This is a genomic window from Polaribacter sp. Asnod6-C07, assembly GCF_045063625.1.
GTDB lineage: Bacteria > Bacteroidota > Bacteroidia > Flavobacteriales > Flavobacteriaceae > Polaribacter > Polaribacter vadi_A.
Genome location: NZ_JBEFOF010000005.1, coordinates 519,045 through 576,715 on the forward strand (window position 1 = coordinate 519,045; position 57,671 = coordinate 576,715).

Here is a 57,671-nt window from a genome sequence, read left to right on the forward strand (position 1 = left end):
TGTACTTTCTAAATACAAATGGCAAGACAATTTAGGGTATTATGAAAGCACAAAAGATGCTGCTACCAATTTCTTTTTTGATAGACTACCAAAAGGTGTATATGTTTTTGAATATGATGTTAGAGTAAATAACGCTGGTAATTTTAGCAATGGTATCTCTACCATACAAAGTATGTATGCACCAGAATTTAGTAGCCACTCAGATGGTATACGTTTAAAGATTGAGAATTAATTTTTATCGATTTTAACAATATCTTATTCATATGAGTTAAAAAAGTAAAACTATTAAATTTAGATTTGCATCATTATTAATTTTAAAATAATACTAATATTATGAAAAAATATATCTTATCAATTGGTTTATTATTCGCGTCTGTAATCTCTATGAACGCACAAAGTATTTCTGACAATGCTATTGGTTTACGTTTTGGTGGTGGAGATGGTGTAGGAGGAGAAATTTCTTATCAAAAAGCTTTAGGAAGTAACAATAGATTAGAAATTGATTTAGGTTTAGCTAATGAATTCTCTAACTTTAAAGCAACTGGATTATATGAATGGGTTTGGAGTCTAGAAGACCAATTAAACTGGTACGCAGGTGCTGGTGGTGGAATTGTTTCTGCAAACGGAACAGGTATTTATGGTTCTGGAGTTATTGGTCTAGAATATGATTTTAATGCACCAATCTTATTATCTATCGATTACAGACCAGAAATAGGTTTTGCTGGTGGTTTAGATGGTTTAAACTCAAATGTAGCATTATCAGTTAGATACCAATTTTAAGCACATTCAATAAAAAAAATAAGAATTATTTAACATTTTTAAGTAATTCTTATTTTTTTTACATATATTCGTCTTGTATTTTAGTTTAACCCCCAAAACAAATAATATGATTTCTTTCTTTTTTACTATCAGATTTTCTCTAATCTTAGTTTACAACAAACATTTTCACAACATTTTACATAAATAACTAGCAAAACAATAACTAGCTTATTTACAAACAATTAGTAATATCCAGAAATTTCTGTGATAGACTAATTATCAACGTATTTATAATTTATAATAAAATTATCAACATTAATAAATGAATTAAAAAAACTACTAAATTAAATACTTATGAAGTCCCCCAACATTATACTTTTCGTTATTATTAACGTTATGTCTTTTTCTTTACATGCTCAATTAAATAACTTAAATGAGAATAATCTTCAAAATGATTTTTCAAATTTTACTGAAAACACTATTTTAAATTCTGATACAAATACAGAATTATGGTATAATAATGTTTTTACTAAAACTTCAGAAAACGAAGCTCAAACAATAGACGAAACTATTTCAGAAGAAAAACCTTCTTCGAAAAGTAATTTCTTTAAAAGTCTTATAGGCAAAAATGATCCTTGTACAGATGGTGCTATTATAGGCACACCTACTGCCAATGATACTGATGGTGATGGAGTTAACAATATCTGTGACTTAGATGATGATAATGATGGTATTTTAGATGAAGACGAAGCATGTGCTAACACAGTTACTAGTTTCCCAAATGCAGAAAAAGGTTACTTATTTCAAGGAAACCCAACGAATGTTTATTTAGTTGATTTAGATACTGGTGTTTCTACGCTGCATCAAACACTTTCATACTATATTAACGGAGTAACTGTAAACGAAGATGATGGTTATTTTTGGGCAATTAATAAAAGTTCTAATCAAGTAGTTTTAGTTGACCCTTATACCTTTAACATTGTTGATACCTTAAACATCAGTGATTCTGCAGTTTCTGGAGCTTATGACCCAATTAAAAAACAATATGTAACTGCTACTCCTTCATTAGTTCAAGTTTTTGATGGTGATCCAGATTCTCCAACTTATAAAACAGAAGTTTCATCTTTTTCTAGATCAGGTGGAAATTTAATTGATTTAGGATATAACACATCTGATGGAAATATTTATGGTATAAAAAATAGTTCTAATGAACTTCATAAAATAGATACTACAAACGAAACTGCTACAATTGAAGGGAATATTTCTGGCCTACCATCAGGTAATTATGGAGCAATTTATACAACTTTAGATGGTAATTTTTACATGAGTAATAACACTACAGGTGATATTTATATAATGGAGTTAAGAAATGGATTGACAGCCACCGTTTTTTCAAACGGCCCTGCTTCAAGCACAAATGATGGTGCAAAAGTTTTAAGTGTAGATTTATCTGGTAACCAAGTTTGTTTAGATACAGACGATGATGGTACACCTAACTCTCAAGATTTAGATTCTGATGCAGATGGTTATTACGATGTTGTAGAAGCTGGTGGTGTAGATAATGATGGTGATGGAATGTTAGATGGAAATGGTTTTGACTCTGAAGGTAAAGTAACTGGTGGATCTGGAGGATACAATGGTTCTAGTGGTTCAGAAAACCAAGCTCACAGAATGACTATTACTACATCTCCATCAGATGATACTACTGGCTTTGGTGGCACTGCTTCTTTCTCAGTAATAGCTACAGCAGAGCAAGCAACCAATTATTTAAACGGAAGTCCTGTTTACGATTCTCCAGGAAATGCTTCTGCTAGAATTATTTATCAATGGTATTTAGGAAATCCAGATACAGATGGCATTGCTTTAACAGATACTGGGGTATATTCTAACACAAATACTGCAACTTTAACTATAAGTTCTGCTACAGGTTTATATACAAACAGATATTATGTAAGATTAACACATTTAGATAATGATAATTTAGAAGAAACTGAAAATGCACAATTAATTGCTAATCCTTGTGATTCAGTAGCTTCTGGAAACCCAGATAATGATGGTGATGGTATTTCTGATTCTTGTGATGAAGATGATGACAATGATGGAATATTAGATTCTAATGAATCGAGTTCTGATACTGATGGTGATGGACTTATTGATACATTTGATACAGATTCTGATAATGATGGTTGTTATGATGTTACTGAATCTGGTGGTATTGATGCTAATGGAGATGGAATTTTAGATGGAACAAGTTATAACCAATCAAATGGTCAGGTGACTGGCGGTTCTGGAGGTTATAATGGTGTTACTGGTTATGAAGCAATTGCACAAACAGTAGAAATAACTTCTTCTCCTTCTAATAGCAGTGTTCTAGAATACGAAACAGCTTCATTTACAGTAGTTGGTCAATCTTCAACTGCAACTTCTTATAATAGTGGTACTCCTATTTATGGAAACCCAGGGAATGATAATGACAATATTACCTACCAATGGTATATTGGTGATCCTGAAAATGGTGGAGAAGCAATTACAAACCAAGGTATATATTCAGGAGCAGATACAGCAACTTTAGATATAGAAGTAGTTAGTGGTTTAGATAACACAACTTATTATATAGTTATAGGTAATTCAAATCCTTGCGCTACTGAAGTTCAGCAAGCTTTATTATCTGTTTCTACCTCTACAGCAAACACTTCTACACTTATTATTAGTCAGTATATAGAATCTGATTCTGGTACAGCACCAAGAGGTATAGAAATTTTTAACCCAACAACAGGGACATTTAATTTTTCTAACAATAATGTTTGTATAAATATTGCAACAGAAGGTAATAGTGCAAATTACTCTAATGCTTTAACCATTTCTTCTGGTACACTTTCTGGTGGTGAGGTTTTAGTTGTTGGTTCTTCTGAAATTGAAGATTATTTAACAGAAAATGAACTTACAGACGTTACTTTTATAGAACATGATTTTAATTTTGATGGTGATGACACCATTATACTATCAAACATTACAACTTCTGGTGGTACTGTTTATGATATGTTTGGTGAATTAACAGCAACAGATCCAGGAGATTCTTGGTCTGGTGGAGGTGTAGAAACTAGAAATTGTAATTTAAGTATTAAAGATTACGAAAATGACAATCAGTTTTTTAGCTCAGGTACAAGTTCTGGTTGGTCTAACCCAAGTACAAGGTTTAAACAAACTAACTCTAATCCTTCAGGTACAAGAGGATTAAGAGGTTGTGGAGAAGCACCTATAAAAAATGTTTGGGTTGGTAATGATAGTGAAGACTTTCATAAACGTAGCAATTGGAAAAATAATACACATAAAAATTTATATTGCGACAATGTAACAATACCAAATACAGGAGTTACAAATTACCCAACATCTTATAGCCCAGTAAATTTAAAATCTCTAAAAATAAAATCTGGTGCAAGATTTAATTCTTTATCTTCTTGTTCTGGTAGAGTTAGGCAAGAAAGAGAAACCACTTCTACAAACTGGTACTTAATGGGATCTCCACTTAATGGTCATACTTTTAATGATGAGTTTGTTACAGCTAACAATATACCAACCTTAAATACAGATATAGCAATTGCAGAATATCTTACACCTACAGATTCATGGAGCTATTTACAAACAGGTGGTTCATTGAATGCTACACCTGGTGTTGGTTATTCTATAAAAAGAGATAATACAGAAGAACCTTTAACTTTTACAGGAACTTTAAATACAGAAAATGTTACAATACCTGTTTTAAACACAGGTTGTGGTTACAATTTAATCTCTAATCCTTACTCTACAAATATTAGCACTCAAGACTTATTACAAGACAATACTTCTGATTTAGTAATGGAAGCTGTTTGGGTATGGAATCAACAAGAAGACAATTATGAAGTTTATGTTGGTGCTGATGATTTTATTGCTGCTCCAACTCAAGGGTTTTTAGTAAAAGCTAGAAACAACACAAATATTACAATTAATAAAAATGTTAGATGTCATTCGTGTTCTGGTAGTTTTCAAAAAACAGCAAAATCAGAAATTATTTTAAATATGACTGATGGTAATAAAAATAGAGTTGCTAAAATATACTATAATCAAAATGCTACTACAGAGTTTGATAATGGTTTAGATGGTAGAACTTTTCATGGAATTGCAAATCCTTTAGATATTTATACCCATTTATTAAGTAGCAATTCAAATGTAGAGTTTCAAGGTGTAAAATTTCAAGTACAATCATTACCAAATTCTGATTATGAAAACATGGTTGTACCTGTAGGAATAACTGCTGCTCTAGGCGAAGAAATTACCATCAATGCAGAAATAAATAACCTACCTTCAGACATAAATGTTTATTTAGAAGATAGAGAAAACAATACTTTTACAAATTTAAGTCTAGAAGATTTTAAAATCACTTTAAATGCTTCTTTAAATGGTATTGGTCGTTTTTATATACATACCACTACAAACAGTGTTTTAAGTACAGATGATATTAGTGTAAATACAGACTATATAAATATCTATAATTCATCAAAAAACATTTTAACTATTGCAGGTTTACAAACTAAAAATGCAGAAATTAAAATGTATGCAATAGATGGCAAACAAGTATTAAATACTAAAATTACATCAACTGGTTTAACTACAATAAAACTTCCAAAACTATCTAAAGGTATTTATATTGTAAATTTAGATGATAATGAAATACAATTATCAAAAAAGATAATCATCAATTAATCCCCTAACTTTTTTAAAATTTAATAATGAAAAATTCAGAACAAAAATCTAAAGAAATTACAAGAAAAGAAGCATTAAAAAAACTCGGTAAATATAGTAAATATGCAGCTTTAACTGCATTAGGCACTTATGTAGTTTTAAACCCAAAAAAAGTACAAGCTTTTAGTGGTGGCCCAGCTACACCTGGTGATGATTGGGGTTCATAAAAATTATAAAAAGCGCCTCCTAAAAATGAGGTGCTTTTTTTAAAATATTCTAAAACTAGGATTAAAAAAAACCGATAACCAAACAAAATGATTACAACTGTTTCTAAAATATTAGATTATGAACTATAAAGAAACGCTGTTTTTTATTGGTAAATGCTTAACCATTAACCGAGAAAAACATAATCTAGAAATTATAAAAAATCAGTTAAAAAACGAAGCTATTAATTGGGAAGCAGTTGTAAAACTAAGCACAAGTCACTATGTTTTCCCTGCTTTATACTGCAATCTTAAAAAAGCCAATCTTCTTAGTTATTTACCATCAGATTTAGTTGATTTTATGCAACACATTACACAATTAAATCTCGATAGAAATTTAGAAATTTTAAAACAGGCTAAAGAATTAAATAAACTTTTAATTGAGAATAATATTACACCAATTTTTTTGAAAGGTGTAGGAAGTCTTTTTCAAGATATTTATGATGATATTGCAGAAAGAATGATTGCTGATATTGATTTTATAGTTTCTAAAGAAAATTACATCAAGGCAATTATCTTAGTTAAGAAATTTGGTTACACTAAAGTAAATAAATTTAAACATCATTCACCTGTATTCAGACACCACCCAAGATTACATAAAAAAGATTGTGTAGCTCCTGTAGAAATTCATAAAGAGGTTTTAATTCAAAAATTTGCAGACGAATTTAATTTTAATCTTATTGAAAAAAACTGTATTAAAATTAATGATATAACTGTTTTAAACTACGACCATCAATTGTCTTTATCTATACTTTCTAATCAGATAAATGATGATGGTTATTATATAAAAAACCTTACTTTAAAACACGCCTATGATGCATATTTATTATCAAAAAAAACAAATGCTAAAAAAGCTTTTCAACAATTCTATCACTTAAAACATCCTTTGAATTGTTTTTTAGCCTCATGCTATCAAACATTTAATAAGATTGACTCACTAACTTACGAGTCTAACTCAGAAATAGAACAGTATTTAGAAGATTTTAACTTGTATTTAGTTGATGAAAAAAAACGTAAAAAAGATTATAAGAAGATTAAATTGAAGCTATATCTTATCAGAAAAAGAGATTTTATATTAAAAACAATTTCACATAAAGAATATAGAAATTGGCTTATTAATGATTTATTAATAAGGTTAAAACTTAAAAAAATGGCAGCTTAATTTTATTTTTTTATAACCTTTTTCTTTTTGCTCGCTTTTGCAAGCGGATTAAAATCTAAGGCCAATTGCAACCAATAATGTAAATCAACCTCTAAATCATAAGCATCCACAGATAAAAAAACATACCCTTTCATTGTTATACCTGTAAAGTTCATTTCTTTACAACCTTCCTTTTTTAGAGATTCTTCATATTTATCAGGATGAATTCTTGCCATAATTTCATCTTTCATAACACCTACACACATTTTATCATTTATCATAAAACAAGTGCCACCAAACATCTTTTTTTCATTAAAAGAAACCTTTTTATCTATAAAAAACTGCGCAATTCTATCTGCTAAAAACTCATTATAAGCCATTTAGTTTATTGTTTTTTTGGAGGATATTGGGTTAAAATTTTGCTGATAATATTTTTAAAATGTAATTCTTTCTCTTCTGTCTCTCGTTTTTCTTTAATGGTAGAATTTAAAATCCCTTCCCAAATAATTGCATTGGTTTTAGCATTTACAAACTCAATTATGAATTCTTCATTTAATTTTTTACTTCCTATAGGTATTCCTCCAGAAATTCCAAAACCACCATTTCTATTTCCAGAACCAATACCAATTCCTATAGAATTAGAGTTCTGAGCTTCTGAATAATTAGCAATTGTATTGATATAAAAATCAGGATTATCATTTTGCGTTAATCCTTTTTTATTAAGCTCTGTATTTAAAGTTGATAAAACTCTTTTTATATCTAACTCGTTTAATCCTTTACCTAAATCTTCGAAAAAATTATAGGTTTTAAAGTTATTAAAATCGATTTCAGAGTCGTAATCTGCTATCACTTTAGATGATGAGCAACTCATCAATAAAAACAAAAAAAGAAACTTAATATACTTCATTTAAACTGTTATTATTACTCTTCTAACACTACTCTTGTTGGAGTATCTTTTCCATTAATAATACTTGCAGTACCTTTTGCAACTGCCTGAATAGTTTGCGTAATTACTGTCATATTTAAAGATTCTACTTCGTCTGAAGCTTTATGGTAATCTTTATCTACATCAATAGGTGTTGTAGAAAAAGTATGAGAAGGTACCCCTAACCTAGCCAAAGAAGCATTATCTGATCTAAAAAATAAATTAAACTTTTTATACGGATCAGGAAATAATTGATAACCTGTTCCTTCTAAATTTTTCTGAATTATTTTACCAAAATCTGATCTTTCAAAACCTGTTAACCAAGCTGTATTTGGCCCAAAACTTGGTATTTTCCCAATCATTTCTAAATTAATACCAGCTACAAATTTACTAGCATCAATTCCTTTTCCAAAATGACTTGAACCTACTAACCCCATTTCTTCTGCAGTAAAAGCAGCAAAAACAATAGTTCTTTCATTACCCACTTTCTTAAAATATTCTGCCAAAGCTAAAACACCAGCTACACCAGAAGCATCATCATTTGCGCCATTATAAATACTATCTAATTCGCCTTCTTTTTTTCTGATTCCTAAATGATCATAATGTGCAGAAATTAATACATATTCGTCCTTTTTACTTTTACCCTCTAAAACACCAATAATATTTGCACTTGTAATTTCTTCTTTACTTCTTCTTGGTGTAAAATTAAAAGTTTGCCTGTAAGAATCTAAACCATTAAAAGTGGTTAAACCAATTTTTTTATACTCATTTTCTATATATTGTGCAGCTTTTTCTATACCTTTTGTACCAGATTTTCTACCTTCCATATCATCAGAAGCTAATGTGTATAAGTGTTTTTTCACTGTTGCAGAATCAATAAAAAATGGTAAAACTTCCTTTTTTAAATTGCTAGTTTTTTCTGCTGATGCTCCATCTACACCATCTTTACCATCATTTCCTTTAACAGCTATTTTGCAGTTGCTCAATAAAAACAATCCTAATACAACTAATATTTTAAATGCTTTCGTCATAATATTTCTAATATTTTAAAGCATAAATATAACTAATTTAAATGCTTATTTTTGTGTAAAATTTTACAAATGATATTATCTGAAATTCCGAATATAAAACATACAAATGCTAATAATTTCTTTTTGCTTTGTGGGCCTTGTGCAATTGAAGGCGAAGAAATGGCGTTAAGAATTGCTGAAAAAGTAATTACTATTACTGATAAATTAGAAATACCTTACATTTTTAAAGGAAGTTTTAAAAAAGCAAACAGAAGTAGAATTGATAGTTTTACAGGAATTGGAGATGAAAAAGCATTAAAGATTTTACGTAAAGTTTCAGAAACATTTAATGTACCTACAGTTACAGATATTCACGAAGTTTCTGATGCTGCAAAGGCTGCTGAATATGTAGATGTTTTGCAAATTCCTGCGTTTTTAGTTCGTCAAACAGATTTGGTAGTTGCTGCTGCAAAAACAGGAAAAGTGGTCAACTTAAAAAAAGGACAATTTATGAGTCCTGCAGCCATGAAACACGCTGTACAAAAAGTAAAAGATGCAGGCTCTAACAAAGCTTGGATTACAGATAGAGGCACCATGTTTGGTTACCAAGATATGATTGTAGATTTTAGAGGAATTCCAGAAATGCGCGAATTTGCACCTACTGTTTTAGATGTAACCCATTCTTTACAACAACCAAATCAAACTGCAGGTGTTACAGGTGGAAGACCAGAAATGATAGAAACCATTGCAAGAGCTGGAGTTGTAAATAATGTTGATGGTTTATTTATAGAAACCCATTTTGACCCTGCAAACGCAAAATCTGATGGCGCAAATATGTTACATTTAGACAATTTAGAAGGTCTTTTAAGTAATTTGGTTACAATTCGTAAAACGATTAATAGTTTATAAATACAATTTATTTTAAAATAGTTTTTGGGCGTTTTAACAGGCTTTCGCTACTCGCTTTTTTTCTGAAAAAGAAAAAAGAGCTCAAACAGACCACTCAATCCTTAACGCGCTCACTCAATTCAATAAAACAGAAACATATATCCTGCAAGGTTTGCAAAACCTTGTAGGCATTTATTCTTTAAAACAGAAAACCTAGAAGTTTTTAAAGCAACCTTGCAGAAAAGGCACAATATTTGATTTCTTAAGTTGTTTAATACACTATAATGAAACAACTCTTCTTTTTTCTTTTAATTTCTACTGCTAATTTTTCTCAAGATTTTGAAAAAGTTGATGCCAAAGTTTTACAATATCAAAGGTTTTCTGAGGTAGATGATTTAGCCAATAAAATTGAAAGCGATTTTACTAAAGATATCGATAAAGTAAGAGCTGCCTTTTTTTGGCTGACAAAGAACATCAGATATAATTTAAAAGAATACTACAATCCTAGGCAAAGAAAATATCGATTTAGATATGCATCCGAAGAAGAAAAAGTATTAAAACTACAAGCTATTAAAGATGAATTGGTCAATACAGCTTTTAGAACAAAAATGGGTGTTTGTGAAGAATATGCACAATCTTTTAAGAAAATATGTGATTTATTAAAGATTGAATCTCAAGTAATAAAAGGCAATGTTAGAAGTAATTCCAATGAAATTGGCAAGATAGAAAGCTCCACAAATCATGCTTGGAATGCTGTAAAAATTAATGATGATTGGATAATTTTAGATGCAACTTGGGCAGCTGGTTACGAATATAATGGCAAATGGATTAGAGAGTTTAATAATTACTTTTTTAATATGCCTAAAGATAAAATTTTTAAAACCCATTTTCCAGAAGACAACCTTTGGGTGTTACGTTTTGGTAGAATGAGCATTCAAGAATTTTACAATCAGCCAATTTATAGTCAGACTTTTTTGAGTTTACAAGCTGAATTAATTGCACCAAAAACTGGAATAATCAACCTAAAATCATCAGAGAGCATCACTTTAAAATTTAAAAATCTAGATACAAATGCACTTATTTTTTATACTCTAAAAGGAAATAAATTTGCATTAAAACCAGTTATAAAATCGGAAAATGGTATTACTACATTATCAATAAAAAATCCGAATAGAAATACAGACTTGGTTTTATTTATCAATAAAGAAGATGCTTTGCATTTTAAAGTTAAGGCTAGGTAAAATAAAAAAGACTTCTAGACAAAACTTTTAACTCCTTTTATAAAAACCTTTTTCTTTTAGTTGATGTGCTTCATCTAAAACCGTTAATAAAATTTCTTCATTAATATCATCTAACTTAAAATACCTTAGAGATTTTACTACTTTTCTGTTGTCTGAAATCAAATACTCATTATACTTAGTTAAATGTGCAGAAACCCAGAAAACAACATCTACATGTCCTTTCTTTTTAGACGGGTTTAAATAGCAAAAAGGTCTATCATTTAAATAATAAAAGGGAATTTTCCATTTAAATTTTAAATCAACTTCAGGAAAAGAACCTTCAATTAAAATCTGTAAATGCATTAACATAGACTTAAAAGGTTCTTGTTGATTTAAAATGTATTCTTCTGCAGGTTTCATTTTATTGTATATTAGCCCAATTTAAATATTTATGGCGATACAAGATAATATTCAATCAAATTTTTCTTTACAAGGTTATTCAAGTATTTTAATAGGAATCTATTTTTTAGTTGCTACTTTTTTAATAAAAAAATTAATAATGGGCTTTTTAGTTGATGGAAATCCTATAGGAGCTTTATCACCTCAAATTATAGAAATTTTTATTCTAACAATAATATTTACAACTTTTATTTTCTCTTCTGTAACGTTATTTTTAAACGGAAAAGCAAAGTCTAAAAAATTAGATTATAAACTATGGAACTCTAAAACAAAAACTATTTTATGGAAATACCTGATTAGTTTTATTGTTATTTTTTTGGTGCTTACTTACCTAATATTCTTTAATTATAGTGATTATTTAGCTCCATTTTTCTTGTTATTATATGCTGTAACCCTACTCTTTTTAAAACTTAAAAACAGTAAAAACCTTTTTATTTTAGTAGGTGTTTCTTTGTTTTTAGCCTTAATCTGTTTCTTGATTCCTAATTATTGGTATTCATCACTTTTAATTTTAGGAATTGCCCATATAACTTATGGTTTGGTGGTAAAAAGTAATTAGAAATTTATTTATCATTTTTATTGCTAATGTAAAAAATAATTATTTACTTTGTATTTCAAAGTTCTTTAAAAATGAATTCAGAAGATTATTTAAAAGACATATCAGAAATTAAAACATTAATGAATAAATCATCACGATTCATTTCATTGAGTGGTTTGTCTGGTATTTTAGCAGGTTTATACGCCTTAATTGGTGCCTCTTTTGCTTATTGGTTTTATACACTAGATGGTAATGAATATATTGTAATAGAAAGTGAAATTTTCAACTTTCTTATATTAGACTTACTTGTTGTTGGGGTTTTAAGTATAGGAACTGCCATTCTTTTAACTACAAAAAAGGCAAAAGAAAACGATGAAAAAATATGGGATTCCTTAACCAAAAGACTACTAACAAGTTTTATTCTGCCTTTATTAACTGGCGGAATTTATATACTTATTATTTTAAATCAACAAAAATATGGGCAAACAGGAGCTTTAATGCTTTTATTTTATGGTTTGGCATTGCTAAATGCATCAAAATATACTTTGGGAGATGTTAAATATTTAGGTTACACTCAAATTGTTTTAGGTTTACTTTGTGCTGTTTTCCCTAGTTATGGGTTTTGGTTTTGGGTAATTGGTTTTGGATTTATGCATATTATTTATGGAGCATCTATGTACTACAAGTACGATAGAAAATAGATGTAATTTAGCAACTTAAAAATAGGTTTTTGAAAAACATCATCTTAAATATTAATAAAGCATTCGATCATAGAATTAGATTAGGAATAATGTCTGTTTTAATGGTTAATGAATTTGCAGATTTTAATACCCTTAAAGAATTATTGGGTGCAACAGATGGTAATTTAGCAAGCCATACAAAGGCGCTCGAAAAAGTAGATTTTATTAAGGTTGAAAAACAATTTATTGGTAGAAAACCAAACACAAAATACATTGCAACAGAATTAGGAAAAAAAGAGTTTAAAAAACACATTGATGCTCTTGAAAAATTAATTAAAAACAAATAGAATATTTTTTTATCTAATTACTTTGTATTTCAAAGTTCTTTTAAAAAATAAAATATGAGAAAGAAGTTTATTTATTGGTTGTTTGAGTGTTCTCAAAGAATTTATATCAAATATAAAAACAAGAAACCATGGGATATAAGTTCAGAAGAACTATTAACCTATTCAGAAGAGAGTTTTGGTTATCATTTAGGAAAACTACTAATTGAAAACAACTTTGAGTTGTTACCAAAAGTTGAAAGACACGATTGTTATCATTTAATAACTGGTTATGGAACAACTGTGGAAGATGAAATTGCTTTACAATATGTATGCTTTGGTAATGGAAAAAGAAGTCCGTATTTAATTGGTGTACTTTTAGCTGGTACATTAATACTGCCTGAATACTACAAATACTATATAAAGTCTCACAAATTAGGTAAAAACTGCAACCAATTTTATCACTTTAATTATAAAAACCTTTTAAACTTTTCTTTTCAAGAAATTAGAGAAGCAATCTTTAATAAACAACAAATACTACAAATTCAATAACTATGGAAATTGATATTCAAAAACAAGAAGCATCTAAAAAATGGATGAAACTAGTAATTTTAATAGGTGCTATATTTTTTAGCCTACTTTTTTATCAGCAAAATTTTGGTTTAAATCTATTCTTATTTTCAGTATTAACTGTTATAATATTGGCTATACATAAACCTAAATCTTTTAATAAAAAACAAAATTTATTTATAACTGTTGGATATTTTATTACAGGTATTACTATTTTTCTTTTTAAATCTAACTTAACAATAATTGCAAATATTCTTGCTTTTATTACTCTAATAGGTAGTATTTCTGAACAAAAATCATCAATTTATATACAATGGATTAACGGTTTATATACTACTATTGTTGCTGTTTTTTCTTTACATTTTGATAAAATAAATAGCGACAAAGAACCAGAAAAAAGAAAAAAAATAGATTATGTTTATTGGTTTAAAACTGCTGGAATTCCTTTAATAATAGTAATAGTTTTTATCAGTTTATACAGAAATGGAAATCCAAAATTTGATGCTTTAATAACCAAAATTGACTTAAGTTATATCAATTTTCAATGGTTTGTTTTTACAGGCTTAGGGTATTATTTATTCTATAATATTACAAATCCCATACAAATAGAACCTGTAACTTCTACAGATTTAAAAACTGGCAATAACCTGCTTAAAGAAGAATTAAAATATACATCACCCAAAAAAATAAAAAGTGAGAAACAAATGGGTTTTATATTATTAATTACTTTAAATATTCTAATTGTACTTTTCTTGGTAACTGATACATTATACTTATTTGAAATTCATAAAATGACAGCTCCACAGCTTTCTGAACAAGTACATACAGGTGTAAATGCATTAATCTTTTCAAATTTACTAGCAATTGTATTAATTCTGTATTTTTTTAGAGGAAGCTTAAACTTTATAAAAGATAATAAAAACTTAAAAATATTAACTTTTATATGGATTTTTCTGAATCTTATAATGATCATAATTACAGCAATAAAAAACATTGAGTATATTTTTTCTTTTGGGTTAACCTATAAAAGAATTGGAGTTTTGTTTTTTTTATTATTAACTGCAATAGGCCTAATTACAACCTATTTTAAGGTAACAAAAATTAAAAACTTATGGTATTTATTTAGAAAAAATACACAAATTGCATTTGTAATACTTGTTATTTCTTCAACAATAAATTGGGATAAAATAATAACTTATAATAACATTAATTATGCTGAACAAATTGATTTAAAATATCTTATTAACCTATCAAACAACAACGTGTTTTTATTAAAAGATTACATTGTAAAAAATGATATTAAAAATTTAAAAATTGATGAAAAACACAGACTTTATTTAATTGATTTAGAGAGTAATTCTTGGCAAGAAATGATATTTGATAATCTAAAAATAAAGTAGATGGAAAATTCTAATAAAATACCAAAATTAATATTGAAAGCATCTGTTTTATCTGCAATCATATTTTGGGTACAGATTCTTTTTGAAGATTATAGCACAGTAATAGGAATTATACCTTATGTTATTTTATCAATAATACCAATATTTATTATATGCTCTCTTACTATTTTTTTCTGCATTTTAATTTTGTACTATTCTGTTAGAAATAAGATGAGTAATAATGAAATTTTTAGACGTTTTTTCCCCTATAATGCAATTGTAATTTTTTGTGTTTGCGCTTATTCAATTATAATTTCAAACTTTCAAATATTTGTATGCATTTTCTTTATAACAGCATTTTTTACATTAATACAAGCTTGGGTTTGGCTTTGCAAACCAGAAATAAATAAAAAACTTATTCAGAAAAAGTTAGTTAGTTAGTTAGTAGTAAGTTGATTTGAGCAAGGCTTTAGACTTTAAAGTAAATAGCCTTGCTCTTTTTAAAAATAAATTATGATAAAATTCAATATAAAATATTTCGTAATTTTTATAATTCTGTTTGTATCAGAAGTTTTAATTGCAAAATATGCAACAGGATTTTTAAGACATACTTTTGGAGATTATTTGTCTGTAATGCTATTATACACTTTTATTAAAAGCTTTATAAAGATATCAGCTCTTAAAGCAGGTTTTATTGTTTTGTTAATCGCTTATATAATTGAATTTTTACAATTGACAAATCTTGAAAATTTATATCCTTTAAAATATAGAAGTATTCTTAAACTTATTTTAGGCACCTCTTTTTCTATTCCAGATTTAGTTGCTTATACTTTAGGTGTTGCAACCATTTTAATCTTTGAAAAGTTATAATTAAATAATAAAAGTTATCCCCCAATATTAAAATTACCCACTTTAAAACCTGGTTTAACATAATCTTTAGGTACATTTTCTGGTGGAACAGTTAAAACATTTCCATCACGAATTGCGCTGTAATGTGGAGACAATATTTCTATACCAGCATTGTGTAACTCATTTTTAATACTTTCGTGTAAATAAGAATAGATTACTGCAGATTTCTCTGGATGTTTGGTATGGCAATTAATTTCGTAATTTATGTAAAAATCGTCAAGACTTTTTACCAAAACAAAAGGTTCTGGCTTGTCTAAAATCATTTGTGTGTTTTTAGCACCTTTAACTAAAGCCTGTATAACATCTCCACTAGGTACATCATAACCAATTGTTACAGAAGTATGTAATATAACTCCAACTTCTTCTGCTGCATTTTTACTAAAATTGATAATATGATTCCCTAAAATAGTAGAATTAGGTACAGTTACATCTAAGTTTTTTATGGTTTTAACTCTTGTTACTAATAAACTTCTTTCTGTAACATCGCCAACTGTATTGCCTATTTCTACTCTATCCCCCACTTTAAATGGTCTCATATAAGTAATTACAACACCTGCAACAATATTAGAAATAGCAGCTGTAGAACCTAATGAAAACAAAACTCCGAAAAAGATAGAAACACCTTTAAAAGCATCAGAACCAGAACCAGGTATGTAAGGAAAACAAACTACGGCTGCAAAAGCAATAATTACAATTCTAATTAAATTAAAAGTTGGTTTAGCCCAATCTGCATGAAAACCTTCTAAACGAACAGCTTCTCTTTCTAATTCGCCAGTTAAATATTTTAAGAATTTTAATAAATATTTAGTAGCAAAAACAATCACCAAAATAAAAAACAACCCAGGAATAAATTCTAAAAAACCATCAACAACAAAATGTACTGGTTTTAAAACATAAGAAAATATGGTATCTGCTATTTCTTTAGTTTCTGGAATAAATTTAAAAACAAAAGGTAAATACAATACTAAAAAAACAATGCTAAAACCAATTCTAATAGTTCTCGTTGCAAATTTTAGAATATGTTTTTCTCTTCTAGGTGTAATAAAACGAAAGAGTTTAGCAACTTCTTTATTTTTGAAGAGAACATTTCTATCTAGCTTATCTAGTTTAGTTTGTAATTTTTTGAATATTTTTTTAAAAATGAAGAAAAATAGAAAAATTCCTAATATAGAAATTCCAAAATAAACATAATTTAATATCATAATATAATGAGCGTAATTTGTTAGATTAAAAGTAAATATATACTTTTTTTATATAATCTTAAACTCAAAGCTATACCTGTTGAATATTTCTAATTAAATCTTCTAAACCATTTAACTTCAACTCATAAACACTTGCCATTTGCAAACCTAATTTACCTTTTGGGAAACCTTGATTCTTAAACCAAACCAAATAATGTTCAGGTAAATCTATTAAATATCGATTTTTAAACTGACCGAAAGGCATTTTCGCTTTAGCTAAATCTAATAAGAATTGTCTATTTTGAAAGTTATTCTCTTCCATCAACAAAATCTTGTAAGTAAGAAAAACGTTCTGTAAGTTTTCCGTTTTCTGTCATTTTTGCTCTTGCTAAAGCTTCATCTTTATCATTATTAAAAAAGGCAGGAATTACATTTTTTAGAAACATTTCTCCAAAACCTTCGCTTGCGTCTTTTGGCAATTCGCAAGGTAAATTATCTACAGCCATAACAACTATTGCATTATCATCTGTAAAATCTACTTCTTTTTCTGTCTTTGGATTGTAACCATAAATAGGATCTGCAATGGTCGATGCTCTTAGGGTTGATGCAACAGGACCATCAACATCACAAGAAATATCTGCCACAAATTTAATCTTAAATTTTTCTGATTTTGCATCTTGTCTGGTAAACAAATAAGGTGCTCCATTACCATAAAAATGCCCAGCAATAAAGAAATCTGACACTTTTGCAAAACGCATAAAATCTGATTCGTAATTCTCTGGGTGATCGTAAAAATCAAAATTATCGATTACTTTTCCGTCTTTACGTTTGTTATAATCTAAAACATCTGCCAAACAATACACAGGTTCAGTAAAATTTTCACTCAAATAATCATCAACAGAAACCTCTTTAATATGTATTGCATCTAACATTTCTTTGGCTCCATAAGCAACCTTTCCATTACCCGTTAAAAGAATTTTAAAATTTTTAGGTAGTGTTATTTTTTTTAATTCAGAAATTAATTCCTTTTGTGAATCTAAAGTTTCAGCCTTTGGTAAACTAAAAGTTTTTTTCTTTAAACCAATTGCTCTAAAACCATTGTATGCCCCAACAATACCTGCATAACGTCCAAAACCAATTAAACGCATTCCGTTTTCTTTTACAATCGTTTCGTGATCGAACAATACTATATTTTTATCTAAAATTGCGTTTAATAACTTTCTATTGTAAGGTTGTTTTTTAATGGTATGACTAAAGAAAAAATATTTCTTATTGTTGATTAGAGCATCAATTGGCACTTCTTTTACACCAAATAAAACATCGCAATCTGACATATTTTCAGTAATTTCAAAACCAGATTTTCTGTAAGCTTCATCAGAAAAAACTCGAATATTTGAGCTTTCAACTTTTATGGAAGCTGTAGGGAATTGATTTTTAAACTCTTGTAATTTTTCCGGTGAAAATACGACTCTTCTATCAGGTGGATTTTTACGTTCTTTAATGATGCCAAACTTCATAATAATTGATTTAAAGGTTACTGAAATTACTGCTGTAAAAGTTGGTATAATATTTGTTCGAAGATATTAGATTTTAAAGAGATTAACAATTGTATTTTTTTATACTTTTGCAAACCGTATTTTATTTTATATAAAATATTTCTTTGACATTTTGGGGACGACTGGTTTTGACAGCAAGGTCAGTGAATTTGTAAGCATATCGAGTTATGAAATAACACTCGTAAAACCTAATTTCAACTTTTTAAACGGCGAAGATAACTACGCTTTAGCTGCTTAATCCGAATCATAGTAGGATTAGCCTAGGCTCACAAGGTGAGCAAGCTTTATGTCCACGAAAAGCCTTGGTTTATGGCGTTTCATTTTTGGGCATCGTAAAAATAAACATAGAAAACTTAAAGCTTTGGTAAGTTTTCGAAACTAAAAAAGCTAAGTTATAAGTGGGTTGTTCTTAATCAGCTTTTAAACGAAAACCAAATAAGAACTAAATATGTAGAAAGCTTTTTGGCTGCTTGTTTGGACCCGAGTTCGATTCTCGGCGTCTCCACTTAAAAACCTGTAAATAAATATTTTACAGGTTTTTTTATTGTAAAATCACAAATTAACTCCTCTATAATATTCTAAAACTTTTACTCTTAAAAAATAATCGTATTTGGCAATAGAAACATTAATTTTTGCGTTTTCTAAATTGTTTTTACTGGTTATGTAAGCCAAGAAATTAGAAACTCCGTTATTAAACCTGGTTTCATTAATCTCAAAAGATTTTTGAAAAGCAACTACTTGTTTTTTTAAACTTTGATATCTAGCAAAAGCTGCTTCCATATCAAAATGGACTTGCTGAATGGCATTTTTTATATCTAATTCAGTTTGCTCTAATGCAATTAACGATTCTTCTACATTCACTTTTTCTAAAGCAACATTGTTTTTTGCCTGAAAACCATTAAAAATTGGTACACTTACAGAAAAACCAATTACAGAATTAAAATTATTATCAAACTGATCTAAATAACTAATATTCTGAGTACTATATAAGGCTTGATTGGTTAAAACTGGTGTATTTTGATTATTGATTGACACAAAATCTCCTGTTTCTGCAATAGTTGTTCCTGTTTCAATATAGGTTTCTGCTGCACTTGAATAATTCGTATTTAAACCTCCAAACAAAGATATTTCTGGTATGTATTGAGCTTTTGCCACACTTACTCCTTTTTTTGCAGATTCTAATCGTAATTCACTTGCTTTAAAAGTAGCCAAGTTTTCTAAAGCTTCATTAAATACTTGGTTAGGTGTAAATTTGTATTTCTTTAAACTTAATAAAAAAGCATCTGCATTAACATCCATTTTAACTTGTAGATTTAAAAGTGATGTTAAACTTAATTTTGCATTATTTAAAGCAATTTCTGCAGAAAGAATACTAGTTTCATCGGAAGATTTTTGGCCTAACAAATCTGTATAATCTGCAGGGTTTTCTCTACCTTCATCAAACAAATCTTTTTGAATTTTTAATTGCTTATCTGTAGCTATTAATCGTTGTTTATTTAACGCTAATAAATCTTTACTATTTAAAACTTGCAAGTAGGCCAAAGTTACTGAAAGAATTAAATTTTGTTCTTCTTGCTCAACTTCTAAATTAGCAGCTTGTGTATTTAATCTTTGTTGTTTTAAGGTATTTAGTAATCTAAAACCATTAAAAACAGTTGCATTTAAACTTAAACTTGCGTTTGAAAATGTTAATTGTTGATTTATAAAATCATTTGTAAACGGATCTATACTTCTACCATTATTTATACCTAAATTATAATTTGCATTTACATTTGGTAATAGGTTTGCTTTAGATTGTTGATAATTTATTTTAGTTGATTTTGCAGTGTTTTTAGTTGATTTTAAACTTAAATTATTTTCTAGAGCTATATGTATACATTCTTCTAGCGTATATATTTTTTCTTGCTCATTTTGGCAAAACATAGAATTGCTGAAAACAAATGCAATTAAATAAACGAAACTTCTTTTTATCATTTTTAATACTTTTAAGCTGTTCTAATTTTCATCAGAACAAATTAATTTTTGATGAACCTTAACCTGTAACTTATTCTGTTTTTAAAGAGTCTACAGGGTTTGATATTGCAGATTTAATTGCCTGATAACTAACTGTAATTAAAGTAATCAATAAAGCACCAGAACAAGCAATTGCAAAAACTGTCCAAGAAATATTGGTTCTATAAGTAAATTTTTGCAGCCATTCTTTCATCATAAAATATGCAATTGGAGAACCAATTAATAATGAAATTACAACCAATTTTAAAAAATCTTTAGATAACAAAATCCATAATTGACTTACAGAAGCACCTAATGTTTTACGTATTCCTATTTCTTTGGTACGTTGTTCTGCTACAAAAGAAGCTAAACCAAATAAGCCTAAACAACTTATAAAAATGGCAAGTATTGTAAATACTTTAGACAAGTTTGCTACTCTTTCTTCAGATCTAAATTTTTGTCCATATTGCTCATCAACAAATTGGTAAATGAAAGGTAAGTTTGGAAAATTTGCTTTAAATGTACTTTCTATTTTTGATAAATTATCTGCAATACTTTTGCTTGGGTTTAATCTTAAGTTATAATAACTAGCTGATTCATTATTATCAAAAACATAAAAAGCTTGTTTTGTAGGACTGTAAGGAGACTGTACAAGAATATCATCTATAACACCAATTATTTTTAATGGTTCTCTTGGGTCTTCATCATCAGAATCTCTAACGTATTTTCCTATAGGGTTTTCAATTCCCATATATTCTACAGCTGTTTTATTTAAAATTACAGCAGTAGAATCAGAAGCAAAATCTCTAGAAAAACCTCTACCTTCAATTATTGTTAACCCTAAAGTTTCTACAAAATCATAAGAAACATTTGTATAGGCAAATTCTTCTTGAAATTCAGGATCTTTTCCATCCCATTTAAAACCACTCCAATTAGACCAAACATCTGTCATTGGGCTACTTGTACCTGCCATATTTATAACTGCACCAGATGCTATAAATTGATTTCGCATCATCTCTTGTTTCCCATTAAATTCAGAGGTCATTACAGGTATTTGTATTAAGCCTTCTTTGTTATAACCTGTTGGTCTGTTTTTAGCATAATCTATTTGATTTATTACAATCATAGTTCCTATAATTAATGCAACTGAAACTGTAAATTGAGTAACTACTAATATTTTTCTTGGCAAAGCTGCAAAACGACCTGTTTTAAATGTCCCTTTTAAAACAGTTACAGGATTAAAAGATGATAAATATAAAGCTGGATAACTACCTGCTAGAAATGATGTGATGATGATGAAAATAAAAGAAACTCCCCAAAATTGATAATCTGACCAAGGAAAAACTATTTTTTTACTTGCTAAATCATTAAAACCATTTAAAAACAACAATACCAAACCAATTGATAACACAAAAGAAAGTACCACTATTAAAAAAGATTCACTTAAAAACTGTGCTATTAACTGACTTCTTTTTGATCCTATAGATTTTCTAATTCCAACTTCAATGGCTCTTTTTTCTGATCTTGCAGTACTTAAATTTACAAAATTGATACAAGCCAATAATAATACAAACACACCAATTATACCAAATAACCAAACGTTTTCAATTCTTCCACCTGTTTGTATTCCTTCATCAAATTTATTACGCAAATACCAATCTTTCATTGGAAATAAAAACATTTGTGGATTAAACTGCGCTTCTTCTGGAGATGCTATTTTTTTAACATCAATAATTTTTGCTGTAACAGCATCCATTGTTGTGTTTTCATTAATCTGCACAAAAAGTTGAAATGAGTTATTTCCCCAAGAAGTTTTAGCATTTTGAATCCAAGTTCTTGAAGCCACATAATAATCCCAAGAACCAATAAAATCTAAATTCGAAAAACTATTATTATTAGGTATGTTTTTATAAACTGCGCTTACAGTTAAATCATCTGTACTGTTTATTCTTACAATTTTTCCAATAGGGTTTATATCCTTAAACAACGCTTTTGCAGTAGATTCAGAAATCATTATTGATTTTTGATCATCTATTCCATTTTTAACTCCAGAAACAATCTCTAAGCTCAGCATTTCAGAAGCTCCTTTCTGCATAAAGTTTCCTTGAAAATTTAAATTGATTTCTCCATATTTTAAATATCTAGGTTGTGTCCAAGAAGACATCACTAAGTGTTTAAAATTATCTTCATAATCTTTTTTAATAGCAAATTCTAAGGCTCTAGGAATTGCTTCTGAAGTTTCGGTTTTATTATTATAGGTTTCATTTTGTAATACTTGTGCTATGGTATTACTGTTTTCAAAATGATTATTGTAATTCAATTCGTCGTTAATCCACAAACCAATCATTACAGTTGCTGTAATACCAATGGCTAAACCTAAAATATTAATTAGCGAATACACCTTATTTTTAAGGAGATTTCTGAGTGCAATTTTTATATAATTTTTAAACATAAATTTAAGTTTTCTAATTTTTAATGATTTTATTACTCTGAACGTAGAGAATTTACTGGGTTTGCATTTGCAGCTTGTAATGTTTTTGCACTAATAATAATTAAAGCAAATAGAATCATAGCAAAAGCACTTACAACAAACACCCAAAAACTAATACTGGTTTTGTAAGCAAAATTTTGAAGCCAATTGTACGTTCCATACCAAGCAATTGGTGCAGCAATAGCAAAAGCAATTGCAACTAAGATTAAGAATTCTTTACACAACAATGCGTTAATTTGAAATAAAGATGCACCTAACACTTTACGAACTCCAATTTCTTTAACACGTCTATTAGTTGTATAAATTACAAGACCTAATAGCCCCAAACAACTAATTAATATTGATAAACCTGTTGCCCAGTTTAATAATTTCGATACTTTTTGTTCTTTTTTGTAAAATTTAGCAATGGTTTCATCTAAAAATTCTAGCCTCATGTTAGTGCCTGGATATACTTCTTTATAAACTTTTTCAATTTTTGAAAGACTATTTTTTAAATTTTCGGTGGAATTACTTTGTAATGAAATATGCACTGCTTGAAAATAAGACCATTCACCTCTGTACCAATCTCCATGCAAAGTGAGAGGTTTAATATCTGACTTTAAAGAACGTTGATGAAAATCTCCAATAACCCCAACAATTTGCAAGTTTTCTTTATCATAAAGTAAAGACTTACCAACAGCATCTTCTGCAGATTTAAATCTAAAAAATTTTCTTGCAGCTTCATTTATTACCAGTTCTTTTATGGTATCATTTCTTTGTACACGACCAGCAAGTAAATCAATTTCAAAAAGATTTAAATAGTTGGTATCACCAGCAAGTAATTGTATTTCTCCATACACTTCTTGGTTGTCAACCATTCTTCTCATATCAGTTCTGTTACTGCTTTGAGATGCAGGTGGATTAGCGCCAAGACTAATTTCTTTTATACTTGGTATTGCTGCTAATTTTTCTGAATACAGTTTAATTTTCTCAAAACTTTGTTCTTCTAAAGGTTTATAAACAGATACAATTGCATCTTTTTTGAAACCCATATCTTTACTTAATAAAAAATTAATTTGTTTACCTACTAAAAGTGTGGCTATTATAAAAACTTGTGCAATTGTAAACTGAAATACAGTTAAAAACTTTCTTAAACGTACCTTTTTATCTCCAACTCCTAAATGATTTTTTAAAACTGAAATCGTGTTAATTTTTGATAAAACAATAGCTGGATAAAAACCAGACAAAAAAGTTACTAAGACTAATAATAAAATTATACTAATTACTACAATAGGTACTTTGAATAATTCGAAACTTAAGCCTACAGGCACAAAATCTGAAAAGACATTAATTAGCCATTTAGAAAGTATTAATGATAAAAGTGCAGCAATTAAAACCAACAAAAATGTTTCTCCCATAAACTGCCCAATCAACTGATTTCTAGAACTTCCTAACGTTTTTCGAATACCAATTTCTTTGGCACGTTGTGCAGCTTGTGCTGTGTTTAAATTGATAAAATTAATACAACCTAACAACAATAAAAAGATCGCTACAAATACTAAGTTTTTTAATAAAGACTTGCTTGCTTGTCCACTAGACCAATCATAAGTTCCGTAATTTTCATTAAAATGAATATCATTTAAAGGTTGAAGGTTAAATATTCTTTCTTCACCATATTTTATATCATCTTCATCTCTATGTTCAATAGCAATTTCTTTAAGATTATTTTTTATTGATGCTTTATTTGCGTTTGCACTCAACTTAACATACAATTGAGAATTAGAATTAGTATTATTCCATCTTTTACCAATTATATTTCCACGCAATCTTGTTTGCAACAAAGTTGGATGAGAAATAAATTCTTGAAAAATAATATCTGTTCTGTTTTTAAAACCCTCTACAATTCCTGTAACTTTTGCGTTAATAGAATCATTATACACCAACGTTTTACCAATAATTTCAGAAACTGCTGTATTTGGGAAATACTTAGATGCGCGTTCTTCTGTTAAGATTACTTCATTAGGGTTTTGTAGTGTTTTAATAGCATCACCAGCAATAAATTTGTAATCAAAAATTTTAAAATAATTTTCATCTGCATAGATTACATCTTTGGGTAATTTAAATTCTAAATCTTCTGTTCTATTATTAACCTTCATGGGTCTTTCTAAATAAAACTCACTAACTACATCAAAATTAGAATTATCTTGTATAGCCCCTTTTAATGCTAAAGTTACTCCTGAATTAGAAAACTCACCTTCTGGAAATTTAAAATCGGTAACTACTCTATAAATTCGATCTCCATCTTTATGAAAATCATCAAAAGTATAATCGTAATACACCATTAAACCTATTATAAAAGAAGCACTAAAACCAATGGTTAAACCAATAACATTTATGAATGAAAACACCTTGTGATTCATCATATTTCTAAATGCTATTTTTATATAATTTTTAAACATTTGCTCAGTTTTTATGGGTTGGTTTTAAGAATAATTGGTTTTAATTTTAGGCAATAACGCTTACACTAAAATATTTTCTGTTACTTTTTGGCCATCTAACATTCTAATAATTCTATGACTGTATTTTGCATCGTGCTCACTATGAGTTACCATAATAATTGTAGTACCAGCCTCATTTAAATCGATTAACAGATCCATAACTTCATTACCATTTGTACTATCTAAATTTCCTGTTGGTTCATCTGCTAAAATTAATTTAGGATTATTTACAACTGCTCTTGCAACAGCAACTCTTTGTTGTTGACCTCCTGATAATTGTTGCGGAAAATGATTACGTCTGTGCATAATTTGCATTTTCTCTAAAACTTCTTCTACTCGTTTTTTTCTTTCTGATGTTTTAACACCTGTATAAATTAAAGGCAGCTCTACATTTTCAAAAACGGTTAATTCATCAATTAAATTAAAGCTCTGAAAAACAAAACCAACATTGTGTTTTCTTAATTGAGCTCTTTTTCTTTCATTATAACCAGCTACTTCTTCTCCATTAAATTTAAAACTACCAGCATCAGGATCATCTAACAAACCTAAAATGTTTAATAAAGTTGATTTTCCACAACCTGATGGTCCCATAATTGCGACAAATTCTCCTTTTTTAACTTCAAAAGACAACTTGTTTAATGCTATGGTTTGTACCTCATCTGTTCTATAAAATTTCTCTAAATTGTTAATTTCTATCATTATTTTTGGCTTTACGCTGTTCGCTTTTCGCTATTAGCTTTGGATTTTTAAATTTATTTTTTTCTCTTTTGATATTAATTCTTAACTCTTTTATCTATTTTCTTTATTCTATTTTCTCTCGTCTAAAGTCTAACTACTTTATAATTATTTGCTCTATTTCGTTATAAGAATCGTAGCTAGATGTAATTACTTTATCACCTTCATTTAATCCACTAATTACTTCGTAATATTTTGTGTTTTGGCTTCCTAATTGAATGTCTACTTTATAAGCAGTAGAACCATCTTCTGATAGTTTAAAAATCCAATTACCACCTGTTTTTTGAAAAAAGCCACCAACAGGAATTAACATTGCCTCTTTTTCTGCACTTAAAGCCACTCTAATTTGTAAATTCTGACCTCTTCTAATTCCTTTTGGCACATCGTTTTCAAAAACCATATCTACTTGAAAACGTCCATTTGTAACTTGTGTAAAAATCTTTTTTATCACCAAAGTATATTGCTTGTTATTTAGGTTAAATGTTCCTGTTTGTCCTGTATATATTCTAGAAATATAGTGTTCATCTATATCTACCCTTACTTTATAACCTGTAACTACATCTATTTGACCCAATCTTTCTCCTTTATTTTTAGACTGACCAATTTCTGCATCTAAAGAAGTTAATTGACCATCAATAGGTGCTCTAACTACTAAATCTTCTACCTTTTTTCGCATCAATTTCAAAGCACTTTGGGTTCTTTGATATGAGTTTTTAGCTTGTTGAATTTCTTGTTTTGTAGCAATAGAATCTTCTTGTAAAATTTCATTCGTTAATTTCATTCTTTGCTTTTGGTAGTTGTAATTATTTACAGAAGACTCATAATCTTGACGCCCAATAGCCCCTTTTTCATATAATTTTGAATTTAAATCGAACAAACGTTTCGCTTCAATTAAATTATTTTCTACATCTGTAAATTGATTTAATCTATTAATTGTATTCTGTCTTGCTGCATTCTGCGAAATTTGCATTTGCGTTAATAAATTATAAACAGAAGTTTCTTGGTTAATTAAACTTAACTCCAAATCTGTATTTGCTAATTTTAAAATTGGCTCGCCTTTTTTCATAATTGCGCCATCTTCTACAAACTTCTCTTCTACTCTACCACCCTCTACAGCATCTAAATAAATAGTTGTTATGGGTAACACAATTCCGCTTACAGGTATATTTTCTTGAAAGACACCATTTTTTACGTCATTAATTGCAATTCGTTCTTTATTTACCGAAAGTTTAGAGCCTCCAGAGGTTGCATAAATCACATAAATAATTAATAGTAATAGAAGTGCAATTCCACTAATTTTTAATAATGTTGATGTAGAAAATTTCTTTTTTTCTATTTGAATGTCCATTTTTACTTTTTTATTTCTCTTACTTCATAGACAAGATGATGCCAAAAATTAAACACTTTGATTATCAGTATTTTAAATTTTTCATCAAAAATAAAAGTGTTCGGTTTTGATACAGTTTCTGTTCGGTTTTGATACAAAAAAAATCATCTTAATAATTTTCTTTCATCAATTTAAAATCTTGATTATAAAATTGTAATATTGTAAATATGGTTTTGAAAAAAGCAAAAATATTGGTAATTGATGATGATGTTGATGTTTTAACAGCAATCAGACTTTTACTAAAACCATTGGTTGCTGAAATTGTAATAGAGAAAAACCCGAGTAACATCAATTTTCAAATTGAAAGTAAAAAGTTCGATTTAATTATACTAGATATGAACTTTAATGGTTTAGTAAATACTGGTAATGAAGGTATTTTTTGGTTGAATAAAATTAAACAATTTAACCCCAATATTGCTGTAGTTTTAATGACAGCTTACGCAGATATTGATTTAGCTGTTAAAGGTTTAAAAGAAGGAGCATCTGATTTTTTAATAAAACCTTGGAAGAATGAGAAAATTATAAATACAATCAAATCTATTTTAAAATCAGAAAAAAAACCGAAAGACAATTTTTCTTCAAATAGCATTCCTATAATTGGTGAAAGTGCAGTAATGAAAGATGTTTTTATCAAACTAAAAAAAGTTAGTCCAACAGATGCAAACGTTTTAATTTTAGGCGAAAATGGAACAGGAAAAGATTTAATTGCAAGAGCTTTACACGAAAATTCTAATAGAAAAAATAAGCCTTTTGTAAAAGTTGATGTTGGTGCATTAACAACAACCTTATTTGAAAGCGAATTATTTGGTTATAAAAAAGGAGCATTTACAGGTGCAAATGAAGACAGAAAAGGACGTTTTGAAACTGCAAATGGTGGTACTTTATTTTTAGATGAAATTGGTAACATTTCTCTAGGTCAGCAAGTGCGTTTACTAACAGTTTTACAAAACAGGCAAATAACACCTTTAGGTTCTAATGAACCTGTAAATATTGATATTCGTTTAATTTGTGCTACCAACGAAAACCCTAATGTTTTAGCTGATGAAAAGAAGTTTCGTAAAGATTTAATTTATAGAATTAACACTTTAGATATTACAATACCTCCACTTAGAGAAAGAGGAACTGACATTGTTTTACTCGCTAAATATTTTGTGAATCTATATGAAGAAAAATACAATAAAAGCACTTTTGAGTTTGATGTAAGTTTTACTAAAAAACTAAAAAACCATAATTTTCCTGGCAATGTAAGAGAACTACAATACATTTTAGAAAGAGCTGTAATTATGACTGATGGCACTATTTTAAAAGCAGAAGATTTGGTCTTTTCATCCATAGAAAGATCAATAGAAAACAATATTCCAGAAACACTAAATTTAGATGATTTAGAAAAAAATGCAATTCTAACTGTTTTAGAAAAACACAATGGCAACATCTCTAAATCTGCCAAAGAACTAGGTATTACAAGAGCTGCACTCTACAGAAGATTAGAAAAGTATGAATTATAAAGGATATATTTTAAAACTATTCTTCAGAATTTTTATACTTATTACATTAATTCTGGGACTCATTTATTTTGTCTATCAAGATAAAATTACATATACAATTTTGCTAAGTTTTGGTTTAATAATTGCCATTGTAAACTTATATCAATTTATAAAAAGACGTTTTTCTGCTATTGATGATTTTTTTGAATCTGTAAAATACAGAGATTTTTCTAGATGGTTTCCAGAAGACAGAGGTCCTAAAGACATTCGTTTTTTATATACTGGTTTTAATGAAGTAAATAGAACTATCAAAGAAATAAACATTAAAAACGAAACACAATACATCTATCTGCAAAAAATTTTAGAAATGATTGATGTTGGAATTATAGCTTATAATATAGAAACAGGAGATGTTTTATGGCTAAATGATACCTTTAAAGAAATTATCGATTTTCCATCATTTAAAAATATTCGTTTTGTAGAAAATAGAAAACCAGAATTATACAATATTATTTTTGAAACCTATAATAGAGAACCAAACTCAATTACAATAGCACTCCAAAACGAACGTTTAAAAGTTTTAATTTCTGACACCATTTTTCAGATAAAAGAAGACTCTTTTAAACTAGTTGTGCTGCAAAATATTGATAATACATTAAATAAAAACGAATCTGAGGCTTGGAAAAAATTATTAAGTGTAATGACACACGAAATAATGAATTCTATTGCTCCTATTTCTTCTTTGGCAGACACTTTACAAAGAAATCTAGAATTAAATATTAAGAACCCTAATGACAACTCTTTAGAGGTAGAAGATTTAAATGCAGGTATTAAAACGATAAAAAACAGAAGTCAAGGTTTATTAAAATTTGCAAAAACTTACAGAAGTTTAAGCAAAGTAACCAACTTAAATCTTCAAAAAACACAAGTTTCTGAACTTTTCAATAATATTGAATTATTAATGGCACCATCAATAAAAGCTAAAAATATTGATATTCAATTTTCAGTTTCTTCTAAAAGATTACAACTAGATATTGATGTGCATTTAATAGAACAAGTATTAATAAATTTAATCTTAAATGCAAAAGATGCTTGCCAAAAACAAGAAAAACCGTTAATTAAAATTACAGCTTCTCAAACCCAAAACCACAATACAATTATTAAAGTTTTTGATAACGGAACAGGAATACCCAAAGATATTATGGAAAATATTTTTATACCCTTTTTTACCAGTAAATCTACAGGGAGTGGAATAGGCTTAAGTCTTTGTAAACAAATCATGTTATTACACAAAGGGAAAATTTTAGTGAATAGTGTAGAAAATGAAGGGACCGTTTTTAGTCTGATTTTTTAGTCCTTTTTTATTAAAAAAATGTTAAAATCAATATTGATTGTAATTTTTTAAATAAAGATACGTCCTAGTATATGGTAAGAGTAATCTTATCATTCTTTTTCATAGCAATTTTCCCACTCCTCACTGAGGAGTGGGTTTTTTATTTCTATATTGCACAAAAGAAAAAAATTGAAAAAAGTAATTGTTTCTGTTACCAATGATTTAACCACAGACCAAAGAGTACACAAGGTTTGTACTACTTTAGTAGAAAATAATTTTGATGTTCTACTTGTTGGTAGAAAATTAAAATCATCAATAGAAATTGACAGAAACTACAAAACAAAAAGATTAAAATTAGTTTTTAATCAGAGCTTTTTATTCTATGCTGAATTTAATTTTCGCTTATTTTTATTTCTCCTTTTTAAAAAGAAACACATACTATTAGCTAACGATTTAGATACTTTATTAGCTAATTTTCTTGTAAGCAAATTACAGCAAAAAAAAATAGTTTACGATAGTCACGAATTATTTTCTGAAGTACCAGAATTGGTAAATAAACCTTTTAAGAAAAGTATTTGGGTGGGTTTAGAAAAAATGATTTTACCCAAACTAAAACACACGTATACAGTTTGTAATAGTATTGCTGATTATTACAAAAATCTTTATGAAACTAATTTTAATACTATAAGAAACCTACCCAAGAAAAAAGTAGTTGTAAAAGAAAACTTTTCTTTTGATGTAGCAAACAGAAATATAATTCTATATCAAGGGGTTTTAAATGTTGGTAGAGGCTTAGAATTAATGATTGATACTGTTCCTTTTTTAAATAATACGATTTTAGTAATTATTGGTGATGGAGATATAGCAACATCTTTAAAAACAAAAATTACAGAAAAAGGATTACAAAATAAAGTCTATTTTTTAGGAAAATTAAATCCAGAAGAATTACATAAACTTACACCAAATGCTAATATTGGAATTAGTTTTGAAGAAGATTTAGGGCTCAATTATAGATTTGCATTACCCAACAAAATATTTGATTACATTCAAGCAGAAACACCCATTTTAGTATCTGATTTACCAGAAATGAAAAGAATTGTTACTGAATATAAAGTTGGTGAAATTATAGAAAAAAGAACTCCAGAAGCTATTGCCAATCAAATAGAAACCATGCTTAAAAAAGATTTTAGTAATGCACTTGTTAAAGCAAAATCAGAATTAATTTGGGAAGCACAAGAACAACTCTTGTTATCTCATTTTAAATAATTTTACTTTTTATATTGATGTGGATTTTCTCTAACTCCTTTCTTAAAAACCTTTCTTACAGTACTTCTTAAAGTATTATCTATTTGCAGCAAAGAATCCTTTATTTTTTCTGATGGTTTTGCTCTAAAGGTTGTAATATGAAAAGTATCTGAGTCAAAAATTGGTTTATCAGAAAAATAATAATTAGACACACAAGTTCTTACATTTTCTTCAGATATTTTAGAAACTGAATGCCAAGAATTACTATGCGTTGCCATAACAACAAGCCTATTAAATTTACTTTTTACAGTTAATGGTTTTTCTTTTAAACCATTTTGCCACAATTCTAAATTACCACCATTTTCTAATTGCCAATTTGGAGTAGCATAATACAGTAAATTTAAAACACGCCATCTATTTCTGTCTTTATCATGCGAATTATCTAAATGCGGATTTAAAAAATTGTCTTTTCCCATTAATGATAAACCTCCTGCATACAAATTTTCATCAGGAAAAATAGAAGGCAAATCACAAATTTCTGCAATAATTTCTACTACTTTTTTATCTTGAAAAGCATAAATAACTTCTTCTAAAAGATCATCGTACTTATCCATTTGATAGGCTAAATACTTAAACTCTCTTAAATTCTTTTTCTTTATTGCATCTTCAGTTTTAGGAAATTTTTTATAAATACTTTCTGCTAATTCTTTTGGCAGAATATCATCAATAAAAAAATACCCAATTTTATCTTTAGAAGATAAATACTGTTCTTTTAATACAGCTTTATTTTTAAGTAAGTTTTTATAAATTAAATGTCCTATTTCAATTCTATTCATAGCTAGATTTTAGGTAACACAAATAGCAAACTTTCATACAGCTTAAGTAAAAAACTGAAGATTTATTTATAGCTAACCTCTCAAATAAAGTATAAAATTTACCTAGAGTTTTATTCAGTTTTACCTTTTTAAGTTGATTTACAAATTTTAATAAAGTTATGTTTTCTGATGCAATTAGTTGTTCTTTTTCAATAAAAATAAGGTTTTCCATTGCCTTTTTTGTTTTAGCAACAAAAGTAGCATTATCATCTAAACCTAAATGATATACCTCATTAGTAATATGCTCAATTTTAAAACCTTTTTTGACTAATTCTAAAGAAAATAATAAATCTTCTCTTCCGTATTTTATTAATTTCTCTTCAAATTTTACTGATTTAAAAACTACTTTTTCAATTAAAAAATTAGACGTAAAAAAATACTTTTCTGCATTAGCTCGTCTTTCTTTTACAGTTATTGCTTCGTGTTTTTTACCAAATTTATAACGTAACAACTGTTTATTTTGTTGTGTATCTTCATATAATAATCCTCCACAAAAAACAGTATCTGTAACTTTAAATTTTGTAATATATTGCTTGATAAAGTCTTTGCTTTTTGGGCGAACATCTGCATCTAAAAAAAGCAACCATTTGTTTTTAGCTTCTTTAGCTAATAAGTTTCTGATAGCACTTCTGCCCAAATTTTGTGGTAAGCTTTTAAAAGTTGAATTTGGTAAAATATTTATTTTTTGGTTTTCTAAATTTAATTCAGAATTTGAAGCATCATCAAAACAAAGAATTTCGAAATTAATATTTTCTAAAATTAATTGTTGATGAAGTTCTTTAACCAGAGAAAAGGTATTGTAATTATATGTTGGTATTAATACAGAAAGCATTAAACTGTTGCTTGTTGCACTACCTCAAACAATTCTCCTGCTTCTACTTTTAATGTATTGTGTTTAAACTTTACAATTAATTGATAATCGTGAGTTGCCATTAAAATTGTTTTTCCGCTTTTATGAATTTCATTTAAAAGTCCCATAACTTCTAACGATGTTTTTGGATCTAAATTTCCTGTAGGCTCATCTGCTAAAATTAATTCTGGGTCGTTTAACAAAGCTCTTGCAATAGCTACTCTTTGTTGTTCACCCCCAGAAAGTTCAAAAGTATTTTTGTAATATTTAGATTGCATACCTACTTTATCTAAAACCTCATTTATTTTGGCTTTAATTTCTTCTTTATTTTTCCAGCCAGTAGCTTTTAAAACAAATTCTAAATTTCCAAAAACTGTTCTATCACTTAATAATTTAAAATCTTGAAAAACGATTCCTATTTTTCTTCTTAAAAACGGAATTTCTTTATCCTTTAGGTTTCTTAAATCAAAATCAACAATAGAACCTTTACCTTTTTGCAGTCTTAAATCTCCATAAAGTGTTTTCATTAAACTACTTTTTCCACTTCCTGTTTTACCAATTAAATAGTAAAAACCTCCTTTTTGAATGGTTAAATTAACCTTAGATAACACCAAATTATCTCTTTGATAGATATCTGCATTTTCTAATTGTAAAACTGGTTTTTCCATAAAAATAGTCGTTTTTACAAACTTATTAGTTTCTTATGATTTTAGCATACAAAAATTCAATAATTCTTATTTTTGCAGTAAATTATTTTGAATATTTTTTTAGACATCATCCAACAAATTAAAAAAATGTTCGTTAATTAGGTTATAACAAAAACAATTGTATGAAATTTAGTTTTAGTATAAAATCTATTTTATCATTTACTTTCTTACTATCAACTTTTGTTGCTTTTTCACAACAATCTATTGCAGAGGCTAGTGTAATTACAGACTTTAACAATGCACTTAAACTTTATAATAATAAAGCGTATGCTGCTGCACAAAAAACCTTCGAAAAAGTACAAACAGATGCCAAAGAAAGTTCTAGTTTAAAAGCAGATGCATCTTATTACGATGCAATGTGTGCTGTAAAATTAAACCAAACTAATGCAGATGATAAAGTTTTAACTTTTGTTGATGAAAACCCAACAAGCAATAAAAAGAACAAAGCATTTTTTAATGTAGGTAATTATTACTTTGCCAATAAAAAAGCAGCACATGCTTTAAAATGGTATCAAAAAGTAAATATGGATTTAATTTCTGAGGATAACAGAAAGGAATTAAATTTTAAAATGGGTTATGGTTATGTAGTTGCGAATAGACTAACCTTAGCTAAAGATCGTTTTTTACCATTAATAAACGATGCTAAATATGGTAATGATTCTAGGTATTATTATGGTTATATAGCTTACAAACAAGAAGATTATGGCATTGCAGAATCTACGTTAAAAGAAATTGCTGATAATAAATCTTACAAATCAGAAATTTCTTATTATTTGTTAGACATCAGTTTTAAAGCTGGGCAATTTGAACGTTGTGTAAAAGTGGGTCCAGAACTTTTAAAAACAGCCAAAAGAAAAGACATTTCAGAAATATCAAAAATTGTGGGTGAAAGTTATTTTAACTTACAAAAATACGAAGAAGCAATTCCTTACCTTATTGCATATAAAGGCAAAGCTCGTAAATGGAATAACACAGATTATTATCAATTAGGTTATGCCTATTTTAAGCAAAACGATTTTGAAAACGCCATTAGTTATTTTAATAAAATCATCACTCAAAAAAATGAAGTATCACAAAATGCATATTATCATTTAGCTGAATGTTATTTAAATATTGATAAGAAAAATGAAGCTTTAAATGCGTTTAAAACCGCAAGCGAAATGACATTTAGCTCTAAAATTCAGCAAGATGCTGCTTTAAATTATGCTAAATTGAGTTACGAAGAAGGTAACCCTTTTGAAAACGTTTCTGATGTTTTACAGAATTATCTAAAAAAATATCCAAACTCAACTTCTTATAACGAAATTAATGAATTGGTAGTTTCATCATTTTTACATCAACAAGATTATCAAGGTGCATTAGATTATTTAAAAAAGAAAAAATCGCAAGAAAATTTAACACTAACATCAGAAGTTTCTTTATACAGAGCAATTCAGTTATTTAATCAAAAGAAATTACAACAATCTCTACCTTATTTTACAACTGCTAAAAGTGCAAATGATGCAGAAATTTCTCAAAAAGCAAATTATTGGGAAGCAGAAACTCTGTATCGTTTAGAAAATTATACAGAAGCTTTAGCCAAATTTAAATCAGCAAAAAACAATTTAACATCAATAAATAAGGAAGAATTTTCTTTGATAGATTATAATATTGGTTACACTTATTTTAAACTAAAAGAATACGAAAATGCAATTAATTTTTTTAATCGTTTTTCTAAAACTAAGGTTGATGATGAAGTTTTAATTGATGATGCATTTATACGTTTAGGAGATAGTTATTTTGCATTAAGAAACTACTCAAGTGCCATTAATAATTATAAAACTGTAGTTGATAAAAATGGTGCAGAAGCAGATTATGCACAATATCAAATTGGTATGAGTTATGGTTTTCAAAACCAAAATGATGCTAAAATTGATGCATTATCCAAAGTAGTAAATAAGTATAGTAATTCTACTTTAAAAGATGATGCATTGTATCAATTAGCAAATACTTATACCAAAATAAAAGACAACAGAAAAGCACACCAAGCTTACGATCGTTTGTTAGCAAAACATCAAAAAAGTGCTTTTTTACCAAGAGCTTTAGTACGTCAAGGATTATTGTATTATAATGAAAATCAGAATGCAAAAGCTTTAGAAAAGTTTAAATTGATGGTGAGTAAATTCCCAAATTCTTCGGATGCTTTAGAGGCTGTAAGAAATGCCAAAAACATTTATGTAGATGAAGATAATTTAGATGGTTATGTTGCTTGGACAAAAACTTTACGATTTGTAAATGTTTCTGATAATGAATTAGAAAACTCAACTTTTGCAATTGCAGAACGAAAATACTTTGAAGGTAAAAATGATGGAAGTATTTTAAGTCTAAAAAAATATTTAAGAAATTTCCCAGATGGTAAAAACAGTTTAAAAGCGAACTATTACTTAGCAGATATTTTGTTTAAAGAAGGTTTATTTAACCAAGCTGCAGATAAATATAAAGTAGTTTTAGAAGCTGGCCAAAGTGAATTTAGCGAAGATGTTTTGGCTAAATTATCTCAAATATATCTACAAAAAGAAAATCTTAATGAGGCTATACCTTTGTTAGAAAGATTAGAACTTGAGGCTTATGTATCAGAAAATATTTTGTTTGCTCAGAGTAATTTAATGAAAGCATACTCAAAAACAGAATCTTATTTCTTGGCTATAGAATACGCTGAAAAAATATTGAAAAAAGACAAATTAGATGATAGTTTAGAATTAGATGCAAAAATTATTATTGCAAGAGCATCTTTTTTAAATCTAGATTTACAAAAAGCGCAAGAATATTATAGTGTTGTAGAACAAGAAGCAACAGGAGAGTTAAAGGCAGAAACCTTGTATTACAATGCTTACTTTAAAAATTTAGAAAACGAGTTTGAAGCATCTACCAAAGTTGTGCAAGAATTAATTGCAAATTATTCTGCTTATAAATATTGGGGAGTAAAGAGTTATGTAATAATGGCTAAAAATTATTACAGTTTAAAAGATGCTTACCAAGCAACATTTATCTTAGAAAACGTAATTAAAAACTTTACTCAGTTTGATGATATTGTAAAAGAAGCTCAAATAGAACTCGATAAAATAAAAGAAAACGAAGCCAAAACCAATAATTCTATAACTCCACAAAATAAAAATTAATGAAAAAAGGCTTAATCATATTTTTAATTTTCTTTGCATTGTTAGTCACAAATGCACAACAAACAAAACCTGTTGTTGCAAAAGACACCGTAAAAACTGAGGTTGTAGAAGTAATTACTACTTACAATCCAGAAATTGCAGATGCTAACAAGATTCATAAAAACCCTGTTGTAAATTTATCAGACAACAGCAAAAAGAAAAAACTGACTTATAACATTTTTTCGGCTCCAGTTGCATCTACTTTTATACCAAAAAGTGGTGTTGTAAAAGGTATAGATGTTGGTGTTAAAGAACGTATTTACGACAATTATATAGCTGCTGGTTTTGGCAATTTTACATCTCCTTATTTTGAAGCGTATTTACATAATTACACTCGTTTTGAAAGTGAAATTGGTGTTTCTCTTAAATACGAAGCTTCTTTAGCTAACATAGAAAACACAGACTTAGACAGCGATTTTTCTAATCTTTTAGCCAGTGTTTCTTACGAACAAGAAGAGCGTTATTTCGATTGGAAATTAATTTTAAACACAGAATTAAACAATTACAATTGGTATGGTTTACAAGAAAATTCTTTTGCACCAAGTACTATTCAAAATATAGAAGAAAACCAAGCTTATAAGTTTTTTAATGCAACTGGTGAAGTAGATTTTTTAGATTCTTATATAGATAAAAGTGTTTTGTCTTTGTCTTATTTTATGGACGATTATAAAAGCAGTGAGTTTTTTATAAACCTAAATACAAATTTTGATTTGCCTATTGATTTTATTAGTAGAAGTCTTAATAATTTACAATTAAAAACTTCTGTAGAATTATTAAATGGCGAATTTAAAAGCGATTATACTAATGATACTGCTTTAAAATACTCCATTTTTACTGCTAAATTAAATCCAGAATATAATGCCACTTTTGGTGGATTTTCTGTAAAATTAGGCGCAAAACTTTTTGGTTCTTTTGATGCTGAAAATAGTGTGAATAATGTTTTGGTTTACCCAGATATTAAGATTCAAAAATCAATAATAACAGAAAAACTTAATGCTTACGCAGGTGTTGTTGGTGATTTTAAAACCAATACTTACAAGAAATTTACTGAAGAAAATCCTTATGTTTCTCCTACTTTGTTCATTACCCAAACAGCAGAAAAATACAATGCTTTTTTAGGTTTTAATGGTGTAATTAATAACGATCTTAGTTTTAATTTATCAGCAAGTTTTAAAGAAGAGCAAGACAAGGCTTTATTCATCAGAAATAACTCAAAATCTAATGGCACTAATAATTTTATAAACGGTGTTGCTTTACAAGGTTTTGAATATGGCAATTCTTTTACATTAGTTTATGACGATGTAAAAACAACATCTTTTTTAGCAGAATTAGAATATGATTTAACCAAAAGAATTACACTTTCTACCAACGTTCAATTTGATAGTTATACAATGAGTTCTCAATTTGAAGCTTGGAACTTACCAACAATACAAGGTGCTTTTATTGGTAAATACAAAAGCAATAAATGGTATGCAACCACAAATATATTTTATGTTGGCGAAAGAAAAGACGTTATTTATGCATCAACTTCACCATCGGCTGTAAGTGCCATACAAACTTTAGATGCCTTTGTTGATGTTAATTTGAATGGAGGTTATCATTTTAACGATAAATTCTCAGCTTTTTTAAGATTAAATAATGTTCTAAATTCAGACTACCAACGTTTTGGAAACTTTAATGTGCAAGGTTTTCAAGTATTAGGAGGTATAACTTATAAGTTCGATTTTTAAATCCCTATTACTTAAAGTTTTAAATAGTTTAAGTTATTTAAAAAAGATATAAGTTAAAATCACATTTTTCTTATATTTACGACTATGCTTTATTACATTATAATAGCTTTTCAAGCTTTTTGTATTTTTCACGTTTATAAAAGTAGAAACGAAACCTATTGGTACTTTGTTATCTTTTTTGTACCTGTAATTGGCTCTTTAGTTTACCTTTTTATGCACATACTTAATGGGGCTAATTTAAAAAGTTTAACAGATGCTGTAGATACTGCTTTAAACCCTACTAAAAAGATTAAAGAACTAGAAAAGAGGTTAAGTTTTTCAGAAACCTATCAAAACCTAATAGATTTAGCAGATGCACATAGAGACAATAAAGATTTTGCATTAGCAATACCCTATTATGAGAAAGCTTTAGAAGGGAATTACAAAAACAATCCTCATACATTAAATAAAGCTATAAAATGCTATTTTGAATTAAAGGATTATAACAAAGTAAAAGCTTACGCAAGTAAAATAGATTTAGACAAATCCTTTAGAAGTTCTCTTTATATTTATGCTATTTCTTTAGAAAAATGTAACGATTTTGATGAAGCTGAACATCAATTTAAAAAAATTGACAAAAGATATTCTAATTACCCAGAAAGATTAGAACTATCAAAATTTTTTATTAGAAGAAACAAAAAGGAAGAAGCAAAAATTGTTTTAGAAGAGATTATTGCTGAAATAAATAATATGATAGAAGTAAATCAACGAAAATATAGATACATCTATCAAGAATCTAAGAAATTATTAAAGGAAGTTTAATTCCTATTCAAACTCTACATCACATGAAAAAAATTATATTTTTAATACCCTTTTCTTTATTAATCTTTTCTTGTAATAAAAGCATAGAAAAAAAAGAGAATTCCAATCTGCTTTCTATTGCAGAAAAAACAGATTCTACAAACATTAAAACTATTTTTAATTCTGCTTTAACAGAAGGTAAATCTTATGAGTGGTTAAGAGACTTAACAAAAAATGTTGGTGGTAGATTATCTGGTTCTCCAGAGGCGCAAAAAGCTGTAGAATGGGGAGAAAAGTTAATGAAAGAAGTAGGTTTAGATTCTGTTTGGTTGCAACCAGTTATGGTACCTCATTGGGTTCGTGGCGAAAAAGAAGTAGCAACTTACACAACAAATGGAAATCAGAAAAATGTGCCAATTTGTGCTTTAGGTTTTTCTGTTGCAACACCAAATTCTGGAGTTTTAGCAGAAGTTATTGAGGTTAAAAGTTTAGAAGAAGCTAAAGCTTTAGGTAATAAAATGGAAGGTAAAATTGTGTTTTTTAATCGTCCTTTTGATGATACATTAATCAATACTTTTAGAGCTTATGGAGGTTGTGTAGATCAACGTGTTAGAGGTGCAGCTATTTGCGGAGAGTTTGGAGCAAAAGGTGTAATTGTACGTTCTATGACTAATTCTATTGATGATTATCCACATACAGGAACAATGAGTTATGGAGATTTACCAATAGAAAAACACATACCTACTGCAGCAATTAGTAGTAAAGCTGCTAATATTTTAAGTGATGATTTAAAAGCAAATCCTAATTTAAAATTCTACTTTAAACAAAGTTGTAAAACTTTACCAGATGCCCCTTCTTTTAATGTTGTTGGTGAAATAAAAGGAGAAAAAACACCAGAAAACATTTTTGTGGTTGGTGGTCATTTAGATTCTTGGGATTTAGGTGAAGGTGCTCATGATGATGGAACAGGAATTGTACAGTCTTTAGAAGTTGCTTATCTGTTTAAAAAGAACAACATCAAACCAAAAAATACCATTAGAATTGTGTTTTTTATGAACGAAGAAAATGGAACAAGAGGTGCTAAAAAATATGCTGAACTAGCAACTTTAAACAAAGAAAACCATATTGGAGGATTAGAATCTGATGCTGGTGGCCATACACCAAGAGGTTTTTCTATTGATGCTAATAGTGTAAACACAGAATTGTTACAAAGCTGGAAGAAATTACTTTCTCCTTATGGTTTACACGATTTAGACAAAGGTGGTTCTGGTGCAGATATTAGCCCATTAAAAGGCGAAAATGTAACTTTAGTAGGTTACAGACCAGATTCTCAACGTTATTTCGATTATCATCATACAAGTAGAGATACTTTTGATAAGGTTAATAAAAGAGAATTAGTTTTAGGTAGTGCATCTATGGCAAGCATTGTTTATTTAATGGATAAATATTTATACTCAGATTCGCCAGTAAAACTTTAAAGTAATTGAAAATAAGAGTCCTAATATTAAAAATTATTTATAGTTCACTTTCCTGCTTCGCAGGAATTATGAATTTAATTAAACCTAAGCTTTTCAAACACTTTGTTTCAATTTTATTACCTAAAAAAGAGAATAAGTACACTGCTGGTATTATCGAATTTATTTTAGGTTTAGGTCTTTTATTTAGAGCAACTGTAAAATATTCAGCATTAAGTATAATTATATTATTCATTCATATATGGAATGTAACAAAAGTAAAACCTGAAATAGGTTAAAAGAAATTAGAAATCATTAGAATTCCACTTCAATTTATATTAATCTATAGAATATATTTTGTGTATATTCACTAATTATTTATGATAAAAAATATCCCCATCTTATTTTTAACACTATTACTGTTTTCTTGTGGTAAGGAAAAGGTAGACTTAATTGTCTATAATTCTACCACCTACACAATTAATGACCTTTTTCAAAAAAAAGAGGCTTTTGCAGTAAAGGACGGGAAATTTGTTGCTACTGGTACTGATGAAGAAATTTTAGACAATTACATTGCTTTAGATACTGTAAATGCACAAGAAAAAGCAATAATACCTGGCTTAATAGATGCACATTGTCATTTTTACAGAATGGGTTTACAACAACAAAAAGCAAATTTAGAAGGCACAAAAAGTTACGATGCTATTCTAGATACTTTAGTAGCATACCAAAAAGAAAAAAATGTAAGTTTTATAACTGGTCGTGGTTGGGACCAAAATGATTGGGAAGTAAAAGAGTTCCCAACTAAAGAAAAATTAGATGCTTTGTTTCCATCAACTCCAGTTGCCATTACAAGAATAGATGGCCATGCATTATTAGTAAACCAAGCAGCCCTAAACTTAGCAGGTATTAATAAAGACACTCCTGTAACTGGTGGAGAAATCATTACTAAAAACGGAGTAATGACTGGTGTTTTAATTGATGCTGCTATGGATTTTATAAAAATACCAGAACCAACAAGACAAGAATCTATTGACGCTCTTTTAGAAGCTCAAAAGATCTGTTTCTCTTATGGATTAACAACTGTAGATGATGCAGGTTTAGATAAAAACACAATCGATTTAATTGATGACTTACAAAAGAAAAATCAATTAAAAATGCGAATTTATGCAATGGTTTCTGGTGATAAACAATCGCAAATTGATTACTATATAAAACAAGGAATTTACAAAACAGACAGATTAAATGTACGATCTTTTAAAGTCTATGGTGATGGAGCTTTAGGCTCTAGAGGTGCTGCTTTACGTGAACCTTATTCTGATAGAGAAAATCATTTTGGAGCTTTAATTTATACTCCAGAAAGATATAGAGAAATTGCCAAACAAATTGCTGCTTCAGAATTTCAAATGAACACACATGCAATTGGTGATTCTGCAAATACTTGGATGTTAAAAACCTATAAAGAAGCTTTAAAAGACCAAGAAGATAGACGTTGGCGAATTGAACATGCACAAATAATATCTAGTAAAGATTTTAGAAGTTTTAACAACATTATACCTTCTGTACAACCAACTCATGCAACTTCAGATATGTATTGGGCAGAAGAAAGGATAGGCAAAGAAAGAATGAGAGGTGCATACGCTTATAGAAATTTATTAAACAGATATGGAAAAATTGCTTTAGGTACAGATTTTCCTGTGGAAAAAGTAAATCCGTTTTTAACGTTTTACGCTGCAAGACATCGTAAGGATTTAGAAGGTTTTCCAGAAGAAGGTTTTCAAATTGGTAATGCTTTAACAAGAACTCAAACTTTAAAAGGGATGACAATTTGGGCTGCACATGCAAATTTTGAAGAGCAAGAAAAAGGAACAATTGAAGTTGGTAAATTTGCAGACTTTGTAATTCTAAGTCAAGATCTTATGAGTATAGATGGTAATGAAATACCTAATACAAAAGCAATAGCTACTTATTTAAATGGAGAAAATGTGTATACCATAAAAGAAGTAGTTAAAAAGAATGAAGAAGAAAAGGAAGAAAAAATAATAGAAAACGAAAAAACAGAATAAATTTAAACTTACTTATGAAATCCTATTTATCAATAATAATTTTAGCACTTACATGTATTTCTTGTTTAAACTCTGAGCCAATAGATGAAAATCCTGTTGATTATGATGCTTTAAACGAAATTGAAATTCAAGATTATATTACTGAAAACAATTTAAATCCAGAAAAAAGTGATTCTGGTTTGTATTATATCATAAAAGAAGAAGGTGTTGGAGTTTCACCAACAATTACATCTAATGTAACTGTATATTATAAAGGTTATAACACAGATGGTGTTGTTTTTGATGAAAGTTCTGAAGATGGTGCAACCTTTAATTTAAATCAATTAATTACTGGTTTTTCTGAAGGTATAACTTACTTAAAAGAAGGTGGTGAAGCTACTTTAATAATTCCTTCTAAAATTGGCTACCCTTATTATTCCTATTCTTCTTTGGCAGGAGAAGTGGTTCTTTTCGATGTAAAACTTATAACGATTAATTAAAAAAATATAAACTCTATATTATTTTTTTAACCCTAAAGTTATTAACTTAAAGATAAAACCCCAATCTAGGAATCAAATTTATTCTCAATCAGAAAATACATAGTTATTCTCAATAAAACATCTAAAAAACAATCATTAATTCATTTTTTTAGCAATTAAAATATAATTACTATATTTGGTTAACCAAATTGGTTAACCATTTATTAATTATTAACTTAAAACTAAAACTATCGAAAAAATGATTACTTTAAACTTACTAAAACAAAAAAAAACACTTTTTAACACATTACTACTATTTTTAAGCTTCACAATAGCTGCGCAAGAAACAACAAGCAATACAGAAATAAGTGGTGTAACTGCTGTCTCTGCTTTTGATGAAGAAGTTACTGACACTAAAAATAACGTGAAAGAACGCATTGTTGATAATGATGATGATACTGATTGGGCAGGAAACTTAGGTAATGCTACAGGTGAAGCTTCGTTAATTTTTAACTTAGGAGCTACTTATAATTTAGCTGAAATTCAATATTTAACTCTAGCTAAAGATGATCCTTATGGTTTTCAATTATTAGTTTCTTCTGATGGTACTAATTATACTGATGTATATGGAGGAGCTAAACAACAAAGTAATATAGATGGCACTTACAAACAGTTTATTTTGCCTAGTGTACAAAATAGTATAACTCATGTAAAACTAATTTGTTATGGTAGAATAAACGCAACTACAGAAGCAAACTCAAGTGCTTGGAACACTATTAGCGAATTACGTTTTTACCAAGAAGGTGCTGTAGCTTCTGTTGAAGAGAAGGAATTAAATTTAACCCAATTATATCCAATACCTACAAACAATCAATTACAAATAAATGATGTTAGCAATAAAGTTAGCAAAGTTGAAATCTACAACTTACTAGGTAAAAAAATTATATCTAAAAAAATTACTAATACAGTTCAAACCATAAATACATCTGAATTATCTGAAGGTATTTACCTTGTACTATTATCTAATGAAAATAATATAAGTACAACAAAAAAAATTATAATACAGCATTAAATTTAAATTGTTCCCTTTTTTTTTACGTAAATAAAAGCAAAAAGCGAAACTTAAAAAGTTTCGCTTTTTTGATTTATAATAAAATAAATAGTAATATTATTTAAGATCTTGCAATAAAACCTCAACAGCTTTTTTAAGTTGATCATCTTCATTCCTTGCTTTCCAACCTGGTTTGTTTTCTACTAAAACATCTGGTACTGCTGGCCCATGTTCCATATTTAATCCAGATTCTTTAACGTACCAAGCTCTATATGGCATTCTAATAGAACCATCTTGCAAACGATGACTACCTGTAGAAATTACTGCTCCAAATGTTGGCTGACCTACTAATTTACCTAATTTTAAGCTCTTAAATGCGTGTGCAAAAATCTCTGCATTAGAATAACTACTTTGATTAGATAATGCTACTAAAGGTTTAGTATTAACAGATAAAACAGCTCTTTCATTATAAGGATAGTTTTCTTTATACTTTAAATTATTTTTCTGAAGATTATCTGTAGCATCTCTTGGCACTGTATAAGCATGTTGCTGATAAGTTAAAACGGCTAATAATCGATCAGTGGTCCAACCACCTCCATTATTTCTAACATCTATTACAATACCTTTTTTACCATAACCACTTGCTTTTAATTCACGCTCAAAACGCTCAAAACTTGGCAAGTTCATTCCTTGAATATGAATATAACCTAACTGTCCATTAGAATATTCATCAACTAATTTTTTACGAGAATTTATCCATTCTTCATAACGTAAACTACTAATAGTTCTTGTAGATTCTGTTCTTACTACAACCTCTTTTTTATCAGCTAAAGTTAAAAGAATTTCATCACCAGAAGTATTTCTTAAAACACTATAAAAATTTGTGTTTTTACCAATTTTCTTTCCATTTACAGCAGTAATAACATTACCAGTACTTAAAGAAACATTTGTTTTTGTTGCAGCTGAATTTGGTAAAATATAATCAATTTTAACACCATTATTTACATTAGAAACTGCTAAACCTAAAAGACCAACTTTATCACTAGAAACTTCTTCTGGAGAACTACCTCTGTACCCCATATGACTTGCATTCAATTGTCCAAGCATATTATTATACATAAAAGTATAGTCTTGTTTTGTAGCTGCAGATAAAACCCAAGGAGTATATCTTTTAACAATCTTATCCCACTCATAACCATGATATTGTGGGTCGTAAAAACCTGCAGTTATTGCTCTTACTCCTTCATAAAAAACTTGTTCGTTTAATTTATCATTATAAACTGTATAAGTTGCAGAGTGTGAAAAAGAAGCAACCTTATCACTCTTTAAACTTAAAGATTTTAATTTCCCTCTAGATGAATAATACAAAGTACCTTTGTTTAAGCTATTGCCACCAACAAAAGTTACACCTTTAACTTCTTTAGGAGTACCTCCTAATAAATCTACTTTATAATATCCATTGCTTCTAGTTGCTGGATTTGTTGCAGAAATATAAATACTTTTACTATCTGCACTAAACATAGCTCCATATTCATTACCTGCCCAACTTGTTAATTGCACTAATCTATCATAAATTTTATCTTCATCTATCTTAACAACAACCTCTTTTTTATCTTTCTTTTTATCTTTCTTTGGTTGATAATAATCACCTTCTTTATAATCAGATCTCGTTTTTTCCCAATCAGATTTTTGCAACCAAACCATCCAAGTATCATAATTGATACCTCCTCTATCTCCTGCTCTATTAGAAACAAAAGAAAGTTTTTTACCATCAGGACTCCAAACTGGTCTAGAATCTGACCTTGGATGCATAGAAATATTCATCTTTTTTGATGGATTTTCTATAGACTGAATATAAATTTCGCTATCAAAATCTAAATCTGATTGAGAGTAAGCAATGTATTTACTATCAGGACTCCAAGCAACACTATTTGCAGCAGCCCAAGTATCTGAATAACTTTTTGGTTTGTCTAATTTCCCATCATTTACATCTGCAATAACTAATTGACCTCTACCAATTCTGTAGGCTAATTTCTTTCTGTTTGGAGATAAAATAGGTTCAAAAACATCAATTTTACTTTTAGTAAGTTGAGTTACTTTTATTTTTAAACTTCTATTTAAACTCACGTTTTCATCCGTAGAAACAACTTTATACAGTTCATTTTGACCACTTCTGTCAGATAAAAAACCTAAAGTATTATCATCAATCCAAAAAGGGTTATCATCTCTAAAAGGATGATTACTTACATTATTCGCTTTTGTTTGGTCTTTGTTGTTTTCTTTTACAAAAATTTCTCCATTAATACTTAAAGCGATTAATTTTCCATTAGGTGATACACTTAAATCTCTAATTCCGTCTGAAACTGTTTTTGTTTCTTCTAATTCGAATCTATTATCTGTAGCTAAATTTAAGTTTACTTTACTAGATTTTCCGTTTTGGATTTTAAAAACTTCAATTCCACTATTGTAAACAATTGTACCAATATTACTTACTGAAAAAGATAAAACTCCATCAACTTTTAAATTTGTTAATTGAGTTTCAGAACCAGATTTACTACCATTTGCATTTAATGATGTTTTGTAAATATTATATCTACCACTTTCTGAACCTATATAATACAGATTGTTATTTGCATCCCAAAGTGGAGTATGATCGTTCTTTTTACTAGTTGTAATTTGATGATATTGTTTTGATTTTATATTATAAATCCAAATATCTCTTTGTGCAGGGCCATTATAATCTTCTCTAGAAATTCTACAAGTTCCTTTTACAAAGGCAACAAAATTTCCATTTGGAGAAACAGAAGCTTGACTTCCTAAAGCTTCCATAAAACGAGTTGGTGTTTCTCCTTTTTCGTTAATTTTATAGATAGAAGACTCTCTTTCTGTACCTTTAAAAATTCGGTTACTAGAAAAAATAATATCTCCATTTGCATTCCACTGACTTGGAGTATCTGTTGTTGGATAGAAGGTTATTTGATTTGGTACACCACCATTTAAATCAGTTTTAAAAATATTTCTACTTCCTTTTCTATTGGACATAAAAATAATTTCGTTGCTTTTGGTATTCCAGATAGGATTACTCTCATAAGCTTGATGAATGGTTAATCTATTAGTTTGATTAGTGTTTAAATCTAACACCCAAATATCTCCATGATAACCAAATGCCATTTTAGAAGCATCAGGACTAATGGTTGGTGTTCTTACCAACGAATTTTGGGCGTTTAAAAAAGTTAAATTACAGAGAACTGCAATGAATAGAATAGTTTTTTTAGTCATTTTATTTGAATTTAAAACAACTAAGTTAGACTATATTAAGACCGGTTCTTAAATTTCGAAAATTGTTTAAGACTGTTTTAAGTTTTATTTAACTAATTATCGGTTTTATAAAACCATCAATAGAGGCAACTCCGTTTTTCCCTAAATTTTTAATAAAAGCAGAACCTATAATTGCACCATTTGCATAATTACAAGCTGTATTAAATGTTTGTTTATCAGAAATACCAAAACCAACAATTAGATTACTTTTTAAATTCATTGCTTTAATTCTTTCGAAATAAGCAACTTGTTTATTAGAAATTTCTCCTTTAGCACCTGTAATTGATGCAGAAGCCACAACATAAATAAATGCTTTTGAATATGCATCTATCTTTTTAATTCTTTCTTCTGATGTGTGAGGTGTTATTAAAAACACATTTGTAAGTCCGTATTTATCAAACAATTCTTGATAATGATTTTCGAATTCCACCATAGGTAAATCTGGTAGAATTAACGTATCAATACCACAATCTACAACTTTTTGACAGAATTTATCTTCACCATATTTTAACATTTGATTTAAATACCCCATTAAAACTAAAGGTGTTTTATTGGTTTCTTTAATCGTCATTAACTGCTCAAAAACCAAATCTAGGTTAATACCATTTTCTAGTGCTTTTTGACTACTATCTTGTATCGTTGGTCCATCAGCTAAAGGATCTGAATAAGGTAAACCAACCTCAATAAAATCTACACCACTTTTTTCTAATGCAGTAATTACTTTAGTTGTATCATCTAATTTTGGATAACCACAAGTAAAATAAATTGATAATAAATTTTTATCTTTTTGTTGAAATAATTCTTTAATTGAATTCATAATTATTTGTTGTCATTCCTGCCTAGGCAGGAATCTTTTTTTAAATGTACTCATGTTAATTATGAGATTCCTGCTTTCGCAGGAATGACAGTTACTAATCTTCTAAATGTTTAATATAGGTTTCTAGGTCTTTATCTCCTCTACCAGATAAATTTACAACCACAACTTGGTCTTTTGTAAATTTAATTTTTGATAATACAGCTAAAGCATGCGCACTTTCTAGAGCAGGGATAATTCCTTCAATTTTTGTTAATTCGTAAGCAGCCGTTAATGCTTCTGTATCAGTTGCATCCATAAAATTTGCTCTTTTAGAATCGAATAAATAGGCATGCAAAGGTCCAACACCTGGATAATCTAAACCAGCAGAAATTGAATAAGGCTCTACAATTTGGCCATATTCATCTTGCATTAAAATGGTTTTAGAACCGTGAATAATACCAACTTCACCTAATTGAGAAGTAGCAGCACTCTCTCCAGAATTTACACCTAAACCAGAAGCTTCTACAGCAATTAGCTCTACTTCTTCATCATCCATATAATGATAAAAAGCACCAGCTGCATTAGAACCACCACCAACGCAAGCTATAATTGTATCTGGGTTTTCTTTACCTGTTTTTTCTTTTAATTGCCATTTTATTTCTTCAGAAATAACAGCTTGTAAACGAGCAACCATATCTGGATATGGATGTGGACCAACTACAGAACCAATTAAATAAAAGGTTTCTGGATGCTGAATCCAGTATCTTATAGCTTCATTTGTAGCGTCTTTTAAAGTTTTACTTCCACTTAATGCTGGAACTACTTTTGCGCCTAACATTTTCATTCTAGCAACATTTGGTGCTTGACGCTCAATATCTTTTTCGCCCATAAAAACAGTACATTCTAAGCCCATTAAAGCACAAACTGTAGCAGTTGCAACTCCATGCTGACCTGCGCCTGTTTCTGCAATAATTTTAGTTTTACCTAATTTCTTAGCAATCAAAATCTGACCAATTGTATTGTTTACTTTATGAGCCCCTGTATGATTTAAATCTTCTCTCTTTAAATAGATAAAAGCACCATATTTCTCTGACAAACGTTTGGCTAAATACAAAGGACTTGGCCTACCAACATAATCTTTTAATAAAGATTTATATTCGTTTTGAAATTCATCAGATTCGATAATTTTAATATAATTATCTTCTAACTCTTTTACATTTGGATATAACAATTCTGGAATAAATGCTCCACCAAATTGTCCATAATATCCATTTTTGTCTGGCTGAAATTGTGATTTCATATTTTTATTTTTTGTAATTCCGAATTACGAAACAATCTCCTAATTAATCAGCAGATTATTTTACTACGTTCGTAATGACGTTCTTTTTAAACTCTTTTAATTCTTCTATTTTCTTTCTACCTGGCTCCATTTCAAATTTACTATTTACATCTAACGCGTAAATGGGTAAATTTGTTTTTCTTACTATTTGGATTTGTTCTATATCTTTTGGACCAATTCCACCACTTAAAAAGAAAGGTTTACCATAAGGATATTTTTCTAAAACAGACCAGTCAAATTTTGTTCCATTACCTCCTCTTTCTTTACCTTTTGTATCAAACAAAAAGAAATCAACAACATCTAAATACGGTTTTAAAACATCAAAATTAAATTCGTCTTTAATTCCAAAAACTTTAATTATTTCAACTTCATTTTTCGAGATATAATGTTGATTTTTCTTCTTTTTAATCTGCTTGTTTTCTTCAATAAACAAAGCTCTGTTTTCTGATAATTGTTTCTTTAATTTGATAATATATTCTACAGATTCATCACCATGCAATTGAATAGCATCTAATCTATATTCTTCTACTAGCGAAATAACAATCTCTACATATTCATTAACAAAAACACCCGTTTTTTTAATCGAATTTGAAAATTCTGGAATAATGCCTTCAAAATTTCTTTTGGATTTTTCATAGAAAATAAACCCTAAATAATCAGGATTTAATTCAGCAACTTGCTGAATATTTTCTACATATTTCATTCCACAGACTTTCAGTTTCATACTTATCTAATTTGACTGATGAACTCTTGACAAGCTTCTCCAGGGTTTTCTTCTTTCATAAAATTCTCACCAATTAAAAATCCTTGAAACCCAAATTCTTTTAAACCAGTAATAATTTTTGGGTCAGAAATTCCGCTTTCTGAAACCTTAATACAAGTATCAGGAATTTGATTTGCTAATTTTATAGAGTGTTCTAAATCAACTTCAAAAGTTTTTAAATTTCTGTTATTGATTCCGATAATTTTGTTATCTAAATCATTAATTTTATCTAAATCTTCTTGCGTGTGCACTTCATATAAAACACTTAAACCCAAATCTGTAGCAAGATTTCCGTAGTTTTTTAACTCTGCTGATGTTAAACAAGAAGCAATTAATAAAATTACATCTGCACCAATTGCTTTAGCTTCTACAATTTGAAAAGCATCAACCACAAAATCTTTTCTTAAAATCGGTTTTTGTTGATTGATTGTTCTTGCCTCCATTAAATCTGCCATTGTTCCACCAAAAAAAGAAGTATCTGTTAAGATAGATTGCGCAGCAACATTTGCATCTAAATACCCATTAGTTACTTCTGCAATGGTTGCTTTATCATTGATTATTCCTTTGGAAGGAGATTGACGTTTAAACTCGGCAATAATTCCTGTTGAACCAACTTCTAGTAAAGCCTTTTTTAATGAAAAAGGTGTTCTATCAAAATTAGGACTTTCTACTAATTTCTTAATAGGAACTTCTGCTTTTATTTTAGCAATTTCCTTCTTTTTAAATGCGATTATTTTATCTAAAATTGTCATTATTTTCAATATTTGTCATTTCGACTTTTTGGAGGAATCTTATTATTATTTTTAGATTTCTCAACTTGATTTCATTTCGTTCGAAATGACATTATTTATTTAATTTTTTATTTCTATATCTAAGAAAAAAGTAAACAATTACACCTACTATTAAACCAATAATCATTTGTTTAAAAAGATCTTTGGTTTGAATTCCTATAGCTGTTCCCATTAATAAGAAAGCAGGTATTATCAAAATTATATTGTTTTTCTTTTTTGCCATTTTAAATATTTACTAATTTATCTAAGGTCTGTTTTGCTTTACCTCCAAACAAAGAACTTTTTGCTTCTTCAAATGCAGTTTCAAAAGACTTTTGACCATCAACAATCGTTAATGCAAATGCAGCATTTGTTAAAACCACATTATTTTGTGCTTCAGTACCATTTCCCTCTAAAATAGATTTAAAAATTTTAGCAGCATCAGCTACAGAATTCCCTCCAAAAATATCAGACTGTTGTAACCTTTTTTGCCCTAAATCTTCAGGAGTTATCAATTGTTCTCCTTTTTTATTGAATAATTTAAATCCGCTTGTTAGCGAAATTTCATCATAACCATCTAAAGCGTGAATAATTCCGTAATTGATATTTTCTTCTTCTTGTAAAATGTAATTATACAAACGTGCAACTTCCAAATTAAAAGTACCTAACATGTGGTTTTGAGGAGAACTCGGATTTACCAAAGGTCCTAACATATTAAAAAACGTTTTTAACTTTAACGCTTTCCTTGTTGGTCCAACAGCTTTCATTGCTGGATGAAATTTTGGTGCGTGTAAAAAACAAATGTTTGCTTTTTCTAAATGTTCACGTAAAATATTTTCATCATTTGTAAAATTGTACCCAAAGCTTTCTAACATATCTGAAGAACCAGATTGAGAAGACACAGAATAATTACCGTGTTTTGCCACTTTTTGACCTGTACCTGCAACTATAAATGATGTTAATGTTGATATATTGAATGTATCTTTTCCATCACCTCCAGTTCCAACAATATCAATAGTATTGTAATCTGATAAATCTACTTTTATAGCTAATTCTTTTAACGCATCTCTAAAACCAGAAAGTTCATCTGCAGTTATAGGACGCATCATAAAAACAGTCATAAATGATGCTAAATGTGCATCATTATATTTTTCTGCAGCAATATCTTTTAAGATTTGTTTTGCTTCAGATTTAGACAATCTTTCGTGATTGTATAATTTATTTAATATGTCTTTCATAAAAAAGTCCCTTTTAATTTCTCTCTTAGGTAAAATTAGGATGGGCTATTTGCATTGATAAAATTAGTTACCAATTGCTCCCCAACATCTGTTAAAATAGATTCTGGATGGAATTGAACCGCAGAAATATTAAAACGCTTATGTTCAATTGCTTGAATTAATCCATCTTCATCTCTTGCAGTTACTACTAACTCAGGAGGAAAATCTATATCTGTTGCAGCCCAAGAATGGTAACGTGCTGCTAAAAATGTTTCAGGAACATCTTTAAAAATTTCTGCTTCTGTATTTACAACTCTCATTTCTGTAGCAACCCCATGAAAAACATCTTCTAAATTGATAATGGTTCCTCCAAAAACTTCTGTAATTGCTTGTAAGCCTAAACACACTCCAAAAATTGGTTTAACACCTGCATAGGTTTTAATTACATCTTTTAAAATCCCTGCTTCGTCTGGAATTCCTGGTCCTGGAGATAACATAATTATATCGTAGTTACCTACATCTGCAATACTGATTTCATCGTTTCTAAAAACTGCAGGAAATTTTCCTGTAATTTTTTCTACCATATGAACTAAGTTATAGGTAAACGAATCGTAATTATCTAAAATTAATATTTTCATTTTAAAAAGCTTTTGGCTTTTGGTTTTTGGCAACTAGCTAAAAGCTAACAGCAAATAACTAAAAGCATTCTTTAAATATTTTCCGCTAAAATCAACGCTTTTTTTAACGCTGCTAATTTATTATTTACTTCTTGTAATTCTTTTTCTTCATCAGAATGAATTACGATTCCTGCTCCTGCTTGGTAATATAAAGTCTTGTTTTTACTTACAAAACTACGAATTGCAATCGCTAAATTTACAGAACCATCAAGACCAATAATACCAACTGCTCCACCATAAAAACCTCTAGATTGATTCTCGTATTTATCAATTAACTGCATTGCTTTGTATTTTGGTGCTCCACTTAAAGTTCCTGCAGGAAAAGTATCACCTACAATTTCTATCGGATTTCCTTTTAATTGACCAGAAACTGTAGAAACTAAATGAATTACATGACTAAAATACTGTACTTCTTTAAAAACCTCAACTTCTACCTTATCTGCGTGTTTACTTAAATCGTTTCGTGCTAAATCTACCAACATTACGTGTTCTGCAGTTTCTTTTTTATCTGCGGATAATTTTTTACCCAACTGAATATCTTTTGCCATATCACCAGTTCTTCTAAAAGTACCTGCAATTGGATTGATAGTTGCTTTACCTGCAGAAATTTTAATTTGTGCTTCTGGTGAAGATCCCATTAATTTAAAAGAACCATAATCAAAATAAAATAAATATGGAGATGGATTTATAGAACGTAATGCTCTATACACATTAAATTCATCACCTTTAAATTTTTGTTGAAATTGGCGAGATAAAACTAACTGAAAAACATCTCCTCTTTTACAATGAGATTTTGCTTTTTTTACATAATCAATAAATTCTTCTCCTTTTACATTTGATGTCTCATCACCAACAATATCAAACTTTTGAGTATTAAAAGTTTGTGCATCTATAATTGTCTGAATTTCCTTTATTCTTGATTCAGTGCCCTGTTCTATATTTTCTATCAATGTCATTTCATCATTAAAATGATTGATAGCAATAATAAATCTGTAAAAACTATATTGTAATAGAGGAATTGCAGAAGGAGCATCAGCAACAGATAATTCAATATTTTCAAAATACTGAACAGAATCATAAGTTGTATAACCATACAAACCGTTAAATGATTTTAATTCTGCAGGACAATCTAAAGCGATTGATTTACTATAATTTTCGAAAATAGTATTGAAGTTTCTACCAATTTCTTGATTTTCTAATTCAACTCCATTATGCGAAAAACTTAAATAATGATTTTCTGCTTTTATAGAAACCACAGGCTCAATAGCTATAAACGTAAAACTTTCGTCTTTACTATGATAATCTGAACTTTCTAGCAAAAGTGTATTTGCATATTTATCTCTAAAACGTAAATACAAACCTACAGGAGTTATTGTATCTGCAATTTTAGTTTTGTGAATGGTTTTAAACTGTATTTTTTTCATTTTTATGCTGAAATAGATTCAGGATCTTTTTATTTTTTTGCTGATATAAATTCAGCATAAAAAAAGGCTTATCGTGAGATAAGCCTTTTTTTATATTTTATACATATAGGATTAGTTCTCACTTATTAGATAAGAGAGTTCCACCACCAAGTATTGTTTATTATTTTCTTCATACTGAATTACAAATGTAAAGAGCTATTTCTTTTTGCACAAATTTTATTTTATCTTTTTTTCTCTTAATTAGACTTTTTAAAAGAAAAATTCAATAAATCGTTTTCGTACTTACATTTACATATGTTAATAATCATTTTAATTAAATATTATAACAGGTTAAATGAAATCTATTTACAATACCAAACAAAAAACTTAAATTTGTAACTCCAAACAACGTGTTTGATTTGAATTTACTGAATTAATGTCTACACCAATGATTTATCTTATAAATTATTGGTGTTTTCTTTTAAAAACTAATTAATTAACGTGGCAGACACAACAATTCTATATATATTTGCTACCAATTAATAATGATTATGAATAATAACAACAATAATAATTTTAATAATCCTAATTTTTAGGATTGGAAGGTTGTTGTTTAGAAATATATAAATAAAGCCTTCCGATTTCGGAAGGCTTTACTTTTTAATTAAAAGCAATATTAAGATGAGTAAAATTATGACAGTAGACATATTGTCTAGTATTAAAGGAGCTCAGCCATCTGAAGCTGTAAATAAATTATTTGAGGTAATTAAAAATGCCAATTTAACGAATAACAATTCTTTTAAGAATAATCATAATAATGCTGTTTCTCTAGATGATTTGAGAGAGGATGTTGTAATAGACAGCCCAAAAGAAGAGAAAAAAATAATTATTGAAAATTTCCCTAAAGAAAAAAACGGCTATTTAGTTGTTTCTAAAGTGATTGAAGAATAAATATGAAATCGCAAATACACAAAATCCATCAACAATTGATGGCCAAAGAATTTACTTGTACAATGTTAGTACAAGACAAATTAAATTTACTAAAATCGAATTCTTATAATTCTGTAAATTCTTTGTTAGATAAAATGGCTCTAGAATTGGCGGCTAAAGTTGATGCTAAAATTGAAAGCGGACAAGAAATTGGACTTTTAGAAGGAATACCTTTCGGAATTAAAGATGTTTATATGGTACAAGGAACTTACACCACAGCAAGTTCTGATTTACTAAAAAATTATAAATCGGCTTACACAGCTACTGCAATTCAGAAATTATTAGATGCAGGTGCAATTCCTTTAGTAAAAGAAAATTGCGATAGTTTTGGTCACGGTTCATCATCTGAAAACACCATTTTTGGTGCTGTAAAAAATGCCATTAATTCAGATTTAGTTTCTGGAGGTTCAAGTGGAGGTTCTGCTGTAAATGTTGCCAAAGATTATACCGTTTTTTCTATTGGTGGAGATACTGGAGGTTCTATTCGTCAGCCAGCAGGTTATAATAATGTCTTCGGATTAAAACCTACTTATGGTAGAATTTCTCGTTTTGGAATTATGGCATACGCATCTTCTACAGATTGTGTTGGGCCAATTGCAAAATCAATTGAAGATATTAGAATCGTTTTAAATGTAATGAGTGGTAAAGACATAAAAGATCAAACTACTTATCAATCAGAAAAAATATCCGAAGAAACTATTTTAAATACTGATGAAATAAAAACCATTGGTTATTTTAAAAACTTTATAGAAAGTGATGCTATTGATGCCCAAGTAAAAGCAGATTTTTTAGCATCCATAGAAAAAATAAAAACAAAAGGAATTGAAGTTAAAGAACTTGATTTCTTTGAATCTGATACTTTAGTTTCTACATACTATACTTTAGCAATGGCTGAAACTGCTTCTAACCTATCAAGATTAGATGGTACAAATTATGGAGCAAGAATTGAAGGTGATAATTTAAAAGACACCTATTCTATTACTCGTTCAGAAAACTTCTCTGAAGAATCTAAAAGAAGAATTGTTGGTGGTAATCAAGTTTTATCTCAAGGTTTTTCTGATGAAATTTATTTAAAAGGCTTAAACTTAAGAGATCAAATTTCTGATAATTTTGAAAAAGATTTTAATGAAGTTGATATAATTTTATCGCCAGTAACACCAAATACACCTCCTAAAATTGGAGACAGCTTAAACGATCCTCTAGCAATGTATTTATCTGATGCTTATACAGTTGGTTTTAGCTTAGGTCAATTACCAACGTTAACAATACCAAAAGGAACTGCAACAGGTTTGCAAATTTCTGCAGCAAAAAACAATGATGCTTTGGTTTTACAATTCGCTAATTTCTTAAATGATTTAATATAATGGAGCTAGAGAAATTAAATGATTTATTAAAAAAATACGAGTTAGAACTAGTAATAGGTTTAGAAACTCATGTTCGTTTAAACACAAAAACCAAGTTGTTTTGCTCTTGTGCAAATACAGAATCTGCACAGCCAAACACAAATATATGTTCAGTTTGTACTGGGCAAATGGGTGTTTTACCATCTATAAATAAAGAAGCAAT

The 57,671-nt window shown here is 28.5% G+C and carries 51 protein-coding genes and 1 other RNA gene (2 of these 52 cut by a window edge); 28 read left to right on the forward strand and 24 right to left on the reverse strand.

The features are described from left to right. From ACJJVK_RS02265 to ACJJVK_RS02285, 5 genes are all read left to right on the forward strand, one after another. Nucleotides 1-232: the final stretch of an MG2 domain-containing protein gene (locus tag ACJJVK_RS02265; RefSeq protein WP_405562704.1), read on the forward strand. It extends 6,410 nt beyond the left edge of the window; only the last 232 of its 6,642 coding nucleotides appear in the window; its start codon lies beyond the left edge, outside the window; the stop codon is at nt 230-232. Between the two features lie 101 nt (nt 233-333). Further along, nucleotides 334-780 (forward strand): hypothetical protein, encoded by a 447-nt coding sequence (locus ACJJVK_RS02270; RefSeq protein ID WP_215992943.1) that lies wholly within the window; start codon nt 334-336, stop codon nt 778-780. Between the two features lie 333 nt (nt 781-1,113). Next, on the forward strand, nt 1,114-5,499 hold the full coding sequence (locus ACJJVK_RS02275) for a DUF6923 family protein (RefSeq protein ID WP_405562709.1): 4,386 nt from the start codon (nt 1,114-1,116) through the stop codon (nt 5,497-5,499). Nucleotides 5,500-5,525: 26 nt separating this feature from the next. Further along, entirely contained in the window at nt 5,526-5,705 is a 180-nt protein-coding gene (locus ACJJVK_RS02280) for a hypothetical protein (protein WP_215992941.1), read from the forward strand. A 118-nt stretch (nt 5,706-5,823) separates the two neighbouring features. Continuing rightward, nucleotides 5,824-6,903: a nucleotidyltransferase family protein gene (locus ACJJVK_RS02285; RefSeq protein ID WP_405562712.1), complete on the forward strand. Its 1,080-nt coding sequence runs from the start codon at nt 5,824-5,826 to the stop codon at nt 6,901-6,903. Nucleotides 6,904-6,905: 2 nt separating this feature from the next. On the opposite strand, the gene ACJJVK_RS02290 is transcribed toward ACJJVK_RS02285, so the two are convergent. Genes ACJJVK_RS02290 through ACJJVK_RS02300 form a run of 3 tightly spaced genes read right to left on the reverse strand, consistent with a single transcriptional unit; the run spans nt 6,906 to nt 8,838 of the window. Then, a complete protein-coding gene (locus tag ACJJVK_RS02290) occupies nt 6,906-7,262 on the reverse strand; it encodes a TfoX/Sxy family protein (RefSeq protein ID WP_405562715.1) in 357 nt (118 codons plus the stop codon). Nucleotides 7,263-7,267: 5 nt separating this feature from the next. Continuing rightward, complete coding sequence (locus ACJJVK_RS02295; protein WP_405562717.1) at nt 7,268-7,789, reverse strand: DUF4136 domain-containing protein; 522 nt, start codon at nt 7,787-7,789, stop codon at nt 7,268-7,270. Nucleotides 7,790-7,803: 14 nt separating this feature from the next. After that, nucleotides 7,804-8,838: a M28 family peptidase gene (locus tag ACJJVK_RS02300; protein ID WP_405562719.1), complete on the reverse strand. Its 1,035-nt coding sequence runs from the start codon at nt 8,836-8,838 to the stop codon at nt 7,804-7,806. 69 nt (nt 8,839-8,907) lie between these two features. Between ACJJVK_RS02300 and kdsA the strand changes: the two genes are divergently transcribed. Both kdsA and ACJJVK_RS02310 read left to right on the forward strand, forming a co-directional pair. Further along, complete coding sequence (kdsA, locus tag ACJJVK_RS02305; RefSeq protein ID WP_405562722.1) at nt 8,908-9,726, forward strand: 3-deoxy-8-phosphooctulonate synthase; 819 nt, start codon at nt 8,908-8,910, stop codon at nt 9,724-9,726. 263 nt (nt 9,727-9,989) lie between these two features. After that, nucleotides 9,990-10,946: a transglutaminase domain-containing protein gene (locus ACJJVK_RS02310; RefSeq protein ID WP_405562724.1), complete on the forward strand. Its 957-nt coding sequence runs from the start codon at nt 9,990-9,992 to the stop codon at nt 10,944-10,946. 27 nt (nt 10,947-10,973) lie between these two features. Here ACJJVK_RS02310 and ACJJVK_RS02315 read toward each other — a convergent pair whose 3' ends face one another. Further along, nucleotides 10,974-11,345 (reverse strand): DUF1801 domain-containing protein, encoded by a 372-nt coding sequence (locus tag ACJJVK_RS02315; RefSeq protein WP_405562727.1) that lies wholly within the window; start codon nt 11,343-11,345, stop codon nt 10,974-10,976. 31 nt (nt 11,346-11,376) lie between these two features. Between ACJJVK_RS02315 and ACJJVK_RS02320 the strand changes: the two genes are divergently transcribed. From ACJJVK_RS02320 to ACJJVK_RS02345, 6 genes are all read left to right on the forward strand, one after another. Further along, entirely contained in the window at nt 11,377-11,943 is a 567-nt protein-coding gene (locus ACJJVK_RS02320) for a hypothetical protein (RefSeq protein WP_405562729.1), read from the forward strand. Nucleotides 11,944-12,014: 71 nt separating this feature from the next. Beyond that, complete coding sequence (locus ACJJVK_RS02325; RefSeq protein WP_405562732.1) at nt 12,015-12,623, forward strand: hypothetical protein; 609 nt, start codon at nt 12,015-12,017, stop codon at nt 12,621-12,623. Between the two features lie 29 nt (nt 12,624-12,652). Next, entirely contained in the window at nt 12,653-12,949 is a 297-nt protein-coding gene (locus tag ACJJVK_RS02330) for a transcriptional regulator (protein ID WP_215992931.1), read from the forward strand. Between the two features lie 54 nt (nt 12,950-13,003). After that, nucleotides 13,004-13,477, forward strand: a complete 474-nt coding sequence (locus tag ACJJVK_RS02335) for a Coq4 family protein (protein WP_405562735.1) — start codon at nt 13,004-13,006, stop codon at nt 13,475-13,477. A gap of 2 nt (nt 13,478-13,479) precedes the next feature. Then, on the forward strand, nt 13,480-14,895 hold the full coding sequence (locus tag ACJJVK_RS02340; RefSeq protein ID WP_405562737.1) for a DUF4173 domain-containing protein: 1,416 nt from the start codon (nt 13,480-13,482) through the stop codon (nt 14,893-14,895). A 492-nt stretch (nt 14,896-15,387) separates the two neighbouring features. Beyond that, the gene (locus ACJJVK_RS02345; protein ID WP_405562739.1) at nt 15,388-15,744 is read left to right on the forward strand and encodes a DUF2809 domain-containing protein; all 357 of its coding nucleotides are present in this window, start codon (nt 15,388-15,390) and stop codon (nt 15,742-15,744) included. 14 nt (nt 15,745-15,758) lie between these two features. Here the strand turns inward: ACJJVK_RS02345 and ACJJVK_RS02350 are convergent, their stop codons facing one another. From ACJJVK_RS02350 to ACJJVK_RS02360, 3 genes are all read right to left on the reverse strand, one after another. Continuing rightward, the gene (locus ACJJVK_RS02350) at nt 15,759-16,985 is read right to left on the reverse strand and encodes a mechanosensitive ion channel family protein (RefSeq protein ID WP_405562742.1); all 1,227 of its coding nucleotides are present in this window, start codon (nt 16,983-16,985) and stop codon (nt 15,759-15,761) included. Nucleotides 16,986-17,055: 70 nt separating this feature from the next. Further along, a complete protein-coding gene (locus ACJJVK_RS02355) occupies nt 17,056-17,286 on the reverse strand; it encodes a DUF3820 family protein (RefSeq protein ID WP_405562744.1) in 231 nt (76 codons plus the stop codon). Further along, complete coding sequence (locus ACJJVK_RS02360; RefSeq protein WP_405562747.1) at nt 17,273-18,481, reverse strand: NAD(P)-dependent oxidoreductase; 1,209 nt, start codon at nt 18,479-18,481, stop codon at nt 17,273-17,275. The genes ACJJVK_RS02355 and ACJJVK_RS02360 overlap by 14 nt, the downstream gene beginning before the upstream one ends. 153 nt (nt 18,482-18,634) lie before the next feature. Between ACJJVK_RS02360 and ssrA the strand changes: the two genes are divergently transcribed. Further along, nucleotides 18,635-19,028: a transfer-messenger RNA gene (gene ssrA, locus ACJJVK_RS02365) on the forward strand. Nucleotides 19,029-19,072: 44 nt separating this feature from the next. On the opposite strand, the gene ACJJVK_RS02370 is transcribed toward ssrA, so the two are convergent. From ACJJVK_RS02370 to ACJJVK_RS02390, 5 genes are all read right to left on the reverse strand, one after another. Continuing rightward, the gene (locus tag ACJJVK_RS02370) at nt 19,073-20,494 is read right to left on the reverse strand and encodes a TolC family protein (protein ID WP_405562750.1); all 1,422 of its coding nucleotides are present in this window, start codon (nt 20,492-20,494) and stop codon (nt 19,073-19,075) included. Nucleotides 20,495-20,564: 70 nt separating this feature from the next. Then, entirely contained in the window at nt 20,565-22,964 is a 2,400-nt protein-coding gene (locus tag ACJJVK_RS02375) for an ABC transporter permease (RefSeq protein ID WP_405562752.1), read from the reverse strand. Nucleotides 22,965-22,996: 32 nt separating this feature from the next. Continuing rightward, a complete protein-coding gene (locus tag ACJJVK_RS02380; RefSeq protein ID WP_405562755.1) occupies nt 22,997-25,441 on the reverse strand; it encodes an ABC transporter permease in 2,445 nt (814 codons plus the stop codon). A 60-nt stretch (nt 25,442-25,501) separates the two neighbouring features. After that, nucleotides 25,502-26,179 (reverse strand): ABC transporter ATP-binding protein, encoded by a 678-nt coding sequence (locus tag ACJJVK_RS02385; RefSeq protein WP_068363072.1) that lies wholly within the window; start codon nt 26,177-26,179, stop codon nt 25,502-25,504. A gap of 133 nt (nt 26,180-26,312) precedes the next feature. Continuing rightward, nucleotides 26,313-27,563 (reverse strand): efflux RND transporter periplasmic adaptor subunit, encoded by a 1,251-nt coding sequence (locus tag ACJJVK_RS02390; RefSeq protein WP_405562758.1) that lies wholly within the window; start codon nt 27,561-27,563, stop codon nt 26,313-26,315. Nucleotides 27,564-27,769: 206 nt separating this feature from the next. Here ACJJVK_RS02390 and ACJJVK_RS02395 point away from each other — a divergent pair, with 206 nt between their 5' ends. From ACJJVK_RS02395 to ACJJVK_RS02405, 3 genes are all read left to right on the forward strand, one after another. Continuing rightward, nucleotides 27,770-29,107, forward strand: a complete 1,338-nt coding sequence (locus tag ACJJVK_RS02395) for a sigma-54-dependent transcriptional regulator (RefSeq protein WP_405562761.1) — start codon at nt 27,770-27,772, stop codon at nt 29,105-29,107. Then, nucleotides 29,097-30,440, forward strand: coding sequence for a sensor histidine kinase (locus tag ACJJVK_RS02400; protein WP_405562764.1), 1,344 nt, complete (start codon nt 29,097-29,099; stop codon nt 30,438-30,440). Before ACJJVK_RS02395 ends, ACJJVK_RS02400 begins: the two co-directional genes overlap by 11 nt. Before the next feature lie 168 nt (nt 30,441-30,608). Next, nucleotides 30,609-31,685: a glycosyltransferase gene (locus tag ACJJVK_RS02405; RefSeq protein ID WP_405562767.1), complete on the forward strand. Its 1,077-nt coding sequence runs from the start codon at nt 30,609-30,611 to the stop codon at nt 31,683-31,685. A 2-nt stretch (nt 31,686-31,687) separates the two neighbouring features. Here ACJJVK_RS02405 and ACJJVK_RS02410 read toward each other — a convergent pair whose 3' ends face one another. The 3 genes from ACJJVK_RS02410 to ACJJVK_RS02420 are packed head-to-tail and all read right to left on the reverse strand — an operon-like array spanning nt 31,688 to nt 34,057. Next, a complete protein-coding gene (locus ACJJVK_RS02410) occupies nt 31,688-32,500 on the reverse strand; it encodes a 2OG-Fe(II) oxygenase (RefSeq protein ID WP_405562769.1) in 813 nt (270 codons plus the stop codon). Further along, the gene (locus ACJJVK_RS02415; RefSeq protein WP_405562772.1) at nt 32,493-33,371 is read right to left on the reverse strand and encodes a glycosyltransferase family 2 protein; all 879 of its coding nucleotides are present in this window, start codon (nt 33,369-33,371) and stop codon (nt 32,493-32,495) included. The genes ACJJVK_RS02410 and ACJJVK_RS02415 overlap by 8 nt, the downstream gene beginning before the upstream one ends. Next, nucleotides 33,371-34,057: a cell division ATP-binding protein FtsE gene (locus ACJJVK_RS02420; RefSeq protein ID WP_405562774.1), complete on the reverse strand. Its 687-nt coding sequence runs from the start codon at nt 34,055-34,057 to the stop codon at nt 33,371-33,373. The genes ACJJVK_RS02415 and ACJJVK_RS02420 overlap by 1 nt, the downstream gene beginning before the upstream one ends. Nucleotides 34,058-34,218: 161 nt before the next feature. On the opposite strand from ACJJVK_RS02420, the gene ACJJVK_RS02425 reads away from it, so the two are divergent. From ACJJVK_RS02425 to ACJJVK_RS02460, 8 genes are all read left to right on the forward strand, one after another. After that, complete coding sequence (locus ACJJVK_RS02425; protein WP_405562777.1) at nt 34,219-37,254, forward strand: tetratricopeptide repeat protein; 3,036 nt, start codon at nt 34,219-34,221, stop codon at nt 37,252-37,254. Further along, the gene (locus tag ACJJVK_RS02430; RefSeq protein WP_405562779.1) at nt 37,254-39,023 is read left to right on the forward strand and encodes a hypothetical protein; all 1,770 of its coding nucleotides are present in this window, start codon (nt 37,254-37,256) and stop codon (nt 39,021-39,023) included. The genes ACJJVK_RS02425 and ACJJVK_RS02430 overlap by 1 nt, the downstream gene beginning before the upstream one ends. An 84-nt stretch (nt 39,024-39,107) precedes the next feature. After that, nucleotides 39,108-39,824, forward strand: a complete 717-nt coding sequence (locus tag ACJJVK_RS02435; RefSeq protein ID WP_405562782.1) for a hypothetical protein — start codon at nt 39,108-39,110, stop codon at nt 39,822-39,824. 23 nt (nt 39,825-39,847) lie between these two features. Next, entirely contained in the window at nt 39,848-41,281 is a 1,434-nt protein-coding gene (locus ACJJVK_RS02440; protein ID WP_405562784.1) for a M20/M25/M40 family metallo-hydrolase, read from the forward strand. Between the two features lie 68 nt (nt 41,282-41,349). Beyond that, nucleotides 41,350-41,556 carry a hypothetical protein gene (locus ACJJVK_RS02445; protein ID WP_405562787.1) on the forward strand — a complete coding sequence of 69 codons (207 nt, stop codon included), beginning with the start codon at nt 41,350-41,352 and terminating at the stop codon, nt 41,554-41,556. Nucleotides 41,557-41,637: 81 nt separating this feature from the next. Further along, entirely contained in the window at nt 41,638-43,323 is a 1,686-nt protein-coding gene (locus ACJJVK_RS02450) for an amidohydrolase (protein WP_405562790.1), read from the forward strand. Between the two features lie 14 nt (nt 43,324-43,337). Next, entirely contained in the window at nt 43,338-43,802 is a 465-nt protein-coding gene (locus ACJJVK_RS02455) for an FKBP-type peptidyl-prolyl cis-trans isomerase (RefSeq protein WP_405562793.1), read from the forward strand. A gap of 238 nt (nt 43,803-44,040) precedes the next feature. Continuing rightward, entirely contained in the window at nt 44,041-44,853 is an 813-nt protein-coding gene (locus tag ACJJVK_RS02460; RefSeq protein WP_405562795.1) for a T9SS type A sorting domain-containing protein, read from the forward strand. Nucleotides 44,854-44,949: 96 nt separating this feature from the next. On the opposite strand, the gene ACJJVK_RS02465 is transcribed toward ACJJVK_RS02460, so the two are convergent. The 9 genes from ACJJVK_RS02465 to ACJJVK_RS02505 all read right to left on the reverse strand — a co-directional run bounded on the left by ACJJVK_RS02465 (nt 44,950) and on the right by ACJJVK_RS02505 (nt 55,136). Continuing rightward, nucleotides 44,950-48,111 carry a S41 family peptidase gene (locus ACJJVK_RS02465; protein WP_405562798.1) on the reverse strand — a complete coding sequence of 1,054 codons (3,162 nt, stop codon included), beginning with the start codon at nt 48,109-48,111 and terminating at the stop codon, nt 44,950-44,952. A gap of 88 nt (nt 48,112-48,199) precedes the next feature. After that, complete coding sequence (trpA, locus tag ACJJVK_RS02470; RefSeq protein ID WP_405562801.1) at nt 48,200-48,967, reverse strand: tryptophan synthase subunit alpha; 768 nt, start codon at nt 48,965-48,967, stop codon at nt 48,200-48,202. Nucleotides 48,968-49,061: 94 nt separating this feature from the next. Next, entirely contained in the window at nt 49,062-50,246 is a 1,185-nt protein-coding gene (gene trpB / locus ACJJVK_RS02475; protein WP_405562804.1) for a tryptophan synthase subunit beta, read from the reverse strand. Nucleotides 50,247-50,301: 55 nt separating this feature from the next. Beyond that, complete coding sequence (locus ACJJVK_RS02480; RefSeq protein ID WP_405562807.1) at nt 50,302-51,009, reverse strand: phosphoribosylanthranilate isomerase; 708 nt, start codon at nt 51,007-51,009, stop codon at nt 50,302-50,304. Between the two features lie 2 nt (nt 51,010-51,011). Beyond that, on the reverse strand, nt 51,012-51,800 hold the full coding sequence (trpC, locus tag ACJJVK_RS02485; protein WP_405562809.1) for an indole-3-glycerol phosphate synthase TrpC: 789 nt from the start codon (nt 51,798-51,800) through the stop codon (nt 51,012-51,014). A 91-nt stretch (nt 51,801-51,891) separates the two neighbouring features. Then, nucleotides 51,892-52,062, reverse strand: a complete 171-nt coding sequence (locus ACJJVK_RS02490) for a hypothetical protein (protein ID WP_215992902.1) — start codon at nt 52,060-52,062, stop codon at nt 51,892-51,894. A gap of 1 nt (nt 52,063) precedes the next feature. After that, entirely contained in the window at nt 52,064-53,056 is a 993-nt protein-coding gene (trpD, locus tag ACJJVK_RS02495; protein ID WP_405562812.1) for an anthranilate phosphoribosyltransferase, read from the reverse strand. A gap of 35 nt (nt 53,057-53,091) precedes the next feature. Next, nucleotides 53,092-53,673: an anthranilate synthase component II gene (locus ACJJVK_RS02500; protein WP_405562814.1), complete on the reverse strand. Its 582-nt coding sequence runs from the start codon at nt 53,671-53,673 to the stop codon at nt 53,092-53,094. 71 nt (nt 53,674-53,744) lie between these two features. Then, nucleotides 53,745-55,136: an anthranilate synthase component I family protein gene (locus tag ACJJVK_RS02505; RefSeq protein ID WP_405562817.1), complete on the reverse strand. Its 1,392-nt coding sequence runs from the start codon at nt 55,134-55,136 to the stop codon at nt 53,745-53,747. 660 nt (nt 55,137-55,796) lie between these two features. Between ACJJVK_RS02505 and ACJJVK_RS02510 the strand changes: the two genes are divergently transcribed. The 3 genes in view from ACJJVK_RS02510 to gatB/aspS are tightly spaced (at most 2 nt apart) and all read left to right on the forward strand, a layout consistent with a single transcriptional unit that may run on beyond the window. Continuing rightward, nucleotides 55,797-56,066, forward strand: a complete 270-nt coding sequence (locus ACJJVK_RS02510; protein WP_215992898.1) for a hypothetical protein — start codon at nt 55,797-55,799, stop codon at nt 56,064-56,066. A 2-nt stretch (nt 56,067-56,068) separates the two neighbouring features. Beyond that, entirely contained in the window at nt 56,069-57,469 is a 1,401-nt protein-coding gene (locus ACJJVK_RS02515) for an amidase family protein (RefSeq protein ID WP_405562825.1), read from the forward strand. Next, nucleotides 57,469-57,671, forward strand: the 5' end (the start) of a protein-coding gene (gene gatB/aspS / locus ACJJVK_RS02520) for a bifunctional amidotransferase subunit GatB/aspartate--tRNA ligase AspS (RefSeq protein ID WP_405562828.1). It continues 3,133 nt past the right edge of the window; the window shows 203 of its 3,336 coding nt (coding positions 1-203); its start codon is at nt 57,469-57,471; its stop codon lies off the right edge, out of view. The genes ACJJVK_RS02515 and gatB/aspS overlap by 1 nt, the downstream gene beginning before the upstream one ends.

Excerpts from the sequence above, each read along its gene's own strand:
- ACJJVK_RS02270 (WP_215992943.1), top strand. The coding sequence starts at position 334 with ATGAAAAAATATATCTTATCAATTGGTTTATTATTCGCGTCTGTAATC.
- ACJJVK_RS02275 (WP_405562709.1), top strand. The coding sequence starts at position 1,114 with ATGAAGTCCCCCAACATTATACTTTTCGTTATTATTAACGTTATGTCT.
- ACJJVK_RS02280 (WP_215992941.1), top strand. The coding sequence starts at position 5,526 with ATGAAAAATTCAGAACAAAAATCTAAAGAAATTACAAGAAAAGAAGCA.
- ACJJVK_RS02285 (WP_405562712.1), top strand. The coding sequence starts at position 5,824 with ATGAACTATAAAGAAACGCTGTTTTTTATTGGTAAATGCTTAACCATT.
- ACJJVK_RS02290 (WP_405562715.1), bottom strand. The coding sequence starts at position 7,262 with ATGGCTTATAATGAGTTTTTAGCAGATAGAATTGCGCAGTTTTTTATA.
- ACJJVK_RS02295 (WP_405562717.1), bottom strand. The coding sequence starts at position 7,789 with ATGAAGTATATTAAGTTTCTTTTTTTGTTTTTATTGATGAGTTGCTCA.
- ACJJVK_RS02300 (WP_405562719.1), bottom strand. The coding sequence starts at position 8,838 with ATGACGAAAGCATTTAAAATATTAGTTGTATTAGGATTGTTTTTATTG.
- kdsA (WP_405562722.1), top strand. The coding sequence starts at position 8,908 with ATGATATTATCTGAAATTCCGAATATAAAACATACAAATGCTAATAAT.
- ACJJVK_RS02310 (WP_405562724.1), top strand. The coding sequence starts at position 9,990 with ATGAAACAACTCTTCTTTTTTCTTTTAATTTCTACTGCTAATTTTTCT.
- ACJJVK_RS02315 (WP_405562727.1), bottom strand. The coding sequence starts at position 11,345 with ATGAAACCTGCAGAAGAATACATTTTAAATCAACAAGAACCTTTTAAG.
- ACJJVK_RS02320 (WP_405562729.1), top strand. The coding sequence starts at position 11,377 with ATGGCGATACAAGATAATATTCAATCAAATTTTTCTTTACAAGGTTAT.
- ACJJVK_RS02325 (WP_405562732.1), top strand. The coding sequence starts at position 12,015 with ATGAATTCAGAAGATTATTTAAAAGACATATCAGAAATTAAAACATTA.
- ACJJVK_RS02335 (WP_405562735.1), top strand. The coding sequence starts at position 13,004 with ATGAGAAAGAAGTTTATTTATTGGTTGTTTGAGTGTTCTCAAAGAATT.
- ACJJVK_RS02340 (WP_405562737.1), top strand. The coding sequence starts at position 13,480 with ATGGAAATTGATATTCAAAAACAAGAAGCATCTAAAAAATGGATGAAA.
- ACJJVK_RS02345 (WP_405562739.1), top strand. The coding sequence starts at position 15,388 with ATGATAAAATTCAATATAAAATATTTCGTAATTTTTATAATTCTGTTT.
- ACJJVK_RS02350 (WP_405562742.1), bottom strand. The coding sequence starts at position 16,985 with ATGATATTAAATTATGTTTATTTTGGAATTTCTATATTAGGAATTTTT.
- ACJJVK_RS02355 (WP_405562744.1), bottom strand. The coding sequence starts at position 17,286 with ATGGAAGAGAATAACTTTCAAAATAGACAATTCTTATTAGATTTAGCT.
- ACJJVK_RS02360 (WP_405562747.1), bottom strand. The coding sequence starts at position 18,481 with ATGAAGTTTGGCATCATTAAAGAACGTAAAAATCCACCTGATAGAAGA.
- ACJJVK_RS02370 (WP_405562750.1), bottom strand. The coding sequence starts at position 20,494 with ATGATAAAAAGAAGTTTCGTTTATTTAATTGCATTTGTTTTCAGCAAT.
- ACJJVK_RS02375 (WP_405562752.1), bottom strand. The coding sequence starts at position 22,964 with ATGTTTAAAAATTATATAAAAATTGCACTCAGAAATCTCCTTAAAAAT.
- ACJJVK_RS02380 (WP_405562755.1), bottom strand. The coding sequence starts at position 25,441 with ATGTTTAAAAATTATATAAAAATAGCATTTAGAAATATGATGAATCAC.
- ACJJVK_RS02385 (WP_068363072.1), bottom strand. The coding sequence starts at position 26,179 with ATGATAGAAATTAACAATTTAGAGAAATTTTATAGAACAGATGAGGTA.
- ACJJVK_RS02390 (WP_405562758.1), bottom strand. The coding sequence starts at position 27,563 with ATGGACATTCAAATAGAAAAAAAGAAATTTTCTACATCAACATTATTA.
- ACJJVK_RS02395 (WP_405562761.1), top strand. The coding sequence starts at position 27,770 with ATGGTTTTGAAAAAAGCAAAAATATTGGTAATTGATGATGATGTTGAT.
- ACJJVK_RS02400 (WP_405562764.1), top strand. The coding sequence starts at position 29,097 with ATGAATTATAAAGGATATATTTTAAAACTATTCTTCAGAATTTTTATA.
- ACJJVK_RS02410 (WP_405562769.1), bottom strand. The coding sequence starts at position 32,500 with ATGAATAGAATTGAAATAGGACATTTAATTTATAAAAACTTACTTAAA.
- ACJJVK_RS02415 (WP_405562772.1), bottom strand. The coding sequence starts at position 33,371 with ATGCTTTCTGTATTAATACCAACATATAATTACAATACCTTTTCTCTG.
- ACJJVK_RS02420 (WP_405562774.1), bottom strand. The coding sequence starts at position 34,057 with ATGGAAAAACCAGTTTTACAATTAGAAAATGCAGATATCTATCAAAGA.
- ACJJVK_RS02425 (WP_405562777.1), top strand. The coding sequence starts at position 34,219 with ATGAAATTTAGTTTTAGTATAAAATCTATTTTATCATTTACTTTCTTA.
- ACJJVK_RS02430 (WP_405562779.1), top strand. The coding sequence starts at position 37,254 with ATGAAAAAAGGCTTAATCATATTTTTAATTTTCTTTGCATTGTTAGTC.
- ACJJVK_RS02435 (WP_405562782.1), top strand. The coding sequence starts at position 39,108 with ATGCTTTATTACATTATAATAGCTTTTCAAGCTTTTTGTATTTTTCAC.
- ACJJVK_RS02440 (WP_405562784.1), top strand. The coding sequence starts at position 39,848 with ATGAAAAAAATTATATTTTTAATACCCTTTTCTTTATTAATCTTTTCT.
- ACJJVK_RS02445 (WP_405562787.1), top strand. The coding sequence starts at position 41,350 with ATGAATTTAATTAAACCTAAGCTTTTCAAACACTTTGTTTCAATTTTA.
- ACJJVK_RS02450 (WP_405562790.1), top strand. The coding sequence starts at position 41,638 with ATGATAAAAAATATCCCCATCTTATTTTTAACACTATTACTGTTTTCT.
- ACJJVK_RS02455 (WP_405562793.1), top strand. The coding sequence starts at position 43,338 with ATGAAATCCTATTTATCAATAATAATTTTAGCACTTACATGTATTTCT.
- ACJJVK_RS02460 (WP_405562795.1), top strand. The coding sequence starts at position 44,041 with ATGATTACTTTAAACTTACTAAAACAAAAAAAAACACTTTTTAACACA.
- ACJJVK_RS02465 (WP_405562798.1), bottom strand. The coding sequence starts at position 48,111 with ATGACTAAAAAAACTATTCTATTCATTGCAGTTCTCTGTAATTTAACT.
- trpA (WP_405562801.1), bottom strand. The coding sequence starts at position 48,967 with ATGAATTCAATTAAAGAATTATTTCAACAAAAAGATAAAAATTTATTA.
- trpB (WP_405562804.1), bottom strand. The coding sequence starts at position 50,246 with ATGAAATCACAATTTCAGCCAGACAAAAATGGATATTATGGACAATTT.
- ACJJVK_RS02480 (WP_405562807.1), bottom strand. The coding sequence starts at position 51,009 with ATGAAACTGAAAGTCTGTGGAATGAAATATGTAGAAAATATTCAGCAA.
- trpC (WP_405562809.1), bottom strand. The coding sequence starts at position 51,800 with ATGACAATTTTAGATAAAATAATCGCATTTAAAAAGAAGGAAATTGCT.
- ACJJVK_RS02490 (WP_215992902.1), bottom strand. The coding sequence starts at position 52,062 with ATGGCAAAAAAGAAAAACAATATAATTTTGATAATACCTGCTTTCTTA.
- trpD (WP_405562812.1), bottom strand. The coding sequence starts at position 53,056 with ATGAAAGACATATTAAATAAATTATACAATCACGAAAGATTGTCTAAA.
- ACJJVK_RS02500 (WP_405562814.1), bottom strand. The coding sequence starts at position 53,673 with ATGAAAATATTAATTTTAGATAATTACGATTCGTTTACCTATAACTTA.
- ACJJVK_RS02505 (WP_405562817.1), bottom strand. The coding sequence starts at position 55,136 with ATGAAAAAAATACAGTTTAAAACCATTCACAAAACTAAAATTGCAGAT.
- ACJJVK_RS02510 (WP_215992898.1), top strand. The coding sequence starts at position 55,797 with ATGAGTAAAATTATGACAGTAGACATATTGTCTAGTATTAAAGGAGCT.
- ACJJVK_RS02515 (WP_405562825.1), top strand. The coding sequence starts at position 56,069 with ATGAAATCGCAAATACACAAAATCCATCAACAATTGATGGCCAAAGAA.